Raw genomic sequence first — 56,684 nt, forward strand, 5'->3', positions numbered from 1 at the left:
TCACGGTCTGGCGCAGTCTGCCGCCAATCGTCGTGCGCCTTGCCTTCATCATTTTGGCTGGAGTGCTGGTCTATGGAGCAGGCGTTGGCGTTTATCAGGCTGGCGCGGAATGGGAATTCTGGCTTGGCCCGAATGATTGCGCCAATACCATTCCTGTCACCAAAGACGCCTCTAATCTTCTGGCTCAGCTCAAGACAACCAAGCTGATCAGCTGCGATGTCGCCCAGTTGCGCATTCTTGGCCTCTCCTTTGGCGGTTGGAACGCGGTTCTGTCTTCCATCGAGGTCATCATAGCCCTGTGCGGCGCCTTCCTTTCCAAAGATGCTCTGGCGCCCTTGTTTGCGCGCCTGCCCTTCCTTGGCAACTGGATGCAGGCCATCGTCAAGAACCGTGCCTGATTGCCCCACTTACGGATAAATAATCAAGGGCGTGCGGGTTATAAAATACCCTCGCGCCCTTTCTTTATCTGCCGATAGAAGGCCCAGAAAAGATGAGCCGCCGCTCCACGCTCGGGCGCCCAAAGCGCTTCAGCCATAGCCGCAAGAGGTTTCTCACCGGGACGATCATCCAATCCCAGCGCCGAGGCCACGGAAACCTGCAAAGCCAGATCGCCAGCAGGGAATATATCAGCCTGCCCCAAACAGAAAAGCAAATAGACATCCGCCGTCCATGGCCCAACGCCGTGGAGAGATATAAGCGCACGCCGGATCTCCGATGGGTCCCGCTTTGCCAACGCATCAAGATCAAATTCGTCTCTGATGGCCTCAACGATCCGTTGCACCGTCTTGATCTTGGGACGCGAGAGCGTACAGGCCCGCAAGTCCTCTTCGCTAGCATCCGCTAACAGTTGGACATCGCATACCGGAAAACGCGTTGTGAATTTTTGCCAGATTGCGCGGGCGGACGCCACCGAAACCTGCTGGGCTAGAATGATCTGCAACAGCCCCTCCAGCCCTGCGGGCTGACGTCGCAAGGCAATCGGCTTACACTGCTCCAGAAGAGGCACAAGACGCGAATCAAGCGCAACCAACCGCGTAAGCGACGCATCAAGATCTGCCTGACAATGCAAATAGGACACCAAGCCCTCTCCTTTTCAAAGATGGATGCTGCCCTGATGCAGCCAATATGCTGGACGAACCCCACATCTAGAGGCTATCAATGCAGCACGCAACACCAGCCGGACCCCATTTCGCCTCATGCCTGCACTCTTCCGCTTTGCCCCCAGCCCGAACGGCGCCCTGCATCTGGGCCATGCCCTTTCGGCGCTACTGAATTTCGAGGCCGCAAAACAGACCGATGGCCGTTTCCGGTTGCGCATTGAAGACATCGACACCGTACGCTGCACTGAGGACAAGATCACGCAGATGCTTGATGATCTTGACTGGCTCGGCATCCGTTGGGAAGAACCGGTCATGCGCCAATCCGAACGGTTTGCCTTTTATGAAGATCACCTGCAAGACCTTAAGGCGAAGGGGCTGCTTTATCCATCGCAGGCAAGCCGCAAGGACATTCAAAGGGCCGTAAAAGAATGGGAGACAACAGCCAAAAGCCCTTGGCCGCGAGATCCCGACGGCGCGGTTCACTATCCGCGCGCCCTTCTGTTTGAAAAAGAAAAGGATGGGGGCAATGCAGCTTGGCGGCTCAATATGGAAAAAGCGCAGGCCGCCTATAGCCACCCGCTATTCTGGCAAGAGACCGGCCCTCTTGCCCCCACCTATCCGCAAGCCACCCAAATCGCAGCATCCCCACAGGAGTGGGGCGACGTCATTCTGGCGCGCAAGGATTGCCCGACAAGCTATCATCTCTCGGTGGTGCTTGATGACGCCGCCCAAGGCATCACCCATGTGGTGCGCGGTCAGGATCTCTATGCCGCAACAAGTCTGCACAGGCTGTTGCAAAGCCTGCTCGATCTGCCCGCCCCGCTTTATCATCATCACCGGCTACTCACTGACATTGGGGGGCAGAAGCTGTCAAAATCGCGCCAGAGCCTCAGCCTCAGGGCATTACGCAAAGACGGCGTCACCCCTTCCCAGATCAAAAAGCTGATCCGTTGGAGCGACGCCGACCTTGAAGCCTTTACGGCTGTCTAGAGCCTAGCGATGGTCTAGAGAGTGGCGACGACCTAGTGGCCCATGATGGTATGCGCCACCGAAATCCAGAAAGGCAGCGTCACAAGACTGACCAGCACGGACAGGGAAATTGTGTTGGCTGACAATCTGTGGCCCACGCCGAAATGGTTCGCCAGAAGATAGGCATTGACCCCGGTCGGGCTGGCAGCCCCCAAAAGGATCACCGCGGTCCATGCATTGGGCAAAGGCAGAATGGTGGCCGTAACCAGATAGAACAGCGCAGGAAAAGCCACTGTCTTGATGATTGCCAGCGCAAGGCCGTTGAGGATATCCCCCTGCAAACCATATTCACGCATGCTCATGCCCATGGCCATCAGGGCCAAAGGCACAGTCACCGGCACAATTCGGTCAATCACGCCCGAGGCCAGCTCGGGGATCGGCAGCCCGATGAAGCCCCAGATACCACCGGCCAGAATGCCCAGAATGATGGCGTTGCGCATCAGCCCCTTGCCAACCTTGAGCAGAATGGCGCCAAAATGCAATGCTTGGCCGGGCTCACGCGCATAAACCTCAACCATGATGGAGCTGAGCAAGGTCATGATCGGCAGATGGATCGTCAGCAACATGACCAGCGGCACCAGTGAATCCTCCCCGAACACGGCCGAAATAACCGGAATCCCCAGCAACACCAGATTGGAAAAGCCGCTCGAGATACCAGCCACTGCCAACACGCTTCCTTCCCTCCCAAAAAGAAAGCGTGTGACAAGCATGCCCAGACCAAACATGGCAAAGACACAAAGAAAGAAGGCGCCCCAAAGGGACCATGGCGCCTGCTCGGACAGGTTGGCCGTGGCCAAAGAGCGGAACATGGTCAGGGGCAAGGGGACGGTGAAGACGAATTTCGACAAGGCAGCGCCTGCTTCCTTGGGAATAAGACCGCTGAAGATCAGCCCATAGCCAATGGCTATCAAGGCAAAAATCGGGAAGACAATATTAAAAATATCGAGCATATAAGAGCTCCGGAAGGAAGGGGTCGTTCGAGGGGCGTTGTTCCCGGACATTAGCAAAAGAACCCACGACAAAGGACCATTGACCGAAAAGACAAGCGGTTCGAGGAAAATTGTGTTGGAACCTGCCGAAAATACAGGGCATCTTAGGATGCATGCCCGTACTCTAATGAAACAACAATGTGTGCCTATAGCATAGATTATGACAAGAAACAGCCTGAATACCGATACAAAAAGACAAAAAACGGACAGCTTTCGTCACGACTTGCGCACACATTTGAGCGCCATTGTGTCTCTGACTGACCTTATCCGCAAATCCGAAGATCAGGAGAAAATAGCCGCCCTTATCGAGGCTCTGCATTTTGCTGCCAGCAATGCCATGACCATGGTGGAAGGTGGGGCTGAACTATTCAAACAGCCCAAACAGGAGACGATCCTGCTCAGTTGCTGGCTAAAAGAGTTCGAAGGTCTGGCGTCGCTGCTGGCCAATTCCCATGGCGCGCGGTTTCAACTGGCAATTTCTCCAGATCTTGAAGAGGGTGCCCCCCTGGCCCCTGCGCCGAGCTACCTGCACCGCACCCTGATGCTATTGCTCGATAATGCCCTCAAATATGCGCAGCAGGCGACGATCACGCTAACCGCCGCGCTCAAGTCGGACACCGAAATTCTGCTCACCTTATGCGACGATGGCCCGGGCTTTCGGGAGGAAAATCCCGAATTGCTGTTCGAGCCCTATCATCGCGGCGAAGGACAAGATGCCTCAGATGGCAAGGGCCTCGGCCTGTGGAGCGCACGCCACATTCTTTCCGTCATGGGAGGCACCATCACCGCACAGGAAAACACGCCACACGGAGCCTGCTTTCTCATAACACTGCCCTTGGAACAAGCCCGCCTTCCCGAGCCGGAAAAGTCGAAGCCATCCAGACCCAGCATCAAGCACGCCCTAACCGAGAAGCAAGGTAATGAAAAAGAGCGAGCAAAAATCCTCATCGTCGATGACAATAAAACCAATCTGCTTATTCTGGCCGAAATCCTTAAGGCGTTGGGCTTTAGCCCGATCACCGCACAATCAGGCAGCGAAGCGCTTGAATTATTGAAACACATCCAGCCGGATCTGGCGATCTTTGATATCCGCATGGATGGCATGAGCGGATGGGACCTGATCAAGCACATACAGCAAAAGAAAAATCACGCGGCTCTGCCCGTCATCGCCATTTCCGCAGACGACGCCCCTCAAACGATTGCGCCCTTCAAGGCGTGGCTCAGACGCCCGATTGAAGCGGATACGCTCTATGAGCTGCTGACATCCTGCCTTGCAGACAGCACTCTCGCTCGGCCTAAAAGCCAGTAAAATAACGGGCCACTAAGCCAGCATCGGTAAAACACCATGAAAAAGGGTCCGTAATACGGGCCCTTTGTATGTGCCAGCATTTTCATATGCTGGGAGGCTTGTTTTAAAACAGGCTCAGGTCACCAGCTCGGCGATATTCTTCATGATTTCGTTGATCTGGAAATTCTTCGGCGTGTAAACGGCCGCAACTCCATAGCCCTTGAGGATCTCCTCATCTGCAGGTGGAATGATCCCCCCCACCACCACCGGCACATCATCGAGCTCGGCTTCCTTCATCAGTTTCATGACATCGCCCACCAGTGCCAGATGCGAACCGGACAGAATGGATAGACCAACCACATGAACACCCTCTTCAAGCGCGGTATTGACGATCTGCTCCGGCGTCAGGCGAATGCCCTGATAGACAACTTCCATGCCAGCGTCCCGCGCCCGCACGGCAATCTGCTCCGCACCGTTGGAATGACCATCAAGGCCCGGTTTGCCGACCAAAATCTTGAGGCGCCGCCCAAGCGTTTCAGAGGCCTTGTTGACCGCTTCGCGTACATCGGAAACATCGTCCCCCTCCATGCGAGCGGATTTGCCAACGCCGGTTGGCGCTCGATATTCCCCAAAAACATCTCGCAACACGGCGGCCCATTCGCCGGTTGTCACGCCTGCCTTGGCGCAAGAAATGGAAGGCTCCATGATGTTGGCCCCGGCCTCGGCCGCCTCGCGCAAAGCTGTCAGCGCATCTTCAACAGCAAGATCATCGCGCGCCTCGCGCCAAGCCTTGATCTTGTTAATGGCTTCCTCTTCAACAGCTGGATCAACGGTCAGGATGCCACTATCTTCGCCGGATGAGAGCGGGGAAGGCTCGCTTTCCTGATATCTGTTGACGCCGACAAGAACCTGCTCACCACTCTCGATCCCCTCAAGGCGCTTGGCGTTTGATTCAACGAGCTTCTGCTTCATATAGCTTGATTCAATGGCCGAAATCGCGCCGCCCATTTCTTCAATGCGGACCATTTCCTCGCGGGCCTCAGCCTTGAGCGCCTTGACCTTGGCATCAATCGCGGATGACCCGTCAAACAGATCCCCATATTCCAGAAGGTCTGTCTCAAAAGCCATGATCTGCTGCATCCTCAAAGACCATTGCTGATCCCACGGGCGGGGCAAGCCCAACGCTTCGTTCCAGGCGGGAAGCTGAACCGCGCGGGCGCGGGCATTCTTGGACAGCACCACCGCCAGCATCTCGATCAGAATACGGTAGACGTTATTTTCGGGCTGTTGTTCGGTAAGCCCCAACGAATTGACCTGCACTCCGTAGCGGAAGCGGCGATAGCGTTCCTCTTCCACCCCATAACGCTCGTGGCAGATCTCATCCCACAATTCCGCAAAGGCGCGCATCTTGCAGATTTCGGTCACAAAGCGCATGCCCGCATTGACGAAAAAGGAAATGCGCCCCACAGCCTTTGGGAAGTCCTCTTCGCTGAGCACATCGCTTGCCTTGACGGCATCCAGCACGGCGATCGCCGTTGACAGCGCATAGGCCAACTCTTGCACCGGTGTCGCGCCCGCTTCCTGCAAATGATAGGAGCAGACATTCATCGGGTTGAACTTGGGCATATGGCTGTAGGTAAAGCCGATGATATCGGTTGTCAGCTTCAGGGATGGCTTGGGCGGGAAGACATAGGTCCCCCGCGAGAGATATTCCTTGATAAGATCATTCTGCGTAGTGCCTGCAAGCTTGGCTCTGTCAGCTCCCTGCTCGTCAGCCACGGCTATATAGAGCGCCAGCAGCCAGGCAGCCGTTGCATTGATCGTCATCGAGGTATTCATCTGATCGAGCGGTATCTGGTCAAACAGTTCCCGCATATCGCCGATATTGGCAATAGGCACACCAACCTTGCCCACTTCACCACGCGCCAGCGGATGGTCCGGATCATAGCCCGTCTGGGTCGGCAGATCGAAGGCGACCGATAGACCCGTCTGCCCCTTGGACAGATTGTTCCTGTACAGCGCATTGGATGCCTTGGCGGTTGAATGCCCCGCATAGGTGCGAAAGATCCACGGGCGGTCCTTTTCCTGACCGGACACGGATTTTTTGGCACCGGCAACTTCCATACTTTTGTTTATAGCTTCTGCGCCACTCATTTTACTCTCCTCCCGCAAAGGCCGCACGGGCTCCACCCCTATTCAGAGCCCTTCCCTGTCAGGCCGCTGCCAAACGCATCCGGACAGCTCAATTGAGACAAGGTCTTACGGCTTTTCCCCTCTACTCTCCCGTTCTTCATGCCCCTCAAGACAGCCACAGGAGAGATTGCCTCTCTTCAAGCTCCGAGTGTCTCTTCGCACACGCAAAATGCAAATTGGCAATAAGACTTATATCTTCTGGCCCAATAATTTTGGATAATTTCGCAATCGCACCATAAAATGGGACCAAGCTCACCCATTTTTGCTGCATCGCAACATAATCAGAATCGCAGACAGTTCGTAATGATCGGGAGGAGCACCAATGACTGAGGACCTGCTTGCCCAAGGCACAACCGGTGAGAAGAAGGATCTCTATGAAATCGGAGAAATTCCACCGTTGGGCCATGTGCCAAAAGAAATGTATGCCTGGGCCATCCGCCGCGAACGCCACGGGCCACCGGAAAAATCATTTCAGGTCGAAGTGGTGCCAACATGGGAACTGGACAGCCACGAAGTGCTGGTTCTGAACATGGCCGCCGGTGTCAACTATAATGGCATCTGGGCGGGCCTTGGCGAACCGGTCTCCGTGTTCGACGTGCACAAGCAGCCTTACCACATCGCAGGGTCTGACGCCTCCGGCATTGTCTGGGCGGTTGGCAGCAAGGTCCGCAACTGGAAAGTCGGCGACGAAGTTGTCATCCATTGCAATCAGGATGACGGCGACGACGAGGAATGCAATGGTGGCGACCCGATGTTCTCGCCCACACAGCGCATCTGGGGCTATGAGACGCCAGACGGCTCCTTTGCCCAATTCTCCAAGGTTCAGGCGCAGCAGCTGATGCCCCGCCCCAAGCATCTCACTTGGGAAGAAAGCGCATGCTACGTGCTGACCCTCGCCACCGCCTACCGAATGATGTTCGGCCATATGCCTCATGAGCTGAAGCCTGGTCAGAATGTGCTGATCTGGGGTGCTTCGGGTGGCTTGGGTGTCTTCGGCGTGCAGATTGCAGCCGCAGCAGGCGCCAATGCCATTGGCGTCATCTCCGATGAAAGCAAGCGCGATTTTGTCATGAACCTTGGAGCCAAGGGTGTCATCAATCGCAAGGATTTCCATTGTTGGGGCCAGCTACCCAAGGTGAACTCCCCCGAATATGCCGACTGGTTTGCCGAAGTGCGCAAATTCGGCAAGGCCATCTGGGAATATACCGGCAAGGGCAAGAATGTCGATCTGGTCTTCGAGCATCCCGGTGAAGCCACGATGCCGGTCTCCACATTCGTCGTCAAGCGCGGCGGCATGGTGGTCATCTGTGCGGGAACCTCAGGCTTCAACCTGACCATGGATGCCCGCTATGTCTGGATGCATCAAAAGCGCGTTCAGGGCTCCCACTTTGCCCACCTAAAACAGGCCATGGCCGCCAACCAGATGGTGATCGATCGCCATATCGATCCTTGCATGTCAGACGTCTTCACATGGGAGCAAATCCCCAAGGCACATGAATTGATGCTGAGCAACAAGCATCAGCCGGGCAACATGTCCTGCATGGTCAATGCGACCAGAACGGGCCTCAAGACTCTGGAAGAAACCATTCTAGCCAGCCGCAGCTCCTAACAGGCAAGGCCAATCTGGAAAGCAGACAGATAAAAGCCGGGATATCCCGGCTTTTTCTTTCCCGCAAATTGTTCAACATCACCCTATGAGCATATGCCCCCACACACGCCTGCTCGGGCCCTAATAGTCATTGGCCGGCTCTTCCGGCGGCGGCATGGCTGTCTTTTCATCAGGATCAGGATAGGGCTTGGCATGCTTGCTGCGCTCAATGCGGCGCCAGCGAATAATCCAGGCATTCACCTCGGCGCCATATAGAAAGATCATGGAGATGATCTGCAAAAAGATCAGCGTTGCCACAACACCGGCCAGGCCCGCATAGACACGTGCATATTGGGCAAAATGCGACAGATAGTAGGAATAGGCTTCGGCCGTGAACCACCATAAAACAAGCGTGGTCAAGGCTCCGGGCCAGAGATCGGCCCACTCGGTCGTACGCATGGGCAGCCAGCGATGGCTCGCCACCAGAAACAGAGTCAAAAGCGGAATGGCGATCCCCAACCGCACCACGTTGAAGGTGTACTGAAAATCCTCGATCCATGAAAAATGCGGCTTGAGCATATTCCATGCGATGGGCGCAAAGAACAGGGCCGAGGCAACAATGATCATCACACCCGTCGCCCCAAAGATGGCCAACAACCCCATCGCCCTGCGCGACAGGATCGACCGGCGTTCATAATAGCCATAAGCACGATTAAGCCCTTCGCGCAGGCTCTCTACCAGTGACGTCAGGGTAACGAGGAAGACGACCAGAGAAATGGACAGCAGGCTGCGGGTACGCTCGGCAATTACCGCATCCACATCGGGCTGCAAGATATCTGCGATCGCGTCCGGCAACAGTAAGCTCAGCATATCCTGCAAGACTTTGCCCAGCGCATCGCCACCGATCCAGACGGACACACCCGTAAGCAGCAGCAAAAAGGGAAAAATGGACAGCAGCATGGAAAAGGCAATGTTGCTGGCGAGCGCAAAACCGTGATTGTCTGAAAAGCGCCAGAAGATCCGGACCGGCACGACTATCCATTCCCAAAGACGCATCATTTCCAACTATCCGAATTCATTAGCCTTACGCAACAACAGGAAACCACAAACACCCCCCACTCCATGTGACAGCCAGAGTTTGACACCAGATAGGGAGCACAGCATGCTTGTTCGTTTTGCTATAAAGGTCCCGCCATGCGCGCAGCCTTTATAGGCTTCTGACCTGAAAAAGCAATCCGCTCCATCGCCCCAGAGAGACATCCGGAGCCCACATCATAATCAATGTTTACCGTGCCGGTCCGGTTCCCATTGGACTTTTCCGCCCTCAGCGGATAAAGCTGGAGCTTCTGTATTTTAAGCCTTTCTTTCGACCTGCCACTCAAGAAACACCATGACCTCCAGAACCGCAGGCATATTGCCGATCCTCGCCCCTCTTTTGTTTGTTGTCCTCTGGTCAACCGGCTTTGTCGGCTCGCGCATGGGTGCCCCCTATTCCGAGCCCATGACATTCCTGACCCTGCGGTTTGGCTCGGTGCTGCTGCTTCTGCTGTCTATTTCACTCATCCAGCGCGCCCGCTGGCCCAATCCGCGCCAAGGCTTTCATGCCTTTGTGTCCGGCTTCTTGATTCACGGCATCTATCTTTCGGGCGTCTTCTGGGCGATTGATGATGGCATGCCTGCGGGCCTGTTCGCCCTGATGACCGGATTGCAGCCCGTATTAACGGCCTTTTTCGCCCATCTTGTTCTGAAAGAGCAGATCACCAAAAACCACGCCCTTGGCTTTGTCCTCGGGCTTATAGGCATCTCCATGGTGCTGCTTCCGCGTCTCAGCGGCGGGGCTTTCTCTGTTACCCCGATACAGGTCCTCGTCTCCCTCGTGGCGGTCATCGCCATTTCCTTTGGCACGGTCTACCAGAAACACTTCGCAGCCAATCTGGACATCCGCACGGCCACTATCTGGCAATATATCGCGGCCGCACTCTTCTGCGGCGGCCTCAGCCTGCTAACGGAAAGCCAGACCATCATCTGGTCAGGAGAATTCATCTTTGCGTTGGTTTGGCTCGTGCTGGTGCTTTCCATCGGCGCCATCTTCCTGCTGCTTTGGCTCATAGAGAAGGGGGCCGTCTCCAACACCGCATCGCTTTTTTATCTCGTACCCGCCGTGACCGCGACCATTTCCTTCCTGCTCTTTGGCGAGCCCATCACACCCATGCAGGTGGCTGGAATGATCGTCACCGCCCTCGGCGTCATTCTGGCCAGCCGCAGAAAAAGCTGACAGCAACGGCCCGTCCTCTACCTCAAAGACAGCGGAAAATTCTGCGACAAAAGTCGTGTGCACCGCAACATGTCAGACGAACGTCTTTGATGCCTTACCCCTTTGGCTTATTGCAAATATAGCCTTCGCCCTTCAATGTGCACTGCAACATAAAAGCAATTGATTGCACCCGTCACCCTGTCTCAAGCCGTCATCTGGCGGAGAAGTCCAACGGCAGGCCAGACATTGCATCAGGGGGGAGAAACCATGTCTTTGACCATCGAGACCCAGCCGATCGCCATTCCTGACACATTGATGTCCGACATGGACGCAGCGGTCGCGACCTGTGAAAGCCTGCTCAAGGGGCTGGTCGATATAGTCTATGAAAAGGTAGCCGAGGATGGCCGCGTCAAGTCTGGCAAAGTGGAAGCCGAACAGCGCCTCACTCACGGCCTTGCATGGTTTGCCACCTATGTGGAAGCGCTCAAGGAAATGCGCGGCTATAGCAAGACTATGAGCGATGAAGGTCGCTATAGCGAGATGGAATCGCTCGTCACCCGCCTTGCCTTTGCCGAATATCTGGCACAGATTTTTGGCGGCATTCCCATGACGCAGGGTGAAATCGTGCGCCTTGCTGATTTTGGCGTGTCTGCCGAGACCATCGCTGCCGCCCAGAGCCCGGAAGTGGCCCGCCTTATGGCCGAAGGCAACACCAAGGAAATCCGCACCCGCCTTGTCGCCCTCATGGAAGCGGCAGAAGGGGCGGCCTCCTTTGGCGATGCGGGCCTTGACGAAACCATGGAAGCCTTCCGCGATGAAATGAACCGCTTCGCCGAAAGCGAAGTCACCCCGCATGCCCATGAGTGGCATCTCAAAGATGCCTATATCCCGATGGAAATCATCGAGCAAATGGCCGAAATGGGTGTCTTTGGCCTGACCATTCCGGAAGACTATGGCGGATTGGGGCTTGGCAAGGAAAGCATGTGTGTGGTCTCCGAAGCCCTTTCGCGTGCCTTCATCGGTGTGGGGTCTCTCGGCACCCGATCCGAGATTGCCGCCGAGCTGATCCTGTGCGGCGGGACGGAAGAGCAAAAGGAAAAATGGCTGCCGATGATCGCCTCTGGCGAGATCCTGCCAACCGCTGTTTTCACCGAACCGAACACCGGCTCCGACCTTGCCAGCCTGAAGACTCGCGCCACACTGGACGGTGACACCTATAAGGTGACCGGCAACAAGACATGGATCACCCACCCTGTGCGCGCTGACCTGATGACCCTGATGGTCCGCACCAACCCCGCCGAAGCCGGCTATAAGGGCCTGTCCATGCTGCTGGCAGAAAAGCCGCGCGGTGATGATGACAATCCCTTCCCGGCGCAAGGCATGGATGGCGGCGAAATCGAGGTGCTCGGCTATCGCGGCATGAAAGAATATGACATTGCCTTCGACAATTTCGAAGTCAGCAAGGATAATCTGTTGGGTGGAGAAGAAGGGCAAGGCTTCAAGCAACTGATGCAGACCTTCGAGGCAGCCCGCATCCAGACAGCTGCCCGCGCCATTGGCGTGGCCCAGAATGCTCTTGATCTTGGCCTTCGATATGCGCAAGAGCGGGTGCAGTTCGGCAAATCGCTGATCAACTTCCCGCGTGTCATCGACAAGCTGGCCATGATGGCCGCTGAAATCATGGTGGCCCGTCAGCTCACCTATTATTCAGCCCGTCAGAAGGACCACGACAAGCGCTGCGATCTGGAAGCAGGCATGGCCAAGCTGCTTGGCGCTCGCGTCGCTTGGGCCGCCGCTGACAATGCCTTGCAGATCCACGGCGGCAACGGCTTCGCGCTGGAATATGCCATCTCCCGCGTCTTGTGCGATGCCCGTGTGCTCAATATTTTCGAAGGAGCAGGCGAAATTCAGGCACAGGTGATCGCGCGCCGCCTTCTGGATACGCGCAGCTAGGCCAGCATTCCAGTGGAGCAACCGCCACAACCAGCATCACGAGGGGGAGGCCCACGCCTCCCCTTTGTGTATTTTGCCAATTGCCATCCCTTGCGAAATAAGGCTTTTTCACATCCCTGTCATGCCTCTGCCATCAATCAGGGAAAAGCTCTTGATCCGATGCGCTCAGGCGCGTTTAACTCTAATTGATCAAGAGGGAAGGAAAAGACAATGCGCTGGCGCGGAATCAATCATGTGGAATTTTCAGTCCTCGATTATGACAAATCGATTGCCTTTTACGATCTGATGTTTGGCTGGCTCGGCTATAAGAGTTTCTGGACGCTGGATGTGGGCTACCGCTCCACTTATTACATGGCCCGCTTTCCTATGCCGCACAGCTATATCGGCATTCAGCCCGCCAAGAGCGGAGAAAAATTCGATTTCCCGGCCCGCCCTGTCGGCGTGCATCACATTGCGCTCTGGGCCAAAAACAGCAAGGAAGTGGATGCCTTCCACAAAGAGTTTCTTATGCCCAACCACGTGCCGGTTACAGAAACACCCGCTGAATATCCGCTTTATGCGCCGGGCTATTATGCCACCTTCTTTAATGACCCAATCAATGGCATCCATTGGGAGCTGGCCCATATCCCGCGCTTGCCGTCCCTTAAGGCCATTCGCAACTGGCGAAAGGCCATGAAGGACGAAGAAACAAAACATCCCGAATGGAAGCACCCATTCTCGAAAGAATCCGAGCGTTCACTACCCCCACGCGATTGCTAAGCGCGCCGTCCTCCCCCAGGCCCTGAAGACATTACCCGAAAGACATCATGACCCAGCGTTCCATCCTCATCACCGGTTGTTCCTCAGGCATTGGTCGCCACTGTGCGCTTCAACTCCACAAAGAGGGCTGGCAGGTTTTTGCTACCGCCCGCAAGATCGAAGACATAGAGGCCCTCAAGAATGAAGGGGTTACGGCCATTTACATGGATTACACCGACCACCAGTCGATCAAGGCCTGTGTGGAAGCGGTTTTGAACCATACCGGTGGCCAGCTTGATGCCCTCTTCAACAATGGCGCCTATGGTCAGGCCGGTGCGGTGGAAGACCTCAAGACAGACATACTGCGCACCCAGTTCGAGGCCAACCTTTTTGGCTGGCACGAATTGACCTGCCAGATCATCCCCGTCATGCGGCGTCAGGGATATGGCCGGATCATCCATTGTTCTTCGGTTCTGGCGCTTACCGGCCTTGCTTTCCGCGGGGCCTATGTGGCCTCGAAATATGCCCTTGAAGGCCTGACGGACACCATGCGCATAGAAATGCACGGCAGCAACATCTCCATTTCGATGATCCAGCCGGGCCCGATCACCAGCCAGTTTCGTGAAAATGCCCGCCTGAATTTCATCTCAACGGTGGACACAGAAAATTCCGTCTATAGCGAGCGCTACAAGCATCGTCTCAAGGCCATGGAATCCGATGCGCCGGGCAAGTTCGAGTTGCCGCCCGAAGCGGTTTACAAGAAGCTGCACCACGCCCTTCATGCCCGCAACCCGAAACCGCGCTATATGGTAACCGTGCCAACCTACATCATGAATGTCTTGCGTCGCTTTCTGCCCACCAGAGCGCTTGATGCCTTTTTGCGTGCCTATGGGGATTGATCCCGCCCAACCAAAGTTCAGTAACGGACATCTTTCATGCGGTTATGCCCTCCTGCTAGACTGCGCCGACAAGCCCTTGTGAGTACCCCTCTTTTCCAGAGAGATCAAAAGAGAAACCGCGATCAACGAAAAGGGCGCCTTGGCAGCATCCTGCAAGAATGAAGAATCGCGCATGTTGCTTAACCCCGCATCAGGAGTGCAGCATGTCTTCGATTCTTTCCGCTCTCATTCCCGTCTCTCTGCTCGCCGTTGCGCTGATTCTGGTTGTTGGCCTCGTCAACATGATGCGTGGCAGCAATCCCAACCGGTCGCAAAGATTGATGCGCTGGCGTGTTCTGTTGCAGTTGTTGGCCATCGTCATCGTCATGGCGAGTTTGTATTTCCTGCAATAGGAGCAATAGGAGCCGAGAACGCGAGGGCTGGCCCTGTGACCAAAACAACACGCCGCCGTGAAGAAGCCTGCGAGCGAATAAAAATTTCCCGATTTCGGGTGGCATCCACCGCTTGCTTGGGCTAAAGATGGGGAAACAATAGCTTTGCCTTGGACGATTAGCATGAAACATGCCGCTCTTATTTCAGCACTAATGCTCACCTGTGCCGCTGGTGCAGCCAACGCAGCCGATTATACCGCACCCGGCGAAATGGGTTTTCTCAGCGAACTGCGCATGGGCGTCATGGCGCATGACGTGACCCGTCGCGAAGATGGTACGGTTGATCTGCAGGCCGAAGTTCTTTTCAATGCCTTTGGCACACCGGCAGAGAATACCTCTGTCTGGGAACGTTTCCTGACACCACGCCCCCATATCGGTGCTTCCCTCAACACGGATGGCAAGACATCTTACGGCTATGCCGGCTTTAGCTGGCTGTTCCCGGTCTACGGCCCTGTTTTCGTTGAAGGCAGCTTCGGCGGCATGGTTCATGATGGTAAACTGAGCAACACAGACCCTGACCGCGAGCCTCTGGGCACCCGTGCTCTGTTCCACGAATCAGCCTCCATCGGTCTTGACTATGAGCGCATCCGCGTAATGCTCACCGTTGAGCATAGCTCCAACGCCGGTCTTGGCAATTGGAACCACGGCCTGACCAACGTCGGCGCACGCGTCGGATACAAATTCTGATAAGCCAACGGCCTGACATAAAGGCCGCTTGAAGCAAGGGAATGACGATCCGTCATCTTGCGTCTGATCAGGAACTATTTAAAGTGCGTCTGACATTGCATCAGGCGCATTTTTTGTATGTGCCGACTCGTTCAATCTGGTGACCATATTTCATTCAACGGCGCAGCTTGTGACAGCGCCGCAATCCCATAGCCAAAAACGGAAAGATCTTCGATGGTTCGTCTCAACAAAATCTACACGCGTACAGGTGACAAGGGAACAACCATGCTGGGCACAGGCGAGCGCCGCCCCAAGCACGATTTGCGCGTTGAAACCTACGGAACAGTTGACGAAACAAACTCGATTGTTGGCCTCGCCCGGCTGGAAACCGCAGATAACCCGGAACTGGATCTGATGCTTTCCCAGATCCAGAACGATCTGTTTGATCTGGGGGCCGATCTGTGCACACCAGACAGCGGCGAAAAGCTCGATTATGAACCGCTGCGCATCATTGCCAGTCAGGTCGAGCGCCTTGAAAAGCAGATCGATCAATTGAATGCGGATCTGGAACCCTTGAAGAGCTTCATTCTGCCCGGCGGCGCCAGAGCATCGGCTTATCTGCATTATGCCCGCACGGTTTCACGCCGCGCCGAGCGTCTGGTTACAGCCCTTGCCGCAGAGGAAAACGAACCCGTATCCGCTGAGGCCATCCAGTATCTCAATCGTCTTTCTGACTTTTTCTTCGTTGCAGCCCGCTGGGCCAACAACAAAGGCACCGCAGATGTGCTCTGGGTTCCCGGCCAGAATCGTTAAGAACCCGTTAAGAGACCACAGCAAGGCCTGAGCGCGACACGACAGATCAGAAGGCCAACGGAGGCACGCAGAGCATGTTCATACCCTTGCATGACAGGAATGCCCTTCATTATGTCCGCTGGCAGTATGTCACACTCGGGCTCATCCTTGCCAATTGTCTTGTTTTCCTGATCAGCGGCGGCCCGGGTGACGGCCAAACCCTGCAAAATTTTGCAGTGTCCTACGGTCTCATTCCGAGCAGCCTGATTTGGCAATCTCCAGACTTGCTCGGGCCAACCTCTGGCATGCATTGGGGCACCTTCATCTCCTATGCGTTTCTGCATGGTGGCTGGATGCATCTCATCGGCAACATGGCCTTTCTCTGGGTCTTTGGCGACAATATCGAAGACGCGATGGGGCATGTCCGCTTTCTCGTCTTCTATTGCCTTTGCGCCGCAGGGGCGGCCCTGCTGCATGCGCTAGCCAACTGGGGCTCGCCCGTGCCGCTCATAGGAGCATCAGGCGCAACAGCGGGCATTATCGCCGCCTATCTCATGCTGCATCCCGATGTCCGCGTCTGGATCCTGATCCTTGGACGCATACCCCTTCCAATTCCCGCTATTTACTGCCTTGGTGCCTGGCTCGGGCTGCAACTTTTCAACTCCCTGACCAGCACAGAGGCCACTGTTGCATGGTGGGCGCATGTGGGAGGAGCGATCACGGGAGCCATTCTTATCCCCTTTATGAAGCGAAAAACAGTCCCCCTGTTCCAACGCGCTACGTGAAACTACCCAAAGGTTTAAGGGCCATTACAGAAACTCATGCGTCTCAGACTGACGGATTGTTGACAGGCCCAAAAGCTGCCATTACCGTCCTCCCCGATCAGGAACAAAACAATGAAGCCGCTGATATTGGATGGTCTTTTCCAAATGATGTCAGCCAAATAATATCTGTGATCATATTTCTGACCCCCAAGACATCAGAAATTGATCTCGTGGGCCTCAAACAGCAGGGACGGCACAGCGGAGCATAAAGACTCCAGGCGCTCGCAGCGAGCCAAAGCCAGTTCTCTTGCACAACGCTCAAGTCAATTGAGCCGGCCTAATGCCGGTTCACATGGGAGAATTAATCCATGAAGATCCTTGTACCCGTCAAGCGGGTTGTCGATTACAACGTCAAAATCCGCGTCAAGGCCGATGGCACTGGTGTCGATCTGGCCAATGTCAAAATGTCCATGAACCCGTTTGATGAAATTGCGGTAGAGGAAGCCGTGCGCCTGAAGGAAGCCGGCGTGGCCAGCGAGATCGTTGTTGTCTCCATTGGCGTTCAGCAGGCGCAGGAAACCCTGCGCACCGGTCTGGCCATGGGCGCCGACCGTGCCATCCTTATCAAGTCAGACGCCCCCGTCGAACCGCTGGGCGTTGCCAAGCTGCTCAAGGCCGTTGTTGAAGAAGAACAGCCCGGCATGGTCATCGTGGGAAAACAGGCCATTGACGATGATGCAAACCAGACCGGCCAGATGCTGTCCGCACTTCTTGGCTGGGGCCAGGGTGCTTTTGCTTCGGGCATCAAGGTTGAAGGCGATGTTGCCAGTGTAACGCGCGAAATCGATGGCGGCCTGCAGAATGTAACGATCAAGCTGCCTGCCGTGATGACCGCTGACTTGCGCCTCAACGAGCCGCGCTATGCCTCTCTGCCCAACATCATGAAGGCCAAGAAGAAGCCGCTCGACACCAAGGAAGCCGCAGACTATGGCGTTGACATTGCGCCGCGCCTCGAAGTGCTTTCCACCGCAGAACCGGAAGCCCGCAAGGCAGGCATCAAGGTTGAGAGCGTGGCCGAACTGGTCGACAAACTGAAAAACGAAGCCAGCGTGCTTTAAGGCAAAGCGAGGAGATAGATTATGACAACCCTTCTGATTGCCGAACATAACAACGCGGCTTTGAATGACGCCACCGCAAAAGCCCTGAGCGCAGCGCTCGAGCTGGGTGGAGACGTGGACATCCTGATCGCTGGCAAGGATTGCGCAGCTGCTGCTGAAGAAGCCGCCAAGCTGAGCGGAGCGGCCAAAATTCTGGTTGCTGAAAGCGATGCCCTTGGCCACCATATCGCAGAAGCCCTGTCTGCTCAGGTCGTTGCCATGGCAGACGCATATGATGCAATCGTGGCTCCGGCCACATCCGTTGGCAAGAACTTCATGCCGCGCGTCGCCGCTTTGCTCGACGTCATGCAGCTTTCCGAAGTCACCAAAATTGTCTCGGCCGACACCTTCGAGCGCCCGACCTATGCTGGCAATGCCATCCAGACCGTCAAAAGCGCCGACAGCAAGAAGGTCATGACGGTGCGGACCGCCAATTTTGCAGCCGCAGCATCCGAGGGCTCTGCCAGCATCGAAAATGTTGCTGCAGCTGACGCGCCCGACACCACGACCTTCGTCAGCGAAGAGCTTTCAACATCGGATCGCCCCGAGCTTGCAAGCGCCCGAGCCATCATCGCCGGTGGCCGTGGCCTGGCGTCCGAAGAACAATTCAACGGTCTTCTGACCCCGATTGCCGACAAGCTGGGCGCAGCCATCGGCGCTTCGCGCGCAGCCGTTGATGCCGGCTACGCTCCGAACGACCTGCAGGTCGGCCAGACCGGCAAGGTGGTCGCTCCCGAGCTGTATATCGCAGCAGGCATCTCCGGTGCCATCCAGCATCTGGCAGGCATGAAGGATTCCAAGGTCATTGTTGCCATCAACAAGGATGAAGAAGCACCGATCTTCCAGGTTGCCGATTATGGCATCGTGGGTGATCTGTTCGACATTCTGCCAGAGCTTGAAAAAGCCCTCTGATCTTGTGCCGAATGACCGCACCGATCAGGCAAAACCGGTCAGGTGACAAACACGAACGCGTCTTTCCAGTCATCCCGCGCTCCTCTTGGAGCGCGGGATTTTTCATATCCGGCCTCACGGTGCAGGCAAATTATCCCCATTGTTTTGCGTAACTATCAGACTTTGATCGTAGTTTTGTCGAGCAAAGGCGCTTAGCACTTGCTGCACACAATTCATGCATTCATTTGCATTTGCGAAGCATTGCACAATCTGCCAAACTTGCCCGACCATCTGGAGGCCATGCCCTGGGCATCTTCCAGCCGCCGGGACAACGAGCAGAGAACCATAGCAGAGCAATCCGTGAGCAGTGAAATGTCTGAAATCAAGAAAGTTGGGATCATTGGGGCCGGACAAATGGGCAGCGGCATTGCTCATGTCTGCGGTCTATCCGGTTATGATGTGCTCCTGAATGACATTAATCAGGAAAGACTCGATGAGGCCATTGTCGAAATTACCAGCAATCTCGAGCGGCAGGTCACCAAGGGGCGCATTTCCGATGGGCAGAAACTGGCAGCATTGGCCAAGATCACCACAACGCTGGATCTGCAGACCATGGCTGATGTGGATCTGGTCATTGAGGCGGTCACCGAGCATGAGGAAACAAAGCGCAAGGTTCTTGCCTCCATCACGCCATTCCTCAAACCCGAAGCCCTTATAGCCTCTAACAGCTCGTCCTATTCCATCACCCGCCTCGCGGCGGCCACCGACAGGGCCGAACAGTTCATCGGCATGCATTTCATGCGCCCCGTTCCGATCATGAAGCTGATCGAACTCGTGCGCGGCATAGCAACGGATGAGGCGACCTTCAGAACTTCGGAAAAATTCGTCGAGAGCTTGGGCAAGACCGTTGCCGTCTCGGAAGATTTCCCCGCCTTCATCGTCAATCGCATCCTGCTTCCCATGATCAATGAAGCCATCTACACCCTGTATGAAGGGGTCGGCACCGTGGATGCCATCGATACCGCCATGCGGCTGGGGGCCAATCACCCCATGGGGCCACTGGAATTGGCCGATTTTATTGGTCTGGATACCTGCCTGTCCGTCATGCAGGTGCTTTATGATGGATTGGCTGACAGCAAATATCGCCCCTGCCCGCTGCTGGTGAAATATGTCGAAGCCGGCTGGTTGGGGCGCAAAACGCAGCGCGGCTTCTATGACTATCGCAGCGAAATCCCCATCCCGACGCGCTAGGCTTTGCCCGAGCGATCAGGCGATCCCCATCAAACATCAAGCCAGCCCAGCATCCGGGCTGGCTTTTCTGTACAGAAATATAGAAAAACACAGAAAACTATTTAAACACACTTTAACACAGTCTTAAGAGAGCTACCGGACAATTGGGCCAAGGCAAACCATGAAACAGGAGTAACCCCAAAGGAGAATACTTGATGTCCAGCGTAGCTTCGTCCGGTGCGGCAATCGCCTACACCAACGCAGCCCAGTCAAGCATGGATCTGGGTTCGACCCTAATAAAGATGGCTCATAACGCCGATATGAATATGGCCAACACCCTTGATGCCCTCGTCCAGAAGGGTATGCAGAATAGCAACTCTGCCCCTGAAGGCATGGGCAAGGCAGTCAATATCAAGGCATAAGGTCGCTCACACGCATCCTGACGGCAATACCGCGCAGCCCTTCAAAGGCCTGCGCGTTAAAACCTGCGCTCAGAACCGGGCGTGGGCTCGCTCTCGTGTGCGGCATCCCCCAGTCCCGGTCCCCTAGGTCCTCCCGCTCCTTCTATTCCGATTCCACAATCGCTTTAACGAGTTCCTGCGCTTCTGCTGATGCCCAGGCAGCAGGGCCTGCCATATGCGCCAGTGAGCAGCCATCCTTGTTGATGATCAGCGTGGAGGGCATGCCAAACGCCATGCCCTTTGAGCGCAGGGCCGGAAACATTGCCATTTTCTCATCATAATAAAGCGTCAGATGCTCGATACCGATCTCATCGAAAAAAGCACGGGGCTTGTCTGGCGATTTGCGATCAAGGCTCACCGTGACCACTTCAAAGTCATCCCCCCCGAGCGCAGCCTGTAGCCCATCAAGATCGGGCATCTCGTGACGACAGGGCGCGCACCAGGTCGCCCACAAATTCAGAAGCACCGTCTTGCCCTTGAAATCGGCAAGAGAAAAAGCGCTGCCATCCTCGCGTTTGAAAACAAGTCCGGAGAAATCCACCGGATGCCCGCTGGTCTGAAGTGCCGCTATCGGCCCCTTGATCATAGGATCGATGGCTTCAATCTGCTGCTTGGCAGCAGGGCAGCTTTCTTGTGCGGAAACGGACGGAGGCGCAATGGCAACAGCGCCGGAAAGGGCCATCAGAAAAATCAGGCCAGCACGCAAGGGCCGGAATTTTTGAGCAAATGAAAGCATTTCTGTTTCCCCTTCTTCAATCAAGACCCCCGCCGAAGACGGGAAATCATCACAATGAGCCACAAGTGAACGATCTTTCCTCAGTATTGGCGCTGACAGTCCCATTTTGTTATGGCATAAAGCAACACGACTTACCGATCTGATCAATGGAATAAGCATCATGAGTAATAAAATGTGGGGCGGCCGCTTCTCCGAAGGTCCGGACGCCATTATGGAAGAAATCAATGCTTCCATCGATTTCGATAAAAAACTCTACTCCCAGGACATTGCCGGATCCAAAGCGCATGTGCGCATGTTGGCCAAGCAGGAAATCGTGCCTGCCGATGATGCCAAAGCCATTGAACAAGGTCTAGACACAATCGCTGGAGAAATTGAGGCAGGGGACTTCACTTTTTCGCGTGCGCTGGAAGACATTCACATGAATGTGGAAAGCCGGCTTTCAGATCTCATCGGCCCGAATGCCGGACGGCTGCATACAGCCCGCTCGCGCAATGATCAGGTAGCCACCGACTTCCGCCTTTGGGTACGCGACACCCTCGATACCCTTGATGGACAATTGCTTGAGCTCCAGAGCACTTTCGCAGGCAAGGCAGAAGAGTTCGCCAATGCCGTCATGCCAGGCTTCACCCATCTTCAAAGCGCCCAGCCGGTAACCTTCGGCCACCATATGATGGCCTATGTAGAAATGCTCTCCCGTGACCGGGGCCGTGTGCAGGATGCGCGCAAGCGCATGAATGAATGCCCTCTGGGCTCTGCTGCACTGGCAGGCACTTCCTTCCCGATCGACCGTCACATGACGGCAGAAGCCCTTGGCTTTGACCGCCCGACGGCCAACTCGCTGGACGGGGTTTCCGATCGCGATTTTGCCCTTGAAGCACTGTCTGCCGCCTCCATCTGCGCCATGCATCTTTCGCGCTTTGCTGAAGAGCTGGTCATCTGGTCATCCGCCCAGTTCCGCTTCGTGAAGCTTTCGGACAAATTCTCCACCGGCTCTTCCATCATGCCGCAAAAGCGCAATCCGGACGCAGCTGAATTGGTCCGCGCCAAATCCGGCCGCATCATCGGTGCGCTCAATGCCCTGTTGATCGTCATGAAGGGCCTGCCGCTTGCCTATTCCAAGGACATGCAGGAAGACAAGGAGCAGGTCTTCGACGCCTTGCAGAATCTGTCCTTGTGCGTTGCAGCCATGACCGGCATGGTCGCCGATCTGGAACCCAATGTGAAAGAGCTGAAAAAGGCCGCTGGCTCTGGCTATTCCACCGCCACGGATCTAGCAGACTGGCTCGTGCGGACACTGGGCATGCCCTTCCGCAACGCCCATCATGTCACCGGCAGCCTTGTTGCCATGGCCGCCGAGCGCAATATCGAGCTGCACAAGCTTACTCTTGAAGACATGCAGACGGTCGAGCCGACCATCACCGAAGATGTTTTCTCGGTGCTCTCGGTCGACAAATCCGTCCGAAGCCGCGTCTCTTTTGGTGGCACCGCTCCTGCCAATGTTAAAAAACAGGCAAAAAGCTGGCTGAAAAAGCTTGAAAAAGAAAAAGCAGCCAAGCAATAGTCAACAAGAACAAACAGGCCGGAGCCAACAAAGCCCGGCCTCGTTCATGGTGCGCTACCTCCGCCACCATCCAGACCATGCGAAGAAAAAGGGATATCAAGCGATGGCTCATGGCATTTTTTCAAAGTCCGTCGTCAAAACCGCCGCAACCGGCCTCATCGCATTGGGCATGGTGGCCAGCCTAGCTGCCTGCGGCGTGCGTGGACCACTGCAGGCCCCGTCAGCCAACACCAATGCACAAAGCACCATCAAGGATCCGGTGGCAAGCGAGGGAGCCGTTGACGAGCAAGAGCCTCAGGCCACCCCGACGAAGACGGCCAACGACGACTTCTTCCTCGACCCTCTGCTCTAGGAACAGCCTTACGTTACGGCCCCCCGGCGCCCGGAATCGAAACCATGCCCGCTCGTCTGCCACGCAAAAGCGCGTGCTTGCGACTGAAGAGCCCAAAGAAAAGAGATAGCCATGCACCATTTCGATTATATCGACGGCGTCATGCATGCCGAAGGCGTTTCCATTCCGGACATCGCCAAGCAAGTCGGAACCCCTTTCTATGTCTATTCCACCGCCACGCTCGAACGCCATTACAAGGTGTTTTCCGAGGCTTTTGGTGATGTGGACTCCATGCTTTGCTACGCCATGAAGGCCAACTCCAATCAGGCTGTACTGAGGGTGCTCGCACGCCTTGGCGCTGGTGCAGACGTTGTCTCTGAAGGAGAAATGCGTCGCGCTCTGGCCGCAGGTATTCCCGCTTCAAAAATCCTCTTCTCCGGCGTAGGCAAAACCCGCCGCGAGCTGACCTTTGCGCTGGAACAGGACATTCTCTGCTTCAATGTCGAATCCGAGCCCGAGCTTGAGCATTTGAGCAGGATCGCTGCAGAGCTTGGCAAAGAGGCTCGCATTTCCTTGCGGATCAATCCGGATGTGGATGCAAAGACCCATGCCAAGATCGCGACCGGAAAATCGGAAAACAAATTCGGCATTCCCTGGAAGCGCGCCCGCAAGGTATATCAACGCGCCAACAGCCTGCCCGGCATCAAGGTCACCGGCATCGACATGCATATCGGCAGCCAGATAACCCATCTGGAACCCTTTGATTCTGCATTCGAGCGCCTTGAAGATTTGGTCAAACAATTGCGCAGCGATGGCATCGAGATCGATCATGTGGATCTGGGGGGCGGCCTGGGTATTCCCTACCAGAACACCCAGTCGCCACCGCCTCTGCCGCGCGACTATGCCGAAACGGTCAAGAAACATGTCAAGCATCTCGACTGCAAGGTCTATTTCGAGCCTGGCCGCCTCATCGCAGGCAACGCGGGCGTGCTGATCACCGAGGTCATCTATCGCAAGGAAGGAGAAGGCAAAACCTTCGTCATTGTAGATGGTGCCATGAATGATCTCATCCGGCCCACGCTCTATGAAGCATGGCACGAGGCCAAACCCGTAACCGAACCATCCTACGACACCCCCGTCTCGAATGTGGACATTGTAGGCCCCGTTTGTGAAACAGGAGATTTCCTAGCGCAGGATCGTCCCCTACCGCATATGGATTCAGGCGATCTGGTGGCTATCATGTCAGCGGGAGCTTATGGCGCGGTGCAGGCCTGCACTTATAACAGCCGCCTGTTGGTGCCCGAAGTGCTGGTCAGTGGCGACAAGTGGCATGTCATCCGAGAACGCAAGAGCTATGAAGAATTGCTCGCGCTGGACAGCGTGCCAGACTGGCTGGAAGAATAGTCCGACCGATAGCTGAATGTAAAAAGGGATGGCAAATGCCATCCCTTTTTTAAACGCTTGTCATAAGCTCCAGCCGGAAACCAACTTATCCATACATCGCACGCGACATGGAAACCGGACCAAGAGACGCCTCTCCAGACAGGGCCTCTCTCACGGCACGGCGAATTTCTGCCAGAGAAAAGGGTTTTGACACCACATCATGCACAATAGCAGCGAGGCTATCACAGCGCTCGCGCTGATCGGCAAATCCGGTCATCATCAGGATTGTCATTTCCGGCCAGCTGGTTGCGGCAGACTTGGCCAATTCAATGCCATCCATTTCGGGCATTTTGATATCAGTCAGAAGCAGGTCAAAAGACCCTCCATGCTCTGCAAGAAGGTCCATAGCATCTGTTCCGTCTTCAGCGGTTTTGACGTCATGCCCGTCCATCATCAATGCCCGCTGCACAAACATGCGAACCCCGTCGTCATCTTCGGTAAGAAGAATTCGGGCCATAACCTTACCCCCAAAATACTCTTTTTAGTCACACCAAGATCTTTTGCCGATCTTGCTCGCCTATTTGACAGCCAAAAGGTTTACCAAAAGCGAAAACGGGACGGAAAAATTGAAGCACCGGCATGTTTACACATAAAGAAAAGCGCAGATCCAACCCTTCGGTTCGACCTGCGCCCTTACCCATAAATCACATTCAATTATCTGATTTTATTGATCGTTTTCTTCCAGATAGCCAACAAAAGGCACTTCCCGGTATGAGTGTGCCTTATCCATTCCATAACCGACAACAAATTTGTCAGGGCATTCAAAACCGACATATTCCGCATCAAGATCGGCGACCCTTTTGCCCGGCTTATCGAGCAAAACGGCAATGTCTGCGCGATTGGCGCCACGTTCCTGCAACAGATTCTTGGCATAGGCCAGAGTGCGCCCGGATTCCAGAATATCGTCAATCAGTAGCACATCGCGATCCTTCACGATCACCTCGATGTCCCGCACAACTTTCACATTGCCTGAAGATTTGGTGCCAGAGCCGTAGCTGGAGAGCGACATGAATTCCACTTCCAGCGGAACACCGGCGCGATACAGAGAGCGTAGCAGATCAGCTGCAAATACAAAGCTTCCCTTGAGGACCGCAATAACGAGCAGATTTTTATAACCAGCCTCTGCGATGGCGTTTGCCAGTTCCTGATTTCGGCTGGCGAGTGTCGCCTCGTCATAGAGGACTTCAATGGTATCTGTCATGAATTTTTCCGGCTTCCCTTCAGACTCAGACTCTGTCAGATGGCCTGGCCTATGATGATCTATTCGTTGAACACGCGCATCGAGAGATATCTTGCTTGCGCGGGCGCAGCAATCGACGTCTCGATCAGTTTGCGCTCACCCGGCCCGAGGCCCACATGGTCCGGTCCGATGGTCCATGAATAAAGCTCAAGACGCTCCTTGCCAAGGACGGAAAACTCCACAGAGGGAAGAATCACAGGTTCAGTGCCCGGATTGACCAGTTCGGTCTCGATGGCGAGCACTGGTGACCCGCTTTTCTGCTCAAGACGCACGTCAACCATCTCGATATCGACACCGACCACATTCACATCCATTCCAAACATGGAATAAAGAGAAGCGAGGTCCGGAATGCGTTTCACCCAGAATTGAGGCGCCATAAACAGAGCCCCCAGCAAAATCACCGTGGCGGCAAGAGCAGCGCTACCCATCACCCACTCTTTTTTCACTGAACGGCTGGCGCCAGCTCCCCCCTTTTGCTTTTTGGCGCGCGCCTTGCGCCGCCGACTGCGCGCCCGGGCTTCTGTTCCGCCGCGCGCGACTTTCTTTTGCGCTTCAAAAGCAGCGGCATCCAGAAGATCGACCACAGGAGGCTGGAAATCATCCCCGCCGTCTCCCTTCACGACAAAGGGCTTGGAATCCTCATCATCGGCCGCAGCATCATCTGCCCCGTCCTCAGACTCTCCTGCGGGCAAAGCCTCTGCTTTCTGGGGCTTCTTGGGTTTTTCAGCTTTTTCCGCCTTGCCAGCAGGCTCATCAAACAGGGAATCGATATCGTCCTGGCTCTGCTCCTCGCCTCCTGAGGGGCTGTCAAACAGCGCGTCAATATCATCCTGACTTTGCTCTTCGCCACCAGACGGGCTGTCAAACAGCGCGTCAATATCATCCTGACTTTGCTCTTCGCCACCAGACGGGCTGTCAAACAGCGCGTCGATATCGTCCTGGCTTTGTTCCTCGCCACCGGAGGGGCTGTCAAACAGAGCGTCGATATCATCCTGACTTTGTTCCTCGCCACCAGACGGGCTGTCAAACAGAGCGTCGATATCATCCTGACTTTGCTCTTCGCCACCGCCAGAAGGGCTGTCGAACAAGGCATCGATATCGTCCTGACTTTGTTCCTTTCCCTCAGCAGGTTGCGCCTCGGGTTCTTTTGCCGCTGGCTTTGGGGCAGGTTTGGGGTCAGGTGCCTTTTCAGGCTTCGGTTCAGGGGTCTGTTCCGCATGCCAGGTTTCCCCGCAACTGGAACAACGCACGGACCGCCCTTCAGCGCCGATATAATCATCGGGGACCTGATAGCTTGTCGCACAATTTGGGCAGGTTATCTTCATAGGTGCTTCAACGCTGCAAAGGAATGGGTATAAGCGGCTCCCCGCCTTTTGACGCCCACATTCTAGACAAAGCATTGAAAGGAGGCGAATCATCCACAACATAGGATATCAGCCATTAAGGCTTTGCCAAGCCCCGCTCAAAGATCAATGATTGTGTATAGTTATCGGGTGAATCGGGACACCAAATCATGCAAGCTGCCATCAAACGACCAGAAGGAAGATCATATTGATTCGCTTTGAGAATGTTGGCCTGCGCTATGGAATGGGACAGGAAGTGCTGCGCGATGTGTCTTTTCACATCCCACAGAACTCCTTTCAGTTTCTTTCCGGCCCCTCGGGGGCTGGCAAGACATCCCTGCTCAAACTGATGTTCCTCTCGCTCAAACCAAACCGCGGCCTGATCAAGATCTTCGGTCGCGATACCGCTCGCCTTGACCATGATGAACTGGCCAAGCTACGCCGACAGATCGGCTTTGTCTTTCAGGAATTCCGACTACTCAACCACCTAACAACCTTCGAAAATGTCGCTCTGCCATTACGGGTCAAGGGCATGTCGGAGAGCGCCTATAGAACCGATGTGGCCGAATTGCTGGAATGGGTCGGCCTTGGCCACCGTATGCATGTCTATCCGCCTGTGATGTCTGGCGGGGAAAAGCAGCGCGCTGCGATTGCGCGCGCCCTCATCTCCCGCCCCAAGCTTCTGCTGGCAGACGAGCCAACCGGTAACGTTGACCCGATTCTTGCCCGCCGCCTTCTGCGCCTGTTTGTTGAATTGCACAGATCAGGCACCTCCATTGTCATCGCAACGCACGACACCAGCCTGATGGATCAGATTGAGGCGCGCCGCATTGTGCTGAACGATGGAACTCTCTACATTTACGATTAAGAGAGGAGAGCCCCATGGCCAGACGCCCCACCGATAGAGACGGACAAGACAGAACGCACGCCCCGATGCCGTCCAGCACGCCGCGCGTCGGCCCCAATCTTGGTCCCAGGCCAGGTCCTGTAGGCGAGGAAGCGTTCAAGCCGCATGCCAGCACCAGACAACCGGCAGGCCCCAATGAGCTGCCTTCCCTGACCAAGGGCAAGAATCCGCTCTCCAAACCGGGCAAGGCGCGCAAGAAAAGCTCCAGAATGCGCCAGCTGCGTCAGATGAAGCCCAAGCGCTTTACCCAGCAGATCCCCTTCTCGGACAAGAAGCCCGGCCCGATTGTCCCCAAAGGAACCATCGCGGGCCACGCGCTCGTACTGGTGATCGCCATCATGAGCTTCCTTGCCGCACTCACTGTCGCAGCCGTGACCATCATTTCCGATGCTACGCGGGACTGGCAATCTGACATCAGCCGCGGCGCAACCATCCAGATCAGACAGCTGGAGGGCGTCGAGATGGAAGGGGAATTGGCCAAGGCCATCAATATTGCTCGCCAGACCCCGGGCATCACAAGCGCCACGGCCCTCACGTCGGATGAATCCAATTCGCTGCTCGAGCCATGGCTGGGGCTCGATATCACCTTTGATGATCTACCTATTCCGCGTCTGATAGAGCTGACCATCGATGACCCTTCGGCAGTGGACTTCGCATCATTAAGCAGGCAATTGCAGGAGCAGGTGCCCGGCGCCGTTCTGGATAACCACCGCTTCTGGGTGGAACGACTGCGTTCCATGGCCGAAACCGCCATCTTCATCGGCTTCACCATCATGGTGCTGGTGGTCACAGCCACGGTTCTAACCGTGGTCTTTGCCACCAGATCGGCCATGTCGGGCAACAAGGAAACGATCGAGGTGCTCCACTTTGTGGGAGCCAGCAACAAATTCATTGCCGGCGAATTCCAGCGCAAATTCTTTACCCTCGGCTTTCAGGGCGCCCTTGCTGGCGGCGGGACCGCCGTCGTCACCTTCCTTATCATACAGGGGTTGCTGCGCGCGCAGGAAGGGTCTGCCGCCCTTGATCAGATGCAGGCCCTACTCGGTGTTGTGCAACTGGGCGCCAACGCCTATCTTGGCACCTTCGCTCTGGTGATCTTGATCGCCGTATTCACCGCAATCACAACACGATTGACCGTTATGAATACGTTGAAAAAGCTATCCTGAGCAGAATTGGCCTCGACAGGCTGTGCCCAAATGCGGATAAAGCACCCATCACAACCAACGCCGGACCCGGAATGCCCCAGTCACCCACACAACAGAGCTCTGCCTTGAGAAAAGGGGTATTTGCTCTTTTCTTCGCGGCCTTTATTGGCCTGTGTGCGCTGTTGATTGGCTGGGCAATCTTCATCGCCTATGCGCTGACAGCCGATGAAACGCCCCCTGAGCCAGCCGACGCCATCGTCGTCGTCACGGGGGGAGCGGGTCGGTTGGAACGGGCAATAGAATTGCTCAAGGAAGACAAGGGCCACAAGCTGCTCATTTCCGGCGTACACTACAGAAACACGGACCGCACCCTGTTTGCCCGCTTCGATCTGGATGAAGAGACGATCAACTGCTGTGTCGATCTGGACAGGGAAGCGCTGAATACGGTTGCCAATGCCACCCAGACGGCGATCTGGGCCAAGGAAAACAATTTCAAAAGCCTCATCATCGTCACCAGCGCTTATCACATGCCCCGGACCCTTTTGGAAATGCGCCGCGCGGCACCAGACGTATCCTTCCAAAGCGATCTTGTGGCCGGATCAACCAAACAGCCGCTCTTGTCTCGCCTGATCAACTGGAACACGGTACACCTGCTAACCAAGGAATATTTCAAGCTTCTGGCCGCTGTGCTGCACGGGACCACCGAGAGACTCTTGAGCCATCGGGGGCAATAGCCTGAGACGATCATGTCTCTGGACAGATCTGTCATTTTCACCGATAAATGGTTTCACCAAGCCAGATCCGAGAGCTGTGCGCGCGGAGCTGCACAGAGGCACATAAAAACCAATGGACCAGTGCGTGTCTTTCAAACCGGAAGAGCCGAATGAAAGAAAAACGCATCAGATAACCCGAGCGGAACAAGACCCAGATGCTGATTATCCGATCCGTGCTATTCAACGCAGCCTTTTATCTGTCGACAGCGCTCATGCTGATCATATCCATTTTCACCTACCCCCTGCCCCGCCGCTATCTGATCAAACTGGCAGGCATCTGGGCAAAGGTATGCGCATGGCTCTTTACCACCATCGTGGGCGGCAGCTATGAGGTGAGAGGGGCGGAGAAAATTCCCAAAGGCCAGAGCATCATCCTCGCTTCCAAGCATATGAGCGCCTTTGAAACCTTCGCTCTGGTACCGCTGGTGGACGACCCACTATTCATTCTCAAGCGCGAATTGCTGCGCTATCCGCTTTTCGGCTGGGCCTTGCTGAAAACCGACATGATCCCCATCGACCGCAGCGCCGGACTGAAAGCCCTGCGCGGCATGCTGCTCGAAGCACGCAAGAAAATGACTGCCGACAGCAGGCAACTCATCATCTTCCCCGAAGGCACACGCCGGCGCCCCGACACTGAGCCAGTCTATAAGTTCGGTATCAGCCATATCTATCATGCCCTGGAAGTGCCCTGCTATCCTGTGGCCCTCAACACCGGTCTGTTCTGGCCGAAAGGCAGCCCGATTCGCCATTCCGGCAAAATCATCATCGAGATTCTGCCTCCGATCGAACCGGGCATGGGGATGCGTCCATTTTTCGAACAACTTAGTGAAACCATAGAATCGCATTCAAATCGGCTGATTTCCGAAGCCCGTGCTGCCAACAAAGACCTCCCTCCACCGACAAAAACCGAAGCCTAGATTCTAAATATTGTATTTTTTAAGAATCGAACTACATAATGTAGACAAAGAACAAGTTGCATCCCATTAAGGATTGTTCTATATTTGTTCTTATTAAGATCAAGATGTGTTGGGGATCGAGTATGTCGTTTGGGGCCATTGGAGACTTCGCTGTCGACAGCCTGCGCAATCGCTTCTGCTACTGGCAGAGCGACAGCGGCAATAGATATATTTTCACCCAGATTCCCGAAGATGACATTTCCAGCTTCGAAAATTGCATCCTGTTGCTGGCCACCGAAAACGCCGACAAGCTTCAGCCTGAATTGAAGTGGATCGGCGAAATCTCGGATCTGTCCCCGCTCGCCTTTCGCGATATCGCCCCTGAGGACGTCAAGGATCTGGTGGTCTATGTTCACCTGTTGGCAGGTAGCGAACATGAACGCCAGCAGGTCATTGACGATTTGGCACGCGATGCTGGACGGGAAATCTGCCTGCTTAGTGCATAAAGCAGATCATCCAGATGGCTCACCCCATATGGTAGCAGATAACACTTACAGCCAACCCCGCTTGTTCATTGTTTCCCCTAGCTAGGGTTTGGCTTTTAGCCTCAGCGCGTCAGCCAGTTCATAAAGAGCCTCATCCTCGATATTGATCTCCTTGAGATGATCCACCGTGTTGAGCACATAGTCAATGTTGGGACCGGCCTCACCCTGACTTTTCAGAACAATCTTCACCTGTTCCTCAAGGTCTAGCTTTCCCGCATATTGCCCATGCGTTGTGTCGGCAACATAGGTCACAGCCTCCACCTTGCGCGGCGCGCCACCAACCGTGACCGAAGCGATCTCGACGGGTACAAATTCTTCCAGATAGACGGAGGTGACCTGTTCGCGCGCGCGCAGATAGTCAATCACCGCCTCACGCTGGCTGCCGTCGACACGAAACACCATCCCCTGACAGGAACCGCCCTCACTCAGTCCCATCACCAGTCCGGGATTTTCCGGCGATCCACGATAGACATGGGAATAGACACAGAGTGCGCGGTGATAGCCCTCGAGGGTACCAATATAGGATTCTTCAAAGTCGAATCCGGGTCGCCACATGAGAGAGCCATAACCAAAGACCCAAAGATCGCGCATGCCAACTGCCTCCAAACAGGATACAAACAACTAAAATCGGTTCGTTATAAAAACCGCCATGATTGCGCCATAAGATGACGCAACAAAGGACGTGAAATACCAATACCGGTCGACATTTGCAACAGAACGAGTGCCGAATGCCTCAACAGCCACCAGAGCAAACCAATCAGGTCAAGCAGAAAAAAGGCGCCAAGCGCCTCCTGTGGGGTGCCGCCATCATTCTCGTCCTGATTGCAGCAGGATGGTCAGGCTTCTGGTATTATGGCTATACGACCACACAAGCCCTTGTGGATCAATTTGTCGCCCGCGAGGTGAACGGACAGAAAATAGTGCGCTGTCAGGACCGGAAATTGGGTGGCTACCCGGTGCGGTTGGCCCTTGATTGTTCGTCCTACGCGGTTGTCGATCCTGCCTCCGGATGGCAGGTCTCTGGCGGCCCCTTGCAAGTCTACTGGCAAATTCATGAGCCGGGTCGGGCCAGTATTAAGACCCACGCCCCCATGCATATCGAGCAGCCAGCCTTTGGCCAGAGCTATGACATCACTGGCAGCCTCATCCAGAGTTCGGTTTTGCTCACACCACCCAACGGCATACGTGCCGTGTCCTTCAAAGCGGAGGAGGCCACGCTGGCCGCCAACAATGCGGTTCTCGGCCAACCCGTTGGCACCATCAAGGCTGACAGCCTCGAATTCAATGCCAGCCCACGGCAGCAGACAACTGGCGATCTGGATCTCACTTTCAAGGCAAGCGAACTTTCAATCGATCGCATCCCTGTTCTCAATGGCGAAATGACTTTCACCGCCAAGGACGGCCTGAACGCATTGATGCAGGATCGACGCGACCCGGCCGGTTTGTGGCTACGTCAATCGGGCAAAATCGAAAATATCGATGGCTGGCTGGAAATTGGCCAGAAAACCCTGAAGCTGAAGGGTGACATCGCTTTCAATCAGGCAGGCCTTGCCAATGGCACCCTCAAGCTGCGCATCCTCAACCCCAGCCTCGAGACCGCCAAGGTGAAGTCAACTCTCTCAGCCGAGCGCGACGGCTTCAACGGCCCGCTCACCGGCCTTCAGTTGATGGGAAAACCGGTGCGGGATGGAGATCTGGTCGGCTCTGAGGTCAAGATCACGCTGGTCAATGGTGCAATAAAGGCAGGGTTCCTGCCTTTGGGGACCCTGCCTGCTTTGCGATAGCGATTGATTGAAAGGCACGTCAGGATCGAAAAACCGGATGGCTCGCGCTTCCGTATCCGGTGATAGCGATCAGCTGCCGGTATATTCGTGATCATCGCTGCTCAGTGTTGGAGCATGGGTCTCGCCCTCTTTGAGATGACGGCCAAAGTCCGAAGCGGCTATTTCCTGACCGGCATCGATAATGCTGCGGCGAATGGAACGCGTACGCGAGAAGAGGTCGAACAGGGCATCCCCATCCCCCCAGCGAATGGCCCGCTGCAAAGCCGTCAAATCTTCGGTAAAGCGCCCCAGCATCTCAAGAGCGGCTTCCTTGTTATGCAAAAAAACATCCCGCCACATGGTCGGGTCGGATGCTGCAATACGGGTAAAGTCGCGGAAACCACCGGCAGAATATTTAATGACTTCGGAATTGGTCACCATTTCCAGATCTGACGCGGTCCCTACGATATTATAGGCAATCAGGTGCGGCAGGTGAGAGGTGATGGCCAGCACATTGTCGTGATGATGCGCATCCATCAGTTCCACATTGGACCCGACCGTTGACCAGAAGGTCTTGACCTTCTCGATGGCTCCTTCATCCGTGCCCTCAGGAGGCGTCAGAATACACCAGCGATTGATGAACAGCTCGGCAAAGCCTGCATCAGGACCGGATTCCTCGGTACCCGCGATCGGGTGCCCCGGCACGAAATGCACATGAGCGGGCAGATGTGGCTGCATCTGGCGAATGATCGACATCTTGACCGAGCCGACATCCGTGATGATAGCGCCTTCCTTCAAATGAGGCGCAATCGCCTTGGCCACGGTGCCACAAACGCCGACTGGCGTGCAGACAACGACGAAATCGGCATCCTTGACACTCTCAGCCACATCCTTGTGATAGCTGTCTCCCAAGCCCAATTCTTCAGCACGCGCCAATGTGGCATCGGATCGCGTATGCACCGCGATATGCTCGACCAGCCCTTTTTGACGGGCTGCCAAAGAAATGGAAGACCCCAGAAGACCGATACCGATCAGGGTCATGCGCTTGAAAAGAAAGTCTGTCATCCAATTTACCCTTTGAGGAATTCCGCCAAATGGCCGATCACGGCCTCACACGCTTCTGCGGTGCCAATGGTCATACGCAGTGCGTTTGGCAAACCATATCCTCCAACCTGTCGCAGAACGCAGCCCTTGGTCTGCAAGAAAGCATCTGCTTCTGCTGCACTTTTGCCCGGTGCATCCGGGAAATGAATGAGAATGAAGTTGCCCACACTCGGGGTCACTTTCAGTCCCAGTGCTTCCAGAGCAGCAGAGGTCTTTGGCAGCCATTCCCTGTTATGCACCACGGCCTTGCGGATAAAATCCTGATCACGCAGGGCAGCAACACCTGCGGCCTGAGCTGCACCGGAAATATTGAACGGCGGGCGAATACGATTCATGGCATCGATAATGGCCTGCGGTCCATAGCACCAGCCAAGGCGCAACGCGGCAAGGCCATACACCTTCGAGAAGGTGCGCGACATCACCACATTCTCAGTGGTCGCTGCCAGCTCGATGCCAGCCTCATAGTCATTTTCAGCCACATATTCCGAGTAGGCCGCATCCAGAACCAAAACCACATGCTTTGGCAAACCGGCATGCAAGCGGCGCACTTCAGACACTGGAATATAGGTGCCGGTCGGATTGTTCGGGTTGGCCAGAAAAACCATCTTGGTCTTGTCTGTCACCGCAGCAAGAATGGCGTCCACATCGGTCGTCAGATCCTGCTCCTTAGCAACAACAGGAACACCGCCTGCAGCCTGAATGGCAATGGGATACACCGCAAAACCATATTGGCTGTAAATTGCTTCGTCACCACGCTCAAGGAAGGTGTAGCACAGCAGGCTGAGCACTTCGTCCGAGCCAGCACCGCACAGAATACGATCAGGATGCAAACCATGCACCTCGCCGATCACCTCGCGCAGAACAACACTGCCGCCATCGGGATAAAGCTCCAGATTACCCGTCATCTGACGGAAGGCATCCATTGCCATGGAGCTTGCACCGAAAGGAGATTCGTTGGAGGACAGTTTGTGAATGGGCGCCGCCCCATCAATCTCGGCCTTGCCGGGAACATAAAGCGGGATATCGAGAAGCCCTTCACGCGGCTGAGGCCGTTGGGGCTGTCCGGAAGAGGACATTTCACCACTCCTGATAATCTTAAGTCTACAATTGCTTCCGGCAGTCTTACAGCCAAGCCGGAAGCCCATTCAAGCAAAAAGGTGGGATTGAACGATCAAAGAGCCAGATTTGATCGAAAGATCAAAAATTCGCGCCTTTTGAAGCGAAATCAAGGCCTATTCGGCAGCAGAGAGCGCAATTGGCGTCCAATAGCCACCAACAACCCCGCGGATCACCATCGGGTTGCTGGGCGAGCGTGTCAGACCTTCCACTTCCACATCAGCCACCGAGAAAGGCACGGCAACAAGGCATTCACAATGCCCCTCTTCCATGACACAGGAGATCAACTGACCACCGATGCGGTTGACAGCGTCCTGCACCCCTTCCTCATGCGGAGCACAAAGGGCCACCAGACGCATATCCGGCACGGTCGTATCCATCAATGGCATGGACAGCACGAAGGTATCCAGATCCACCGGGCGCCCCGCCTGTTTGATCACCGGCAAGCGACCGATAATCTGCACGCCATCCTTGGAAAGCGGAACCCACCAGGCGCTTTTGGCGTCGCTCTGGTTGGCGACAAGCCCGAGGGCGGCTCCATCGCCAGCGCGCACCTGTTCGATCACGTCAGCACTATCGGCAGCTTCCTTGAAGCCCACCGTAAATCCGAAATAGAAGCGGGCGACATCGCGCAGTTCAACGCCCGGCTCGACAATCACATCATAAGGGGCCTGCATATGGGTAAAGGTGGCGATGATTTCGCGCCAGAGATGCTCCACGGTCGTAATCGGCAGGATACCCCGATGCCGCCCGACAAGCCGGCGCATCATATCCATCTCGCGTCCTGGCCGGAAGGCCGCTCCGGGCTTGTGTGTGCGCTTCACCGCGATCAGGGCCTGAACGATTTCACTGCGCTCGATCAAATGCCGGTGAATGGACTCGTCGATGCTGTCAATTCTCTGCCGCAGCTCATCCAGTGTCGGCTCGTCCTTTTGCGCGCCGCCCTCTTTGCTATCCGTCATGATCGTCCTGTCTTCAATTGTCTCTGCGCAGTCACTTGGCCAACGCCGATGAGCCGATGAAACGCATCCGGCAACAGGCTGATTTCCGCGCGCCGTTCAATGCGCTTAATCGAATAGTATCCCTTTGATTGGATAGTATCCTTAAAAGGGAGACACCACAAAAGCAAAGAAAAGATTTGACTTGTCCCCCCATGCTCCCTAGCTACTTTGCACAAGACAAAAAAACCAGTCCGTCTTTGGAGAAAATGCCCAATGAACAGTCCGACCGACAAGAACAATCCGGAAACCGGAGTGAAAAGTCGGGAAGAGCGCGCCCACCACGAGGCGCTGTCTCCATCCAGCCGGAGTGTCACCTTCGGCCCGGACACCCCGCTCAAGCTAGATGCTGGCGGAGAACTCTCTCCCTTCACCATCGCCTATGAAACCTATGGCAGCCTGAACGAAGACCACTCCAACGCTATCCTCGTTTTCCACGCCCTGACCGGAGACCAATATGCCGCCTCCCCCTCGCCGGTAACCGGCAAGCCGGGCTGGTGGTCCACCATGATCGGACCGGGCAAGCCCATTGATACCGAACGCTATTTCGTTATTTGCTCAAACGTTCTGGGCGGCTGTTCAGGCTCCACAGGCCCGGCCTCCATCAATCCGGCCACCGACAAGCCCTATGGCCTTGACCTGCCGGTGATCACCGTGCCGGACATGGTGCGCGCCCAGACGATGCTGGTTGACTATCTGGGTATCGACAAACTCTTCAGTGTGATTGGTGGCTCCATGGGTGGCATGCAGGCCATGCAATGGGCGGCTGCTTACCCCGAGCGGGTGAACTCGGCGATCCTGATCGCCACCGCTTCGCACCATTCATCGCAGAATATTGCCTTTTACGAGGTTGGCCGCCAAGCCGTGATGGCCGATCTGGACTGGCATGGCGGACGCTACTATGACTATGACGTCACGCCGAAAAAGGGCCTCGCCGTAGCGCGTATGGCAGCCCATGTGACCTACATGTCCGAACAGTCACTGCAGAATAAATTTGGCCGCAATCTGCAAAATAGTACGGAAAAAGGCTTTTCCTTTGATGCCGAGTTTGAAATCGAGAGCTATCTGCATCATCAGGGCATGACTTTCGTGGATCGCTTCGACGCCAATTCCTATCTCTATGTCACGCGGGCGATGGACTATTTCGATCTGGCCGCGAGCTATGATGGACAGTTGGCCAAAGCCTTCATGGGCACCAAGGCGCGCTTCTGCGTTGTCTCCTTCACCTCCGACTGGCATTTCCCAACCTCGGCCAGCCGCACCATCGTGCATGCGCTCAATGCGGCAGGCGCTTCGGTCAGCTTTGTCGAGATAGACAGCGACAAGGGCCATGACGCCTTTTTGCTCGAAGAGCCTGAATTCTTCGATGCCATCAACGGCTTCCTGCATGCTGCCGATCGCAGCAATGACCAGTCCGGCAACCACGATGATACGGAGGAGCGCTCATGAGTAAGCCCGACAAGAAGGCCCTCATCGTCGGCGGACGCGCAGACAACACCCGCATCGACTTCGAGCTGGTGGCAGACATGATCAACCCCAACACCAAGATTCTTGATGTAGGTAGCGACGATGGCGCCCTGCTAGAATTGCTGCGTGACAGTCGCAATGTGGAAGGACGCGGCATCGAGCTGTCCCAAAAGGGGGTCAACAAATGCGTGGCCCGTGGCCTGTCGGTTATTCAGGGCGATGCGGATGAAGATCTGATCTATTATCCCGACGACAGCTTTGATTATGTCATCCTCAGCCAGACCATTCAGGCCACACGCAACCCCAAACTCGTGCTGGAGCATTTGCTGCGCATCGGGCGCAAGGCTATTGTCTCTTTCCCCAATTTCGGTCATTGGCGCGTGCGTTCGGATCTTCTCTTCCGTGGCACGATGCCAGTCAACGATTACCTGCCCTACAGCTGGTATGACACCCCGAATATCCATTTCTGCACGGTGCGGGATTTTGTCAATCTGTGTCGGGAAACCAATGCCGAAATCGAGAAAGCCCACGGCATTCAGGGCGATGGCGAACGCATCTCCTTTTCCGCGCCATGGTGGTTCTGGAATCTGTTTGCCGAGCAGGCCATTTTCCTTCTAAGCCGCAAGCGCTAGTCGCGCTCTCCCTTCGGCCAATCTTCAACATTGGCAAAAGAATTGTAGGCCGGGAAATGCCCACCCGCTGAAGGCAGATTGGGAACCGGCAGGAAAACAGGGCGGAAGCTGGTCTTCACCTTGCTGGCTTCCGTACTCACCAGCCCTTGCGCCAACAGCTTGGTTGCCTCCACAATCAGAACGCCGGAAAAAGCGGGCCAGCATTGCGTCCCGATCCGTTCCCACAGATGCGCCGAGCCCAGAAAGCGCTGCCGCTTGAAGGGAGCGAAATAGAGCCCGTCATTCCAGCGGGTCGGCGTAAACATGGTATCGCGCAAGAGGTGTCTTAGCTGTCTTTTCGAGAAGGGCCGCCCATAGGCAAAGGGAGAATGCTCCACCCGCGCCCAAACGCCGCGCCGGTTTGGCACCACGATCATCAAGCGCCCGCCCGGCGTCAGAACGCGCCAGATCTCGCGCAAATGCTCAGCCGGATTGTCAACCAGCTCCAGCATATGCACCAGCACAACCCGGTCAATGCTGGCATCGGCCAAAGGCAAATCACTGCTCTGGACAAGCGCAGTCGATGAAGCTCCATTCGAAGGCCAGTAGACAGCTCCCTGCTGCGAGGGCATGAAAGCCAGAGCACGTTCGGCATGTTCGCGCATACTGCGGATATAGGGGGGAGCATAGCCCATCCCCAGAACACTCAGCCCCTTGAGGTTGGGCCAGAGCGTCTGAATGCGCTGATTGACATGGTGCGCAGTCACACGTCCCAACGGCTGGGTATAGAAATTTCTCAAATCCAGAACATCAAGAAACATGAAAAACAGCACGCACCGCGTAAGCGGCTCCCCATCGTTGGCTCGTGGCTAGCCACTCTAATGTGGCATCTCGCACCACCAATTCCAAGCGGCAAAAATCACATAATGAGCAAGCTGGCAATTGCGTCCGCGCGGGTGGCCCCTATATTGAGAAAGAATCTGGGCATTCCCTCGAAAACATGCAACTGTGATCGGCAATGCCAGACAGCAATCACTGGAGAGACCCAAATGACCAATCAGCCCCTTGAAACAAAACTCATTCCCTGCCGATCGGACAATTATGCAGTGTTGGTCCATGACAAGGAGGCGAACCTCACTTTTCTGGTGGATGTCCCCGAAGCGCCAGCCATCCGACAGGCCCTGAAGGAAACGGACTGGTCTCTGACACATATTCTGATCACCCATCATCACTATGACCATGTGGAAGGGCTTGCCGCCATCAAGGGAGAAACCGGAGCCACGGTCTATGGCCCAGCGGACAGCGCCAGCAAGATAGGCAATATCGACGAGCCTCTCTCCGACGGAGACAGCTTCAAATTTGGCGACCAGAAGGTCTATGTGCTGGGAACGCCGGGCCACACGCTTGACCATATCAGCTATTGGCTGCCCGATGCCGAGTTGGCCTTCACGGGTGACACGCTCTTCGCCATGGGCTGTGGTCGCGTGTTTGAAGGCACCCTTAAGGACATGTGGTTTTCCGTTGACAAGCTGGCAAAACTGCCGCCGGAAACGACCTTTTTCTGCGGTCACGAATATACTGAGGCCAATGGCAATTTCTGCCTGAGCATTGAACCGGACAATGAGCTGCTCCAGCAGCGGGTAGAAGAGGTTAAAAGCTTGCGAGCCCAAGGACTACCAACTGTGCCGTCAACCATTCTGGATGAACTGACCACCAACAGCTTCTTGCGCGCCAATGACGCGGACGTTAAGGCCTCTTTGGGCATGGCCGATGCTGAAGATTGGGAAGTTTTTGCCGAGATCCGCACCCGCAAGGACAATGCCTGACGTGCCGGAAAGCGGAACAAAGGGCTCAAATTGACAAGAGGCGCTTCGGTGCCTCTAATTTCGTGTACAAAAAAGCGCGCCCCTAGAAGGGTTCACTGCCAAACAGCTTCTTGGCAGTTTCATTGATAAGCGTATGGCGACGATCGAATTTCTTGGCCAGAATGATGTTGGTCATCGTACGCACAACGCCCTGTATCTCGCCGATTTCATCAAGCAGCACGTCCAGATCTTCAAGCTGTGGCATTTCCACGATCAGTGACAGATCGAACGCCCCGTTCACCGTGAAGCAAGAGGAAATTTCGGGATAGCCTTCGAGCTTCTGCACGATAGGCCCCTGCAATTTGGGGTCGATCTCGACAAAGACAATCGCCCGATTGAGCGCTTCCATGGGGTCGCTGTTGAGCAACACGGTAAAGCCGTCAATCACGCCTTCCCGCTTGAGCCGTTCAATGCGCTCATGCACCGTTGAGCGTGCCACATCCAGCTTGCGCCCGATTTCAGAAGTCGAAAGACGCGCGTCTGCCTGCAACAATCGGATGAGTTTTCTGTCCAGATCATCTAGCGAACGCCGCATTGCTCTCTCCTGAATCCTACCGGGCCTCTTGGCTCGATCTTGTAAACAGGCTATTGTCCTCACCTGTATTTCATTAGCTCACTTATTCATGATTTTCCCTCAAGAGCTACCGCTAATTTGACATATTACCAAATATTTCCAGCAAAATGCTTCAAATATTCGGCATATTGCCAAATAGCATCAAACGCCCCTCTGTTTCTGCTGTAGTCGCCTGATTATACTATCAGCCGACAAATTCTTTTTCATGAATAAAATCAACATATTAAAGACGGATTGATTTTCCTCCCCCTTTCAAAACCGTCTTCAATCACACTTGCCGGAGATCCCTCGATGAGCTCATCCCTCGCTTCTGAAGCAAAAACCCTGCTCGACGCCATGGGCGTTGACGCCGCCAAACTTGGCGGATCCATTTCCGTTTCCAGCCCGATTGACGGCTCGACCATAGCAACGGTCGCAGAGCAGTCAGCCGACGATATGAACAAGGCCGTCGAATCCGCCCATGCGGCTTTCCTTGAATGGCGCACCGTACCAGCGCCGGTCCGTGGTGAACTGGTTCGCCTACTGGGCGTTGAACTGCGCAAGCACAAGGAAGCACTTGGCAAACTGGTGTCTATCGAGGCTGGCAAGATCCTGTCTGAAGGCCTTGGCGAAGTGCAGGAAATGATCGACATTTGCGATTTCGCCGTTGGCCAGTCTCGCCAGCTTTATGGCAAGACCATCGCCTCCGAGCGCCCCGGTCATCGCATGATGGAAACATGGCATCCGATGGGTGTTTGTGGTGTCATCTCCGCCTTCAACTTCCCCGTTGCGGTCTGGTCTTGGAACACATGTCTGGCACTCATCTGTGGCGATAGCGTCATCTGGAAGCCTTCGGAAAAGACCCCACTCACCGCGCTCGCCTGCGAAGCAATCCTGAACAGCGTGATTGCTTCCTTTGAGCAGGCTCCGGCTGCTTTGGCTCAGGTCGTCATTGGCGGTCCGGCTGTCGGCGAAGCGCTTGTAGATAATCCGCTTGTACCGATCATTTCTGCCACCGGTTCGACCCGCATGGGCAAGGCTGTCGGCCCGCGCGTAGCAGCCCGTTTTGGCCGCTCCATTCTGGAACTGGGCGGCAACAACGCCATGATCGTAGCGCCAAGCGCCGATCTCGATATGGCCGTGCGCGCCATCTGCTTCTCCGCCGTGGGCACCGCCGGTCAGCGCTGCACCTCTCTGCGTCGTCTCATCGTGCATGAGAGTGTGGTTGACAAGCTGGTGCCACAGCTCAAGAAGGCTTACGGATCTCTGCCCGTCGGCACCCCGCTGGATGGCGGTACACTGGTTGGCCCGCTGATCGATGAAGCCGCCTTCTCCATGATGCAGGATTCCCTGACCAAGGCCAAGGAACAGGGAGGCACCGTCACCGGTGGTGAACGTGTCTCAGTCGAACAATGCGAAGGCGGTTTTTATGTGCGCCCCGCGATTGCCGAGATGCCTGCCCAGAGCGATGTGGTCAAAACCGAGACTTTCGCCCCGATCCTCTATGTCATGACCTACAAGGATTTCGACGAAGCCCTTAAGCTGCATAACGAAGTCCCACAGGGCCTGTCTTCCTGCATCTTCACGCTGGATATGCGTGAAACTGAGCTGTTCATGAGTGCGGCCGGCTCTGACTGCGGTATCTGCAATGTCAATATTGGCCCGTCAGGCGCAGAGATCGGAGGCGCCTTTGGTGGTGAAAAGGAAACCGGCGGTGGCCGCGAATCCGGATCTGATGCATGGAAAGGCTATATGCGCCGTGCGACCAATACCATCAACTATTCCACCGAGTTGCCTCTGGCACAGGGTGTGTCCTTCGACGTCTGATGACGACAAGGAATTTTAAAGTGAGAATTTGACGAAAGGGCCGTTCGCGGCCCTTTTTTGTGTTATGTAACGCTCACCACTTGCGCTTTGCGTAAAATGTTATAATGTAACATCCCCATTATAATCCTCGACCAATCAAGATTGCAAGCTCGTGCCCCATACCGACCCATTGCTCGTTGGAACAGACATCACAGTCAAAGCTGACGGCAAGACACTGCTGAATAACGTTTCCGTCTCGGTTTGCGAAAATGAAATCGTGACCATTATCGGGCCCAACGGCGGCGGCAAGACCACCTTGCTGAAGTCCCTCCTTGGCCTCAGGCCTATTGCGTCCGGCAGCGTCAAACGCAAGAAGAATCTCAATCTGGGCTATGTGCCCCAAAAGCTGGTTATTGACCGCACGTTGCCGCTCACGGTGCAGCGCCTGATGCAGCTCACCGGCTCCTACAAGCGCGCCCAGATTGAGGACGCGCTGGGAGAAACAGGTGTCGCACACAAGATCCATGACAATATCCACTCGCTTTCGGGCGGCGAGATGCAGCGTGTGCTACTCGCCCGCGCCATTATTCGCCAGCCTGAACTGATGGTGCTGGATGAGCCGGTGCAGGGCGTCGACTATCTGGGCGAAATCGCGCTTTATCAACTCATCGAAGCCATCCGCAACAAGTATAAATGTGGTATACTTCTGGTCTCTCACGACCTGCATATGGTGATGCGCGCCTCCAATCGGGTCATTTGCCTCAACACTCATGTCTGCTGCTCCGGACAGCCGACCGATGTGGAACAAAGCCCCGATTACCAGCGCCTGTTTGGCTCTCGCGGATTGCAGACCATGGCGCCGTATGGCCATAGGCATGGCCATTTTCATGATATTCCGCCCGATCCGGCGTCCCTTGGCGACCATAGTGCCGAAGGGCACTCATGCGAGAACCATCACCATTGCGACCACGAGGGACATAACCATGCTGGATGATTTCTTTATACGCGCCCTGCTCGGAGGCATCGGTATCGCCCTTGTATCCGGCCCTCTTGGCTGCTTCATCGTCTGGCGCCGTATGGCCTATTTCGGCGAGACCATGTCGCATGCAGCTTTGCTGGGCATCTCTCTGAGCCTGATGATGGATCTGATGCCTTTCTGGGGCGTCTTCGCCGTTTCCATCGCCATTGCCATGGCGCTATACGGCCTTGAGAAACTCGACCGCCTCTCCAGCGATACTCTGCTGGGCATCCTGTCCCACGCCTCCCTCTCCATCGGGCTGATTGCCTTGGGCTTCATGGCGTGGTTGCGCGTGGATGTCATGTCTCTGCTGTTTGGCGATATCCTCTCGATCACCCGTGGCGATCTGGCCCTCATCTGGGGCGGAGGCATTCTGGTGCTTGGCCTGCTTCTGTTTCACTGGCGCAGCCTTTTGGCGGCAACCGTCAGTCAGGATATTGCCTCTGCAGAAGGTCTGCCAACCAAGCAGGCCAATCTGGTCTTTATCCTTCTGATCGCGCTGGTCATAGCGGTGGCCATGAAGCTCATCGGCGCCTTGCTGATTACCTCGCTTTTGATCATCCCTGCTGCCAGCGCCAGACAATTTGCCCGCAGTCCGGAGATGATGGCACTTCTCGCCGCCATCCTGGCATGCCTATCAGCCATTCTCGGCCTCAACATGTCGATGATCTGGGATTCCAACCCCGGTCCGTCCATTGTGCTGGGGGCCTTCATGCTGTTTCTGCTGTCTCTGGCCATCGCCCCGCTGGTGCGAGCCCTGCGCCCACCCCAGCGCTAACGACGCAGGAACAGATCCTTGGAAGCCAATACGGCACCGCAGGTGATCAACAACGCAGCAGCCCCGATGATGACCGTAAAGTCAGCCACGCCAGCCACAATGAGCAGACCGGTAGACAGGAGCGGCGCAGCATAGGCAGCCGCTCCCAACACCTGAATGTCACCGTGTTTGACCCCGAAATCCCAAACATAGAAGGCCCCGCCAGCCGGGCCAAGCCCCAGCCCGATGGTTGCCATCCATTGAATGGCATTTTCGGGCCAAACCGTGGTTTCGAACAACAAGTGCGCCACAATGCTGAGCGCGGCCGCTACAAAGCAGAAGCCCACCACAATATCCGTGGGCACATGAGAAAAGCGGCGCGAGAGAACCGAATAGCCAGCCCAGAAGAAAGCTCCGAACAGCGCCACGCTATAGCCGCGAATATATTGCGGATCGATCGAGATCGTTTGTCCCTTGGTGACGACCAGCACCGCACCGGAGAGGCCCAGAAGCGCCCCCAGACTGTGAAACCAGCGCAACCGTTCACCAGGCAGCAGAGACGAGAAGACAACGATGAGCAGCGGCCAGAGATAATTCACAAGCCCCGCTTCCACTGGCGGTGCCAGACGCAGCGCGGCATAATAGGCGGCATGATAGCCAAACAGCCCGAACACCCCTAGCGCCCAGACATTCCACGGCTGCTTGAGCACCCTTATCGCGGAAGGGCGAAACACCCAGCTGACCAGACCAACCAGCCCACCCACGATAAATGACATCGCGGTCAGCTGAAAGGGTGGCACTGTTCCACTCCATACGGTAAACAAGGCAAGGAGCGACCACATCAGGATTGCCGTGAATCCGACAAGCGTGGCAAGCAGGCGTTTGGACATGGAAACTTCACTTTCAACAGACCATCAAAAAACGCCTCAGCAAAGACAAAAAAACCGCAGAAGAAAAGCTCCTGCGGTTTGTTATCAAACGCTTTTTAGGCAATGACTAAAATTTAGCCATTTGCTATATATTGGCCGCCATTGATCGTCATCACAGACCCCGTGATAAAGGCTGCTTGCTCGGAGACCAGAAAGGCCACCATCGCGGCAATTTCCTCGGCCTGCCCCAACCGTCCAACCGGAATGTTGGAGACGATGCTTTCCAGCACTTTCTCGGGAACAGCCGACACCATGTCGGTATCGATATAGCCCGGACAAATACAATTGACCGTAATCCCCTTGCGCGCCACCTCCTGCGCCAAAGCCTTGGTAAAGCCGATCACGCCAGCCTTGGCCGCAGAATAGTTGGTCTGGCCCATCTGCCCCTTCTGGCCATTGATGGACGAGATATTGATGATCCGCCCATGTCCGCGTGCACGCATTTCGTCGATGATCGGCTTGGTCATGTAATACATCGAGTTCAGATTGACATTGATGGCTTCATGCCACTGCTCGAATTCCATCTTGTGCAACATGCTGTCGCGCGTGATGCCTGCATTATTGACCACAATATCGATGATACCGAGATCTTCCTCGACCTGTTTCAGGCCCGCCTTGCAGGCTTCGAAATCCCCTACATCCCATTTATAGGCCTTGATGCCCGTGCGCTCCGTAAAGCCCCGGGCACTGTCATCATTGCCAGCATAGTTGGCTGCAACAAAAAACCCGGCCTCTTTCAGGGCTATGCAGATCGCCTCGCCAATACCCCTTGTTCCACCAGTTACAACTGCAACCTTGGACATGCTCTCTCTCCCCTCATGAAAACCATGGCCCGCCCCCCTCTCCGGATCGGGCTGGTCCCTCCACCTTGAATGTGTGTCGCTGCCGCGCCCCTCGTCATCTCGGGCAGGTCAGCAAGCAGTCAGACGTCCTGGTCTGCCTTGTGCCTGTTGAATGCTGTCCGGCCCACCTTCATTGCGCATCGCAGTTTGCATCTCGGCGCATCTTTTCACCTTGTGTGCACCGGCCAACCGAATGGACGCAGGATGCCATTTATCCCGAGCCCGAAATGCGCTCGATATTTGTGCGGCGAAACAGCAACTTCGGGTACCTCATCCCTTATTGCGCCGCAGCAAAAATCTCAAATTCGCCAGCTTCCGAGAAGAATTTGGCCTCTTGAAAATCGTTTAGAAAGTGGCAAGGAGTCAATTACGCCATGGGCCTAGTCTGAAAGACCTAGAAAATAGACATGCCCTTTTACTGGTCATTCCTATCTTTTTGCACTTGCTAAAAGGATAGGTCCGAGGCTCTTGGCAATGCAGCATGAACGATTTAAGTTGGGGGCATCAACAAGCGCTTTTCAAGCTGCTGACACCAGTGTCCATTCCGTCACGAGGCCTTGCATAAATGACAAAACAAGCGGATCAAACTGTCATCAAGAAATATGCGAACCGCAGATTGTACAACACCGGCACCAGCACCTATGTCACGCTGGAAGATCTGTCCGACATGGTAAAGGCGAAGGAGGATTTCGTCGTCTATGATGCCAAGAGCGGAGAAGACATAACCCGCTCTGTTCTCACGCAGATCATCTTTGAACATGAGAATAAGGGCCAGCATCTGCTGCCCATCGATTTCCTACGCCAGCTGATCCGTTTCTATGGCGACTCGATGCAACATCTGGTGCCAAGCTATCTTGATTTCACCATGCAGAATCTGGCCAAGGATCAGGAAAATCTGCGCAAGCAGATGGCCGACTCCTTCGGCGACTCAGCCATGGAAGCCATGGAAGAGCAGGTCCGCCGGAATTCCGAAATTTTCGAAAATGCCATGAAGATGTTCATGCCCTTCGGCTCAGCGCCCCAGAAGCCAAAGAAGGAGCCCGAACCCAGCAAACCGAGCGAGCTGGAACAACTAAAGGACCAGATCGCTGATATGCAGAAAACGATTTCCGAGTTGGTTGTTCGCAGCAAGAAGGACTAGCAAGCCATCAAATCAGTTGATCGGCAGGGCAGCAGCACATGACAAAGGCTCATCAATGCCCCCATCACTTGGTTCTCGCCTGAGCGTCATCCTCCTGCCCGGGCAGCTTGTTCACCGGCTCACCGAAATGGAAGCCCTGTAGGTAGGCAACCTTGAGCGGTGCCAACAGATCGGCTACTTCAGCACTAACCACCCATTTCGCCACAACATCAAAGCCCAATTCGCTCGCCAGCTCGGCAAACATGCGCACAATCGCCCGGTTCTGTTCATTCTCGGCAATATCCCGCATCAGGCTACCGGCAATCTTGACCATATCCGCATCCAGCACATGCAGTTGCTGGAAGGATGTGTAGCCAGCCCCGAAATCGTCAATCGCAACACGAATACCCAATTCTTTGACAGAGCGAACAAATTCGACCGCAGTCTCCGGATTTTCAAGCGTCGAGCGTTCGGCAATTTCGATCATCAACCGCCCGGCCACATCCGGGTTATTCACCAGCCGCGCCCGCAAATAGCTCATCCACTCTTTGTCCCCACCAACATCAGGGCAAACATTCATGCTCAGCTGCACATTTTCATGCGCGAACAGCAGATCCAGCGTCATTTCCAGAATGCGGTGGTCCAGCATTGCCGCCAGCCCCAGCTGCTCGGCATAGTGAACAAAGCTCTCTGCAGGGATCGGATCGCCATCACGATCCTTGACCCGCACCAGCACCTCGTGGAAGGCAACGGCGCCAGTGCGTGCCTCGACAATGGGTTGAAAGGCCAGATCAATGCGCCGTTCATTGAGCGCCGTAATCACTTCATCGGACATCCGGATTTTCTGCTGGCGTTCTTCCAGGGCAAAGGTCTTGGCCTCGAAAGCACGGAATGTTCCGCGACAATGGCTCTTGGCCCGATCCAAGGCATCCAGTGCGCAAATCTCGGCTTGGCGCAGATCCTCAACGCCTTCGCCCAGATACACACCTCCCATCGTCAGGGTCACATGCACAGGGCCGACATCTGTCATGATCAGCTCTTCTCGCGCCGCATCCAGAAAACGCTCTGCGGCAGCAGCCATTTCCTTCTCTGAGCAATTGTTGATCAGAAGACCGAATTTGGTGCCCGAGATACGGCCCACCAGATCACCATCGCGCAAGCGCCGTGCAATACGACGAGCAACCTCGCATATCACCTGATCGGCAACATCGAACCCATAGGCCTCATTGACCACACGGAAATTATCGATATGGGCGATCAGGAAGCAGGCCTGTTTGCCCTTTTGTTTGCATTGCTCAAGAGTGAGCTGCAATTGATCCAGAAAGACAGAGCGGTTGAACAGGCCGGTCAGCGCATCAAACTGGGAGAGAAAGCGCAAACGCTGCTCGCGATGCTGCTCTTCATTGACCACGCGAATGATGCCGTGCACCCGTTCAGCCCGGCCAGTCCCATCCGCAAACCATCGCCCACTCTCTTCAACCCAGAGCCTCAGCTCATTCTCAAAGCCCAGAGGCGCAAGACAATAGATGCATTCAAAGGGCACGCCGTCACCATCATCGCTTTTACCCGAGCCGAAAATGGCTCTGTAGCGTGAGGTCAGCGTGTCTGGCGTGATCAGGTCTGTGTAGGATTTGCCGCTTGGAAAGACACTCAGAATATCGGTCTTGAGCACATCGAACGCGTTGTTGCTCCAGCGCAAACGATCCGTGGCCGCCTGCCATTCATAAACCACCTCACCGATGGATGTCAGAATGTCACGCGCCTTGATGGCCGTTTTTGATCGGGGAGATGAAGTGTCCAACCCGCTAAGCCCTCTCTGCCTGCCCATGCTGCATGCGGCTCACCCCTCTTTTTGAGGAAAACCACCTGCAAGTGAATTCCATTGGTCCGACACTGCTTCAGATGTGAGGGAACCACATCCCAAAGCGGACGGAAAGATCGAACCCCATGATGGCATTCCCATGGTTAATTTTTGCCAAATTTGCGCCATCCCAAAGCACTTACACCCAACGGCAAAATCTTAACAGACCGTTAACAGTCTGGCCCGCTTCTTGCAATTTCTCCCAGTAAAGACAGAAAAACAAACATAATCGTCTCATAATGAGACATTCTTTGGGAAGGCCTCAACAATGTCTGGCTTGAAAGTGGTTCCGGCGCTTTATCATCCGGCGGGAAGTGGCACACAATATCAGCCGCTCTTGACCGACGGCAGGCAGCAGCCTCAACAGGCCGCCGCTCCGGTTGAAGTGACCAACGCGGTTGTCCCCTCGATCACGCCTATGCAATATGCGGGCAATCAGCAGGCCTATATTCAGGCGCAGTTGCTCAGCAGCGAGCTAAACCGCAGCCCGCGGCGCCACAGCGCAGCCCGAAGCCCACGGGAAGTCGCGCGCGCCTACGGTCAGGCCCGCCGCCGCCCGCAAGCTGTTGCGGATATGCCCATTCATCGCAAAGTTGTTTAACGAAATATCTAGGGGCGACTTAAAGCAGCCATCCACCAAGGCTGGCTGTGCCCGAATGATACAGATCCCCCAATTGGACCCGAAAACCCGGTTCTTCAGGCCTATTTTCCTCGCCTTCTGAGGCAGCATCCAAACAGAGCCGTACGCTTCTTCGCACTCGGCCTGCTTTCATCGTCAGATTATTTTAATAAAATTGTATCAATTCAAGACACATGGAGAGCTGTGCCGCCTTCTGGCTCTGATCAGGCATGCGGTCCCGGCCCGAAGCTCATGTCTCTACGGGCACCACTGATCGTAACGGAATAACCAGCGATCACATCCACCAGAGAAATAATCATCAGAATGAAGAAGACGGATGTTGCCGTTTCCCGCACCAGCAGAAACTCGACCAGATAGATGATGAACAGCAGCGTGGACAGGATGTGATCCACAATGGAGCTGACACCGGTGCGTGTTGCCTTGAGGATCTCGACAAACAGCAACACAAGCGCAGCCACAATCATCACGTCCCCCAAGGTAAGGGTCCAGCGCGCAGAGGAGATCATCTCGATCGTCACAATCGGCACGCTCCATGGATCACCGACCGAAGCGCCCAGCAGCCCGAAGGCAAAGAAATTATAGACAGCCAGAGGTGCAATCAAAAGCGGAATATTAAAAAGCATTTGTATCTCCCTGCAGCATGGCGAACGGCGTGCAGCTTTCACGATTATGGTCAGGCGCCCTCAAAAACGGCATTCAACAATAGAATTGACGTGTGACCAGATTTTGAAACGGGGACATAATCCAATATGCAGGGTGCTTTGCCAACGGCCAACGCACCCCTTTCACAAAAAATGCGCATGAAAAAAGGCCGGATAAAATCCGACCTTTTCTCAATTCTTCATCGTCAAGAAGCGTAGAACCAAACCGGTAAAGGCTTAGTCTTTCTGCTCCAGAATCTGACGACCACGATACATGCCGGTCTTCAGGTCGATATGATGAGGACGGCGCAGTTCGCCAGAATCCTTGTCTTCGACATAGACCGACTGTTTGAGTGCATCCGCAGAGCGGCGGAAGCCACGCTTCATACGGGTCACTTTACTTTTTGGCACAGCCATGGTCAAAACTCCGTCGTCAATAGACCGCTATCCGGGGCTAGCCCCGTTGCGGGAATAACTCTAATGGAAGAGGTTGCGGGCCTTATACAGAACCGGAACGCACTTGACCAGAGCAATCTTTCAAAAAAAGACCGCATTCACGAGATTCTTTGATCAAGTAGCGTCACTTCGCCCCTTACATATCCCAATCAGTTGAAAATTCAAGCCCTACATTGGAGAGAATCGCTTCAGGCACCCTTTCTTGGCCAGAATCGGCAATATAAGGCAGGACATTCTGGCAAAAGGGTAAACAGGCCCCCTATCTGTCCGATCCTATCGGGAAGGCCTTAAACGAAATTGGACAAGTGCCCGGCCAAAAGCCGGATATTCGGTTCGAAGGCCGAATTCTTGCGCCAGATGATCGCCAGCTCCCGCTCGGCCGGTTGTTCAGCAAGAGGCCGCAAGGCGATGTCGAGCCCATCAGCCAGCCCGGCCCTTAAGGCAATCTCGGGCAGGAGAGTGACACCCAGCCCATTGGCCACCATCTGCACGATGGTAATAAGGCTGGTCGCCTCAATATGCTCGGCCCCACTCTCGCGCGATCGGCGAGCCGCATTGCTAAGGTCGAGGCAGGAGAGGATGTGATCGCGTATACAGTGACCATCCTCCAGTAGAATGAGCGCTTCATTCTGTAGTGCCTCTGATGATATGGCCTCTTTCTCAGTAAGAGGATGGTCCAGCGGCAAGGCTGCCCGAAAGCCATCATTGCCGATCGATTGGCAGGCAAAATCATCAATCGGATAGGGCAAGGCCAAAACAGCCGCATCAAGCCGCCCGGCCCGCACATCATCAAGCAATTGCCGCGAAAGAGCCTCCCTCAAATAGAGCTTCAACTCTGGGAAACTCTGGCGCAGACTGGGCAAAGCCCGTGGCAACAGGAATGGTCCGATGGAGGGTATGACCCCCAGCCGCAATCGCCCCGCAAGGGGCTTGTCATGACGCTGGGCGGCTGCCACCAGATCATCCGCGTCGCGCAACAAACAGCGGGCCCGTTCGAGAATCTCACCCCCAAGCACTGTCAGCCGGAAATGATCGCACTCCCTGTCCACAAGTGTCACCTGCAAGATCTCCTCAAGCTGGCGGATACCCGCACTCAGTGTCGATTGAGATACCAGACAGGCCGCCGCCGCCTCACGAAACGACTGTTTTTCGGCAAGCGCAGACAAATATTGCAGTTGCCGTAAGGTTGGGCGAATGGTCATGACATGAAAACTCCAAAACAATTAAATCACGCACTGACAGGGCGTTCGAACAGATAGCACGTAGAAACACTATATGATCGAAAAAATCGATTGGCAAATTCGAAATTAGAAGTTTGCCACCCTGTCCAAAATATGGTTCATAGGGTTCAGAGATTTTGAATTATTCTAATCTGGACCTTACCTCCCATAAGGTCCAAACCTCGGAGAAAGAACATGCTTGGCATTGGTGATAAACTTCCAGAATTTACTGTAACCGGCGTAAAACCTGGTTTTAACGAGATCGTTGAAGACGGCGTTGAAGCATTTGAGCCGATCACCGAAAAAAGCTTTGAAGGCAAGTGGAAAGTCATCTTCTTCTACCCGAAAGACTTCACCTTTGTGTGCCCGACTGAAATCGCCGAGTTCGCACGCCTGAACGAAGAATTCGAAGATCGTGACGCTGTCGTCATGGGCGGCTCCACCGACAACGAATTCGTCAAGCTCGCATGGCGCCGTGACCACCCGGATCTCAATAAGCTCGCAATCTGGAGCTTTGCAGACACCAAGGGTGAACTGATCGACGGACTCGGCGTGCGTCACCCGGATGGCGTTGCATACCGCTATACCTATGTTGTCGATCCGGACAACACGATCCAGCATGTTTACGCAACCAACCTCAATGTTGGCCGTAACCCGAAAGACACCCTGCGCGTTCTCGACGCTCTGCAGACAGATGAGCTGTGCCCATGCAACCGTGACATCGGCGGCGCAACTCTGGTTGGCTAATCAGCCTGCCGAACCCACTAATCAAGGGCGGGCCGCTGGCCCGTCCATTCCCGCTGCCGCAAGGCAGATTTCCCGGAACACCTAAAGCCTGCAGACCTGCGACATATCTGGCGCGGACATGATGCTGCCTGGCCAACTTCCAGCAAATTTGAAGAAAGAAACATTGCAATGACCATCGACAGCCTTAAATCCCATATGCCTGATTTCGCCAAGGATGTGAAGCTGAACCTGTCCAACATTGCCGGTGATGAAAGCCTGACCGATCAGCAGAAATATGGCCTGATGGTTGCTTGCGCCATCGCGACCCGCAGCCCGGCCATCCGCGAAGCCTTCCTGGCAGAAGCTGCCGACAAGCTTTCCCCAGAAGCCCTGACCGCAGCCAAGGGCGCAGCCACCATGATGGGCATGAACAATGTCTATTACCGCTTTGTCCATCTGGCTTCCAACAAGGAATATGCCTCCCTGCAGGCCAAGCTGCGTATGAATTTCATCGGCCGTCCGGGCGTCGACAAGGTCGACTTCGAGCTTTGGAGCCTTGCTGTTTCAGCCATCAATGGCTGTGGCATGTGCATTGATTCCCACGAGGCTGTTCTGCGTCAGGGTGGCATGACCACCGACCAAATCCAGACAGCGATTCGCTTTGCTGCCATTATCCAGTCCGCCGCTATTGCGCTGGAAGCGGCTTAATCGCCAATAAACTGGTAGGCAAGCCAGCCCCGGCAACAGAAAACCGCGCCTGTTGCCGGGGTAATTTATTTTTTATACCCTTTTGACTGTGCAAAGCCTTGCACGCCCTCTTCAGCCTCTTCCATATAGGACTATGCTTTTGCTGTAGCTGATCTGATGAAATTCTGATTGGTTTGCTGGTTGTTTTCATACCATTGAGCAGCTAAGAACACAGCACAGGGTAAAGCCTTTTGCCACCTGCCCGCACCGCCATAGCACCATGGCGAGAAGACAAGATGACAAGCCGGGTTAACGAGCTTTAGGGAGTGATGTCGCGTATGTCCCCACAGTCGCAACCATTGAAGACACGCCTGAAAGCCTGCGCAGAAGACGTGGCGCAGAAGCTGGAACGGATGCTTTCCGAAGACCCAAGAGGGGCCGAGCAATATCGCCCTCCAAGACTTCTGGAGGCGATGCGCCACGGTGTCCTGAATGGCGGCAAACGCATTCGCCCCTTCCTGATGATAGAGACCGCCAGAATGCTTGGCTATGAGCATCCCGGCGCGCTGCGCGCTGCCTGTGCGCTGGAATGCGTGCACAGCTACAGCCTCATCCATGACGATTTGCCTGCAATGGACGACGATGCCTTGCGCCGTGGCAAGCCAACCGTTCACGTCGCCTTTGATGAAGCAACAGCCATTCTGGCAGGCGACAGCCTTCTGACGATGGCCTTTGACATCATGGCCGATGAAAAAACCCACTATAAGGCAGAAGTGCGCACCGAACTCGTCCGCGGCCTTGCCCAGAATGCCGGCATCGGCGGCATGGCAGGCGGCCAGAGCCTTGATATCGCTTCGGAAGGCAGATCCATCACGGAAGGGGAAATCCGTCAGCTGGAGCAGATGAAAACCGGCGCCCTGTTGCGCTTTGCCTGCGAGGCTGGCGCCATGTTGGCCGAGGCCAACGCCAAGGAGCGCGCCGCCGTAACCCGCTTTGGCACCATTATCGGCCTCGCCTTCCAGCTTGCCGATGACCTGCTGGATGTCACCTCCACCTCGGCCCAGCTGGGCAAAACCGCAGGCAAGGACCAGAAGGCCAAAAAGGCAACCCTCGTCAGCCTGCACGGGATAGAAGCCACGCGCGCCGAACTCAACACGCTGATCACGGAAGCAGAATCCCTGCTCGCCCCCTTCGGCAGTCAGGCCGATACGCTCACTGCAACGGCCCGCTACATCGCAACGCGCAAAAACTGATCATCTAAGGGACAGCAAAAGGCGCTAAGGCTATCGGGCCTCAATCAGGCCTAGCCGAAGCGCTTTTCGATATAATCCAGCACCATTTGATGGAAATCCTCTGCAATTTGCGGTCCGCGCAAGGTTGCCACCTTTTCGCCATCCACAAAGACCGGCGCAGACGGGGTTTCTCCAGTGCCCGGAAGGGAAATGCCGATATCGGCGTGTTTGGATTCCCCCGGCCCATTAACGATGCAGCCCATGACGGCAACATTGAGCGCCTCGACACCAGGATATTTCTCACGCCAAACCGGCATATTCTCGCGGATATCGGTCTGGATGGCCTGCGCCAACTCCTGAAAGACGGTTGACGTCGTCCGCCCACACCCCGGACAGGCCGCCACGATGGGCACGAAGGAGCGGAAGCCCATGCATTGCAACAATTCCTGAGCCACCTGCACTTCGCGCGTGCGGTCTCCATTTGGTTCCGGCGTCAGAGAAACGCGGATCGTATCGCCAATCCCCTGCTGCAACACAAGTCCCATGGACGCCGCCGAGGCCACGATCCCCTTGGTGCCCATTCCCGCTTCTGTAAGCCCCAGATGTAGCGCATAATCCGAGCGGCGGGACAACTCGGTATTGACCGCAATCAGATCCTGCACCTGAGATACCTTGGCCGACAGGATGATCTTGTCTGCCCCCATGCCGAGCTCTTCAGCCCGTTCGGCTGAAAGCAGCGCGGACTGGATGATCGCCTCATGCATCACCTTTTGGGCGGGCAACGGATCTTCACTGACGGAATTTTCATCCATCAGCCGCGTCAGCAGTTCCTGATCCAGCGAGCCCCAGTTGACCCCGATACGCACTGGCTTGTCATATCGATTGGCCAGCTCGATCAGGGTCGAAAACTGCTTGTCGCGTTTATCCTTGAAGCCAACATTGCCCGGATTGATCCGGTATTTGTCCAGCGCTTCAGCGCAGGCGGGATTCTCACCCAGCAGCTTGTGACCGATATAATGGAAGTCCCCCACCAACGGCACATCGATGCCCAGCCGCAGAAGCCGCTCCTTGATATGGGGCACAGCCTTTGCCGCTTCGTCCCTGTCCACTGTAATGCGCACAAGCTCCGAGCCGGCCCTGTGCAAGGCAGCCACCTGCGCGACCGTGCTGTCCACATCTGCTGTATCCGTGTTAGTCATCGATTGCACGACAATCGGCTCGCCGCCTCCGACCGTAACAGACCCGACCTTAACGGCATGGGTAATCCTGCGAGGCAGGGGCTCGGTGAGAAATGGGGTGGAACCAACAGGCATCTGGGACAAAAGAGACATGGACCCTCTCTTTTCCGGCATTCAGGCAACCAGCAAGCCGCAACACCGGAGGGATGAAAATACGCTGATTTTATATGGCAAATTGCATCTAGGCGCGCAAGTCAACAACGGCAAGGAAGGCTTGAAGCATACGCACAAATTCGGACAAACCGCAAACGGACTGTCACAATCTGGTGAGCTTTACCAAGAAGCCCTTAGCCATTGCCTTCAAGCTTCTGACATTCCTCACAAAGACCACGAATTTCCATGACCGGTGCGTTGGGGCTGAATTTCACCTTGCCGGCGATGGTTTCAATCAGCCCGCCAAGGCTTTCAGACTGGAACTCGGCGGCGCGCCCGCACTTATCGCAAAGCAGAAAGATGGTCGCTTCCCCATGCCTATGTCGGGCATCCGGTCCTTCATTGCACGCCACATAGGCGTTCCTGCTTTCGATTCGATGGATGATGCCATGCTGGATCAGGAATTCAAGGGCGCGATAGATGGAAACCGGCGCGAGCATCGTCTCGCCCTTCTCCTTGCGCTCTTTGTTGAGCTGATTGAGAATATCATAGGCACTTGAAGGCACGTGGCTGGCCGCCAGAACCCGCAAAACCGACT

At 55.3% G+C, this 56,684-nt stretch carries 58 protein-coding genes (2 of these 58 cut by a window edge); 36 read left to right on the plus strand and 22 right to left on the minus strand.

Translation table 11 applies throughout. The features are described 5' to 3' along the window. Positions 1-398, plus strand: partial view of a disulfide bond formation protein B gene (locus BM258_RS15805; RefSeq protein WP_175528110.1) — the 3' portion only. 187 nt of this gene lie to the left of the window's left edge; the window shows 398 of its 585 coding nt (coding positions 188-585); the start codon falls outside the window, past its left edge; it ends in the stop codon at positions 396-398. A 38-nt stretch (positions 399-436) separates the two neighbouring features. Here BM258_RS15805 and BM258_RS15810 read toward each other — a convergent pair whose 3' ends face one another. Continuing rightward, positions 437-1,078, minus strand: coding sequence for a DNA-3-methyladenine glycosylase family protein (locus BM258_RS15810; protein ID WP_175528111.1), 642 nt, complete (start codon positions 1,076-1,078; stop codon positions 437-439). A 118-nt stretch (positions 1,079-1,196) separates the two neighbouring features. Here BM258_RS15810 and gluQRS point away from each other — a divergent pair, with 118 nt between their 5' ends. Continuing rightward, on the plus strand, positions 1,197-2,090 hold the full coding sequence (gene gluQRS / locus BM258_RS15815; protein WP_090073915.1) for a tRNA glutamyl-Q(34) synthetase GluQRS: 894 nt from the start codon (positions 1,197-1,199) through the stop codon (positions 2,088-2,090). Between the two features lie 32 nt (positions 2,091-2,122). Here the strand turns inward: gluQRS and BM258_RS15820 are convergent, their stop codons facing one another. Next, the gene (locus BM258_RS15820; protein WP_175528112.1) at positions 2,123-3,079 is read right to left on the minus strand and encodes an AEC family transporter; all 957 of its coding nucleotides are present in this window, start codon (positions 3,077-3,079) and stop codon (positions 2,123-2,125) included. Positions 3,080-3,365: 286 nt separating this feature from the next. Here BM258_RS15820 and BM258_RS15825 point away from each other — a divergent pair, with 286 nt between their 5' ends. Further along, positions 3,366-4,427 carry a hybrid sensor histidine kinase/response regulator gene (locus BM258_RS15825; protein ID WP_175528113.1) on the plus strand — a complete coding sequence of 354 codons (1,062 nt, stop codon included), beginning with the start codon at positions 3,366-3,368 and terminating at the stop codon, positions 4,425-4,427. Between the two features lie 114 nt (positions 4,428-4,541). Here the strand turns inward: BM258_RS15825 and BM258_RS15830 are convergent, their stop codons facing one another. Continuing rightward, complete coding sequence (locus BM258_RS15830) at positions 4,542-6,530, minus strand: protein meaA (protein ID WP_090074132.1); 1,989 nt, start codon at positions 6,528-6,530, stop codon at positions 4,542-4,544. Positions 6,531-6,921: 391 nt separating this feature from the next. On the opposite strand from BM258_RS15830, the gene ccrA reads away from it, so the two are divergent. Beyond that, a complete protein-coding gene (gene ccrA, locus BM258_RS15835; RefSeq protein WP_090073919.1) occupies positions 6,922-8,208 on the plus strand; it encodes a crotonyl-CoA carboxylase/reductase in 1,287 nt (428 codons plus the stop codon). Between the two features lie 120 nt (positions 8,209-8,328). Here the strand turns inward: ccrA and BM258_RS15840 are convergent, their stop codons facing one another. Beyond that, positions 8,329-9,246, minus strand: coding sequence for a YihY/virulence factor BrkB family protein (locus tag BM258_RS15840; RefSeq protein WP_090073921.1), 918 nt, complete (start codon positions 9,244-9,246; stop codon positions 8,329-8,331). 331 nt (positions 9,247-9,577) lie between these two features. On the opposite strand from BM258_RS15840, the gene BM258_RS15845 reads away from it, so the two are divergent. The 12 genes from BM258_RS15845 (at position 9,578) to BM258_RS15905 (ending at position 20,384) form a co-directional block, all read left to right on the plus strand. Beyond that, positions 9,578-10,462 (plus strand): DMT family transporter, encoded by an 885-nt coding sequence (locus tag BM258_RS15845; RefSeq protein WP_090073923.1) that lies wholly within the window; start codon positions 9,578-9,580, stop codon positions 10,460-10,462. A 246-nt stretch (positions 10,463-10,708) separates the two neighbouring features. After that, positions 10,709-12,394 carry an acyl-CoA dehydrogenase family protein gene (locus BM258_RS15850; RefSeq protein ID WP_210186777.1) on the plus strand — a complete coding sequence of 562 codons (1,686 nt, stop codon included), beginning with the start codon at positions 10,709-10,711 and terminating at the stop codon, positions 12,392-12,394. A 210-nt stretch (positions 12,395-12,604) separates the two neighbouring features. Continuing rightward, positions 12,605-13,153, plus strand: coding sequence for a VOC family protein (locus BM258_RS15855; RefSeq protein ID WP_090073925.1), 549 nt, complete (start codon positions 12,605-12,607; stop codon positions 13,151-13,153). A 47-nt stretch (positions 13,154-13,200) separates the two neighbouring features. Then, complete coding sequence (locus tag BM258_RS15860; RefSeq protein ID WP_090073927.1) at positions 13,201-14,031, plus strand: SDR family oxidoreductase; 831 nt, start codon at positions 13,201-13,203, stop codon at positions 14,029-14,031. Between the two features lie 203 nt (positions 14,032-14,234). After that, a complete protein-coding gene (locus BM258_RS15865; protein ID WP_090073928.1) occupies positions 14,235-14,423 on the plus strand; it encodes a twin transmembrane helix small protein in 189 nt (62 codons plus the stop codon). 162 nt (positions 14,424-14,585) lie between these two features. Continuing rightward, entirely contained in the window at positions 14,586-15,149 is a 564-nt protein-coding gene (locus BM258_RS15870; protein ID WP_090073929.1) for an acyloxyacyl hydrolase, read from the plus strand. A 213-nt stretch (positions 15,150-15,362) separates the two neighbouring features. Next, the gene (locus tag BM258_RS15875; protein WP_090073931.1) at positions 15,363-15,941 is read left to right on the plus strand and encodes a cob(I)yrinic acid a,c-diamide adenosyltransferase; all 579 of its coding nucleotides are present in this window, start codon (positions 15,363-15,365) and stop codon (positions 15,939-15,941) included. Positions 15,942-16,015: 74 nt separating this feature from the next. Further along, positions 16,016-16,705, plus strand: coding sequence for a rhomboid family intramembrane serine protease (locus tag BM258_RS15880; protein WP_090073933.1), 690 nt, complete (start codon positions 16,016-16,018; stop codon positions 16,703-16,705). Positions 16,706-17,052: 347 nt separating this feature from the next. Then, a complete protein-coding gene (locus BM258_RS15890; protein WP_090073936.1) occupies positions 17,053-17,802 on the plus strand; it encodes an electron transfer flavoprotein subunit beta/FixA family protein in 750 nt (249 codons plus the stop codon). A 21-nt stretch (positions 17,803-17,823) separates the two neighbouring features. Next, positions 17,824-18,753, plus strand: coding sequence for an electron transfer flavoprotein subunit alpha/FixB family protein (locus BM258_RS15895; RefSeq protein ID WP_090073937.1), 930 nt, complete (start codon positions 17,824-17,826; stop codon positions 18,751-18,753). A 351-nt stretch (positions 18,754-19,104) separates the two neighbouring features. Continuing rightward, the gene (locus BM258_RS15900) at positions 19,105-19,983 is read left to right on the plus strand and encodes a 3-hydroxybutyryl-CoA dehydrogenase (RefSeq protein ID WP_090074135.1); all 879 of its coding nucleotides are present in this window, start codon (positions 19,105-19,107) and stop codon (positions 19,981-19,983) included. A gap of 194 nt (positions 19,984-20,177) precedes the next feature. After that, complete coding sequence (locus BM258_RS15905) at positions 20,178-20,384, plus strand: hypothetical protein (protein WP_090073939.1); 207 nt, start codon at positions 20,178-20,180, stop codon at positions 20,382-20,384. A gap of 142 nt (positions 20,385-20,526) precedes the next feature. Here the strand turns inward: BM258_RS15905 and tlpA are convergent, their stop codons facing one another. Next, positions 20,527-21,159: a thiol:disulfide interchange protein TlpA gene (gene tlpA, locus BM258_RS15910; protein ID WP_244544728.1), complete on the minus strand. Its 633-nt coding sequence runs from the start codon at positions 21,157-21,159 to the stop codon at positions 20,527-20,529. Between the two features lie 160 nt (positions 21,160-21,319). Between tlpA and argH the strand changes: the two genes are divergently transcribed. The 3 genes from argH to lysA all read left to right on the plus strand — a co-directional run bounded on the left by argH (position 21,320) and on the right by lysA (position 24,455). Further along, a complete protein-coding gene (gene argH / locus BM258_RS15915; RefSeq protein WP_090073941.1) occupies positions 21,320-22,720 on the plus strand; it encodes an argininosuccinate lyase in 1,401 nt (466 codons plus the stop codon). 103 nt (positions 22,721-22,823) lie between these two features. After that, positions 22,824-23,072 carry an LptM family lipoprotein gene (locus BM258_RS15920; protein WP_139229295.1) on the plus strand — a complete coding sequence of 83 codons (249 nt, stop codon included), beginning with the start codon at positions 22,824-22,826 and terminating at the stop codon, positions 23,070-23,072. 111 nt (positions 23,073-23,183) lie between these two features. Next, positions 23,184-24,455, plus strand: a complete 1,272-nt coding sequence (gene lysA, locus BM258_RS15925) for a diaminopimelate decarboxylase (RefSeq protein WP_090073945.1) — start codon at positions 23,184-23,186, stop codon at positions 24,453-24,455. Positions 24,456-24,540: 85 nt separating this feature from the next. Here lysA and BM258_RS15930 read toward each other — a convergent pair whose 3' ends face one another. The 3 genes from BM258_RS15930 to BM258_RS15940 form a co-directional block, all read right to left on the minus strand. Beyond that, the gene (locus BM258_RS15930) at positions 24,541-24,951 is read right to left on the minus strand and encodes a response regulator (RefSeq protein WP_090073947.1); all 411 of its coding nucleotides are present in this window, start codon (positions 24,949-24,951) and stop codon (positions 24,541-24,543) included. 207 nt (positions 24,952-25,158) lie between these two features. Beyond that, positions 25,159-25,695, minus strand: coding sequence for a hypoxanthine phosphoribosyltransferase (gene hpt / locus BM258_RS15935; protein ID WP_090073949.1), 537 nt, complete (start codon positions 25,693-25,695; stop codon positions 25,159-25,161). A gap of 59 nt (positions 25,696-25,754) precedes the next feature. Next, entirely contained in the window at positions 25,755-27,059 is a 1,305-nt protein-coding gene (locus BM258_RS15940; protein WP_175528114.1) for a zinc-ribbon domain-containing protein, read from the minus strand. A gap of 226 nt (positions 27,060-27,285) precedes the next feature. Here BM258_RS15940 and ftsE point away from each other — a divergent pair, with 226 nt between their 5' ends. The 5 genes from ftsE to BM258_RS15965 all read left to right on the plus strand — a co-directional run bounded on the left by ftsE (position 27,286) and on the right by BM258_RS15965 (position 31,304). Beyond that, positions 27,286-27,945 carry a cell division ATP-binding protein FtsE gene (ftsE, locus tag BM258_RS15945; RefSeq protein ID WP_090073953.1) on the plus strand — a complete coding sequence of 220 codons (660 nt, stop codon included), beginning with the start codon at positions 27,286-27,288 and terminating at the stop codon, positions 27,943-27,945. Between the two features lie 14 nt (positions 27,946-27,959). Then, a complete protein-coding gene (locus tag BM258_RS15950) occupies positions 27,960-29,150 on the plus strand; it encodes a cell division protein FtsX (protein ID WP_244544729.1) in 1,191 nt (396 codons plus the stop codon). Between the two features lie 104 nt (positions 29,151-29,254). Next, positions 29,255-29,863, plus strand: a complete 609-nt coding sequence (locus tag BM258_RS15955; protein WP_175528115.1) for a YdcF family protein — start codon at positions 29,255-29,257, stop codon at positions 29,861-29,863. Positions 29,864-30,057: 194 nt separating this feature from the next. Beyond that, entirely contained in the window at positions 30,058-30,819 is a 762-nt protein-coding gene (locus BM258_RS15960; RefSeq protein ID WP_090073956.1) for a lysophospholipid acyltransferase family protein, read from the plus strand. Positions 30,820-30,941: 122 nt separating this feature from the next. Further along, positions 30,942-31,304: a hypothetical protein gene (locus BM258_RS15965; protein ID WP_090073957.1), complete on the plus strand. Its 363-nt coding sequence runs from the start codon at positions 30,942-30,944 to the stop codon at positions 31,302-31,304. Between the two features lie 81 nt (positions 31,305-31,385). Here the strand turns inward: BM258_RS15965 and BM258_RS15970 are convergent, their stop codons facing one another. Then, positions 31,386-31,934, minus strand: a complete 549-nt coding sequence (locus tag BM258_RS15970; RefSeq protein ID WP_090073959.1) for a gamma-glutamylcyclotransferase — start codon at positions 31,932-31,934, stop codon at positions 31,386-31,388. 137 nt (positions 31,935-32,071) lie between these two features. Here BM258_RS15970 and BM258_RS15975 point away from each other — a divergent pair, with 137 nt between their 5' ends. Beyond that, the gene (locus BM258_RS15975; RefSeq protein WP_090073961.1) at positions 32,072-33,127 is read left to right on the plus strand and encodes a DUF2125 domain-containing protein; all 1,056 of its coding nucleotides are present in this window, start codon (positions 32,072-32,074) and stop codon (positions 33,125-33,127) included. Between the two features lie 69 nt (positions 33,128-33,196). On the opposite strand, the gene BM258_RS15980 is transcribed toward BM258_RS15975, so the two are convergent. The 3 genes from BM258_RS15980 to BM258_RS15990 all read right to left on the minus strand — a co-directional run bounded on the left by BM258_RS15980 (position 33,197) and on the right by BM258_RS15990 (position 36,288). Further along, entirely contained in the window at positions 33,197-34,171 is a 975-nt protein-coding gene (locus BM258_RS15980; RefSeq protein ID WP_090073962.1) for a prephenate/arogenate dehydrogenase family protein, read from the minus strand. A gap of 5 nt (positions 34,172-34,176) precedes the next feature. Beyond that, positions 34,177-35,286: a histidinol-phosphate transaminase gene (hisC, locus tag BM258_RS15985; RefSeq protein WP_090073964.1), complete on the minus strand. Its 1,110-nt coding sequence runs from the start codon at positions 35,284-35,286 to the stop codon at positions 34,177-34,179. Positions 35,287-35,442: 156 nt separating this feature from the next. After that, positions 35,443-36,288, minus strand: coding sequence for a chorismate mutase (locus BM258_RS15990; RefSeq protein ID WP_090073966.1), 846 nt, complete (start codon positions 36,286-36,288; stop codon positions 35,443-35,445). 252 nt (positions 36,289-36,540) lie between these two features. On the opposite strand from BM258_RS15990, the gene metX reads away from it, so the two are divergent. Further along, positions 36,541-37,773 carry a homoserine O-acetyltransferase MetX gene (metX, locus tag BM258_RS15995; RefSeq protein ID WP_090073968.1) on the plus strand — a complete coding sequence of 411 codons (1,233 nt, stop codon included), beginning with the start codon at positions 36,541-36,543 and terminating at the stop codon, positions 37,771-37,773. After that, on the plus strand, positions 37,770-38,423 hold the full coding sequence (metW, locus tag BM258_RS16000; RefSeq protein ID WP_090073976.1) for a methionine biosynthesis protein MetW: 654 nt from the start codon (positions 37,770-37,772) through the stop codon (positions 38,421-38,423). Before metX ends, metW begins: the two co-directional genes overlap by 4 nt. Here the strand turns inward: metW and BM258_RS16005 are convergent. Beyond that, positions 38,420-39,223, minus strand: a complete 804-nt coding sequence (locus BM258_RS16005; RefSeq protein WP_090073978.1) for a class I SAM-dependent methyltransferase — start codon at positions 39,221-39,223, stop codon at positions 38,420-38,422. The genes metW and BM258_RS16005 overlap by 4 nt on opposite strands. 228 nt (positions 39,224-39,451) lie before the next feature. Here BM258_RS16005 and gloB point away from each other — a divergent pair, with 228 nt between their 5' ends. After that, positions 39,452-40,228 carry a hydroxyacylglutathione hydrolase gene (gene gloB / locus BM258_RS16010; RefSeq protein WP_090073980.1) on the plus strand — a complete coding sequence of 259 codons (777 nt, stop codon included), beginning with the start codon at positions 39,452-39,454 and terminating at the stop codon, positions 40,226-40,228. An 82-nt stretch (positions 40,229-40,310) separates the two neighbouring features. Here gloB and BM258_RS16015 read toward each other — a convergent pair whose 3' ends face one another. After that, a complete protein-coding gene (locus BM258_RS16015) occupies positions 40,311-40,802 on the minus strand; it encodes an Lrp/AsnC family transcriptional regulator (protein WP_090073982.1) in 492 nt (163 codons plus the stop codon). 330 nt (positions 40,803-41,132) lie between these two features. On the opposite strand from BM258_RS16015, the gene amaB reads away from it, so the two are divergent. The 3 genes from amaB to BM258_RS16030 all read left to right on the plus strand — a co-directional run bounded on the left by amaB (position 41,133) and on the right by BM258_RS16030 (position 44,422). Beyond that, a complete protein-coding gene (gene amaB, locus BM258_RS16020) occupies positions 41,133-42,647 on the plus strand; it encodes an L-piperidine-6-carboxylate dehydrogenase (RefSeq protein WP_090073984.1) in 1,515 nt (504 codons plus the stop codon). A gap of 151 nt (positions 42,648-42,798) precedes the next feature. After that, positions 42,799-43,620, plus strand: coding sequence for an ATP-binding cassette domain-containing protein (locus tag BM258_RS16025; RefSeq protein ID WP_090073986.1), 822 nt, complete (start codon positions 42,799-42,801; stop codon positions 43,618-43,620). Beyond that, the gene (locus BM258_RS16030; RefSeq protein WP_090073987.1) at positions 43,610-44,422 is read left to right on the plus strand and encodes a metal ABC transporter permease; all 813 of its coding nucleotides are present in this window, start codon (positions 43,610-43,612) and stop codon (positions 44,420-44,422) included. Before BM258_RS16025 ends, BM258_RS16030 begins: the two co-directional genes overlap by 11 nt. Here BM258_RS16030 and yddG read toward each other — a convergent pair. Together yddG and phbB are read right to left on the minus strand one after the other, a co-directional pair. Continuing rightward, entirely contained in the window at positions 44,419-45,291 is an 873-nt protein-coding gene (gene yddG, locus BM258_RS16035) for an aromatic amino acid exporter YddG (protein WP_090073988.1), read from the minus strand. The two genes, BM258_RS16030 and yddG, sit on opposite strands and share 4 nt — an antisense overlap. A gap of 113 nt (positions 45,292-45,404) precedes the next feature. Continuing rightward, the gene (phbB, locus tag BM258_RS16040; protein ID WP_090073990.1) at positions 45,405-46,133 is read right to left on the minus strand and encodes an acetoacetyl-CoA reductase; all 729 of its coding nucleotides are present in this window, start codon (positions 46,131-46,133) and stop codon (positions 45,405-45,407) included. A gap of 604 nt (positions 46,134-46,737) precedes the next feature. On the opposite strand from phbB, the gene phaR reads away from it, so the two are divergent. Further along, positions 46,738-47,313: a polyhydroxyalkanoate synthesis repressor PhaR gene (phaR, locus tag BM258_RS16045; protein WP_090073991.1), complete on the plus strand. Its 576-nt coding sequence runs from the start codon at positions 46,738-46,740 to the stop codon at positions 47,311-47,313. A gap of 64 nt (positions 47,314-47,377) precedes the next feature. On the opposite strand, the gene BM258_RS16050 is transcribed toward phaR, so the two are convergent. After that, positions 47,378-49,093 carry an EAL domain-containing protein gene (locus tag BM258_RS16050; RefSeq protein WP_175528116.1) on the minus strand — a complete coding sequence of 572 codons (1,716 nt, stop codon included), beginning with the start codon at positions 49,091-49,093 and terminating at the stop codon, positions 47,378-47,380. Between the two features lie 328 nt (positions 49,094-49,421). Between BM258_RS16050 and BM258_RS16055 the strand changes: the two genes are divergently transcribed. Beyond that, complete coding sequence (locus BM258_RS16055) at positions 49,422-49,754, plus strand: hypothetical protein (protein WP_090073994.1); 333 nt, start codon at positions 49,422-49,424, stop codon at positions 49,752-49,754. A 242-nt stretch (positions 49,755-49,996) separates the two neighbouring features. On the opposite strand, the gene BM258_RS16060 is transcribed toward BM258_RS16055, so the two are convergent. The 3 genes from BM258_RS16060 to BM258_RS16070 all read right to left on the minus strand — a co-directional run bounded on the left by BM258_RS16060 (position 49,997) and on the right by BM258_RS16070 (position 52,092). After that, complete coding sequence (locus BM258_RS16060) at positions 49,997-50,416, minus strand: hypothetical protein (protein WP_090073995.1); 420 nt, start codon at positions 50,414-50,416, stop codon at positions 49,997-49,999. A 255-nt stretch (positions 50,417-50,671) separates the two neighbouring features. Further along, positions 50,672-50,851, minus strand: a complete 180-nt coding sequence (gene rpmF, locus BM258_RS16065) for a 50S ribosomal protein L32 (RefSeq protein WP_090073997.1) — start codon at positions 50,849-50,851, stop codon at positions 50,672-50,674. A gap of 326 nt (positions 50,852-51,177) precedes the next feature. Then, positions 51,178-52,092: a hydrogen peroxide-inducible genes activator gene (locus tag BM258_RS16070; protein WP_210186778.1), complete on the minus strand. Its 915-nt coding sequence runs from the start codon at positions 52,090-52,092 to the stop codon at positions 51,178-51,180. Positions 52,093-52,305: 213 nt separating this feature from the next. Between BM258_RS16070 and BM258_RS16075 the strand changes: the two genes are divergently transcribed. The 3 genes from BM258_RS16075 (at position 52,306) to BM258_RS16085 (ending at position 54,776) form a co-directional block, all read left to right on the plus strand. After that, positions 52,306-52,857 (plus strand): peroxiredoxin, encoded by a 552-nt coding sequence (locus BM258_RS16075; protein ID WP_090073999.1) that lies wholly within the window; start codon positions 52,306-52,308, stop codon positions 52,855-52,857. A 168-nt stretch (positions 52,858-53,025) separates the two neighbouring features. Further along, the gene (locus BM258_RS16080; RefSeq protein WP_090074000.1) at positions 53,026-53,544 is read left to right on the plus strand and encodes an alkylhydroperoxidase, AhpD family; all 519 of its coding nucleotides are present in this window, start codon (positions 53,026-53,028) and stop codon (positions 53,542-53,544) included. A gap of 317 nt (positions 53,545-53,861) precedes the next feature. After that, a complete protein-coding gene (locus BM258_RS16085; RefSeq protein WP_090074141.1) occupies positions 53,862-54,776 on the plus strand; it encodes a polyprenyl synthetase family protein in 915 nt (304 codons plus the stop codon). A 50-nt stretch (positions 54,777-54,826) separates the two neighbouring features. Here the strand turns inward: BM258_RS16085 and ispG are convergent, their stop codons facing one another. Beyond that, positions 54,827-56,068, minus strand: a complete 1,242-nt coding sequence (ispG, locus tag BM258_RS16090; RefSeq protein WP_090074142.1) for a flavodoxin-dependent (E)-4-hydroxy-3-methylbut-2-enyl-diphosphate synthase — start codon at positions 56,066-56,068, stop codon at positions 54,827-54,829. Between the two features lie 212 nt (positions 56,069-56,280). Then, positions 56,281-56,684 carry the 3' portion of a Fur family transcriptional regulator gene (locus tag BM258_RS16095; protein ID WP_090074002.1) on the minus strand. It continues 106 nt past the right edge of the window, so the window shows 404 of its 510 coding nt (coding positions 107-510); its start codon lies off the right edge, out of view; its stop codon occupies positions 56,281-56,283.

It is taken from the genome of Cohaesibacter marisflavi, assembly GCF_900115225.1.
Lineage (GTDB): Bacteria > Pseudomonadota > Alphaproteobacteria > Rhizobiales > Cohaesibacteraceae > Cohaesibacter > Cohaesibacter marisflavi.

Bases quoted from the DNA above. Each gene is read 5' to 3' on its own strand.
- BM258_RS15950 (WP_244544729.1), top strand. From the start codon at position 27,960: ATGGCCAGACGCCCCACCGATAGAGACGGACAAGACAGAACGCACGCC.
- BM258_RS15960 (WP_090073956.1), top strand. From the start codon at position 30,058: ATGCTGATTATCCGATCCGTGCTATTCAACGCAGCCTTTTATCTGTCG.
- BM258_RS16005 (WP_090073978.1), bottom strand. From the start codon at position 39,223: ATGTTTCTTGATGTTCTGGATTTGAGAAATTTCTATACCCAGCCGTTG.
- BM258_RS15820 (WP_175528112.1), bottom strand. From the start codon at position 3,079: ATGCTCGATATTTTTAATATTGTCTTCCCGATTTTTGCCTTGATAGCC.
- BM258_RS16015 (WP_090073982.1), bottom strand. From the start codon at position 40,802: ATGCGGCGTTCGCTAGATGATCTGGACAGAAAACTCATCCGATTGTTG.
- BM258_RS15860 (WP_090073927.1), top strand. From the start codon at position 13,201: ATGACCCAGCGTTCCATCCTCATCACCGGTTGTTCCTCAGGCATTGGT.
- BM258_RS15975 (WP_090073961.1), top strand. From the start codon at position 32,072: ATGCCTCAACAGCCACCAGAGCAAACCAATCAGGTCAAGCAGAAAAAA.
- BM258_RS15865 (WP_090073928.1), top strand. From the start codon at position 14,235: ATGTCTTCGATTCTTTCCGCTCTCATTCCCGTCTCTCTGCTCGCCGTT.
- BM258_RS15940 (WP_175528114.1), bottom strand. From the start codon at position 27,059: ATGAAGATAACCTGCCCAAATTGTGCGACAAGCTATCAGGTCCCCGAT.
- BM258_RS16060 (WP_090073995.1), bottom strand. From the start codon at position 50,416: ATGCTTTTTAATATTCCGCTTTTGATTGCACCTCTGGCTGTCTATAAT.
- BM258_RS16055 (WP_090073994.1), top strand. From the start codon at position 49,422: ATGTCTGGCTTGAAAGTGGTTCCGGCGCTTTATCATCCGGCGGGAAGT.
- BM258_RS15880 (WP_090073933.1), top strand. From the start codon at position 16,016: ATGTTCATACCCTTGCATGACAGGAATGCCCTTCATTATGTCCGCTGG.
- BM258_RS15970 (WP_090073959.1), bottom strand. From the start codon at position 31,934: ATGCGCGATCTTTGGGTCTTTGGTTATGGCTCTCTCATGTGGCGACCC.
- BM258_RS16070 (WP_210186778.1), bottom strand. From the start codon at position 52,092: ATGACCATTCGCCCAACCTTACGGCAACTGCAATATTTGTCTGCGCTT.
- metX (WP_090073968.1), top strand. From the start codon at position 36,541: ATGAACAGTCCGACCGACAAGAACAATCCGGAAACCGGAGTGAAAAGT.
- BM258_RS15875 (WP_090073931.1), top strand. From the start codon at position 15,363: ATGGTTCGTCTCAACAAAATCTACACGCGTACAGGTGACAAGGGAACA.
- amaB (WP_090073984.1), top strand. From the start codon at position 41,133: ATGAGCTCATCCCTCGCTTCTGAAGCAAAAACCCTGCTCGACGCCATG.
- BM258_RS15990 (WP_090073966.1), bottom strand. From the start codon at position 36,288: ATGACGGATAGCAAAGAGGGCGGCGCGCAAAAGGACGAGCCGACACTG.
- hpt (WP_090073949.1), bottom strand. From the start codon at position 25,695: ATGACAGATACCATTGAAGTCCTCTATGACGAGGCGACACTCGCCAGC.
- BM258_RS15845 (WP_090073923.1), top strand. From the start codon at position 9,578: ATGACCTCCAGAACCGCAGGCATATTGCCGATCCTCGCCCCTCTTTTG.
- BM258_RS15895 (WP_090073937.1), top strand. From the start codon at position 17,824: ATGACAACCCTTCTGATTGCCGAACATAACAACGCGGCTTTGAATGAC.
- BM258_RS15920 (WP_139229295.1), top strand. From the start codon at position 22,824: ATGGCTCATGGCATTTTTTCAAAGTCCGTCGTCAAAACCGCCGCAACC.
- BM258_RS15905 (WP_090073939.1), top strand. From the start codon at position 20,178: ATGTCCAGCGTAGCTTCGTCCGGTGCGGCAATCGCCTACACCAACGCA.
- BM258_RS15830 (WP_090074132.1), bottom strand. From the start codon at position 6,530: ATGGAAGTTGCCGGTGCCAAAAAATCCGTGTCCGGTCAGGAAAAGGAC.
- phbB (WP_090073990.1), bottom strand. From the start codon at position 46,133: ATGTCCAAGGTTGCAGTTGTAACTGGTGGAACAAGGGGTATTGGCGAG.
- yddG (WP_090073988.1), bottom strand. From the start codon at position 45,291: ATGTCCAAACGCCTGCTTGCCACGCTTGTCGGATTCACGGCAATCCTG.
- hisC (WP_090073964.1), bottom strand. From the start codon at position 35,286: ATGTCCTCTTCCGGACAGCCCCAACGGCCTCAGCCGCGTGAAGGGCTT.
- BM258_RS15965 (WP_090073957.1), top strand. From the start codon at position 30,942: ATGTCGTTTGGGGCCATTGGAGACTTCGCTGTCGACAGCCTGCGCAAT.
- BM258_RS15900 (WP_090074135.1), top strand. From the start codon at position 19,105: ATGTCTGAAATCAAGAAAGTTGGGATCATTGGGGCCGGACAAATGGGC.
- BM258_RS15930 (WP_090073947.1), bottom strand. From the start codon at position 24,951: ATGGCCCGAATTCTTCTTACCGAAGATGACGACGGGGTTCGCATGTTT.
- gluQRS (WP_090073915.1), top strand. From the start codon at position 1,197: ATGCCTGCACTCTTCCGCTTTGCCCCCAGCCCGAACGGCGCCCTGCAT.
- rpmF (WP_090073997.1), bottom strand. From the start codon at position 50,851: ATGGCTGTGCCAAAAAGTAAAGTGACCCGTATGAAGCGTGGCTTCCGC.
- BM258_RS15840 (WP_090073921.1), bottom strand. From the start codon at position 9,246: ATGATGCGTCTTTGGGAATGGATAGTCGTGCCGGTCCGGATCTTCTGG.
- BM258_RS16085 (WP_090074141.1), top strand. From the start codon at position 53,862: ATGTCCCCACAGTCGCAACCATTGAAGACACGCCTGAAAGCCTGCGCA.
- ispG (WP_090074142.1), bottom strand. From the start codon at position 56,068: ATGCCTGTTGGTTCCACCCCATTTCTCACCGAGCCCCTGCCTCGCAGG.
- phaR (WP_090073991.1), top strand. From the start codon at position 46,738: ATGACAAAACAAGCGGATCAAACTGTCATCAAGAAATATGCGAACCGC.
- BM258_RS15870 (WP_090073929.1), top strand. From the start codon at position 14,586: ATGAAACATGCCGCTCTTATTTCAGCACTAATGCTCACCTGTGCCGCT.
- argH (WP_090073941.1), top strand. From the start codon at position 21,320: ATGAGTAATAAAATGTGGGGCGGCCGCTTCTCCGAAGGTCCGGACGCC.
- metW (WP_090073976.1), top strand. From the start codon at position 37,770: ATGAGTAAGCCCGACAAGAAGGCCCTCATCGTCGGCGGACGCGCAGAC.
- BM258_RS15980 (WP_090073962.1), bottom strand. From the start codon at position 34,171: ATGACAGACTTTCTTTTCAAGCGCATGACCCTGATCGGTATCGGTCTT.
- tlpA (WP_244544728.1), bottom strand. From the start codon at position 21,159: ATGCTTTCATTTGCTCAAAAATTCCGGCCCTTGCGTGCTGGCCTGATT.
- gloB (WP_090073980.1), top strand. From the start codon at position 39,452: ATGACCAATCAGCCCCTTGAAACAAAACTCATTCCCTGCCGATCGGAC.
- BM258_RS15855 (WP_090073925.1), top strand. From the start codon at position 12,605: ATGCGCTGGCGCGGAATCAATCATGTGGAATTTTCAGTCCTCGATTAT.
- ccrA (WP_090073919.1), top strand. From the start codon at position 6,922: ATGACTGAGGACCTGCTTGCCCAAGGCACAACCGGTGAGAAGAAGGAT.
- BM258_RS16080 (WP_090074000.1), top strand. From the start codon at position 53,026: ATGACCATCGACAGCCTTAAATCCCATATGCCTGATTTCGCCAAGGAT.
- BM258_RS15850 (WP_210186777.1), top strand. From the start codon at position 10,709: ATGTCTTTGACCATCGAGACCCAGCCGATCGCCATTCCTGACACATTG.
- BM258_RS15890 (WP_090073936.1), top strand. From the start codon at position 17,053: ATGAAGATCCTTGTACCCGTCAAGCGGGTTGTCGATTACAACGTCAAA.
- lysA (WP_090073945.1), top strand. From the start codon at position 23,184: ATGCACCATTTCGATTATATCGACGGCGTCATGCATGCCGAAGGCGTT.
- BM258_RS16075 (WP_090073999.1), top strand. From the start codon at position 52,306: ATGCTTGGCATTGGTGATAAACTTCCAGAATTTACTGTAACCGGCGTA.
- BM258_RS16030 (WP_090073987.1), top strand. From the start codon at position 43,610: ATGCTGGATGATTTCTTTATACGCGCCCTGCTCGGAGGCATCGGTATC.